Source organism: Stutzerimonas stutzeri (assembly GCF_038561965.1).
Taxonomy (GTDB): domain Bacteria; phylum Pseudomonadota; class Gammaproteobacteria; order Pseudomonadales; family Pseudomonadaceae; genus Stutzerimonas; species Stutzerimonas stutzeri_AA.
This window is the reverse complement of sequence record NZ_CP139348.1, coordinates 4622070-4679740: the sequence shown is the minus strand read 5'-3', so window position 1 is coordinate 4679740 and position 57671 is coordinate 4622070. Positions and strand designations below refer to the sequence as shown.

At 62.8% G+C, this 57671-nt stretch carries 48 protein-coding genes and 1 tRNA gene (2 of these 49 cut by a window edge); 19 read left to right on the top strand and 30 right to left on the bottom strand.

Features of this window, described 5'->3' with window-relative positions; genetic code table 11:
- From SM130_RS21625 to SM130_RS21570, 12 genes are all read right to left on the bottom strand, one after another.
- Positions 1–459 carry the 5' portion of a hypothetical protein gene (locus SM130_RS21625; RefSeq protein ID WP_256044984.1) on the bottom strand. 285 nt of this gene lie to the left of the window's left edge, so the window shows 459 of its 744 coding nt (coding positions 1–459); the start codon lies at positions 457–459; its stop codon lies off the left edge, out of view.
- Positions 460–463: 4 nt separating this feature from the next.
- The gene (locus tag SM130_RS21620; RefSeq protein WP_102826850.1) at positions 464–1309 is read right to left on the bottom strand and encodes a DUF4123 domain-containing protein; all 846 of its coding nucleotides are present in this window, start codon (positions 1307–1309) and stop codon (positions 464–466) included.
- Entirely contained in the window at positions 1306–3441 is a 2136-nt protein-coding gene (locus SM130_RS21615; RefSeq protein WP_342369073.1) for a type VI secretion system tip protein VgrG, read from the bottom strand. The genes SM130_RS21620 and SM130_RS21615 overlap by 4 nt, the downstream gene beginning before the upstream one ends.
- Before the next feature lie 21 nt (positions 3442–3462).
- Positions 3463–4440, bottom strand: coding sequence for a serine/threonine-protein kinase (locus SM130_RS21610; protein WP_102826519.1), 978 nt, complete (start codon positions 4438–4440; stop codon positions 3463–3465).
- The gene (locus SM130_RS21605) at positions 4437–5168 is read right to left on the bottom strand and encodes a PP2C family protein-serine/threonine phosphatase (RefSeq protein WP_102826520.1); all 732 of its coding nucleotides are present in this window, start codon (positions 5166–5168) and stop codon (positions 4437–4439) included. The genes SM130_RS21610 and SM130_RS21605 overlap by 4 nt, the downstream gene beginning before the upstream one ends.
- Positions 5168–8707 (bottom strand): type VI secretion system membrane subunit TssM, encoded by a 3540-nt coding sequence (tssM, locus tag SM130_RS21600; RefSeq protein ID WP_102826521.1) that lies wholly within the window; start codon positions 8705–8707, stop codon positions 5168–5170. The genes SM130_RS21605 and tssM overlap by 1 nt, the downstream gene beginning before the upstream one ends.
- A gap of 1 nt (position 8708) precedes the next feature.
- Positions 8709–9590, bottom strand: a complete 882-nt coding sequence (gene icmH, locus SM130_RS21595) for a type IVB secretion system protein IcmH/DotU (protein WP_102826522.1) — start codon at positions 9588–9590, stop codon at positions 8709–8711.
- Between the two features lie 5 nt (positions 9591–9595).
- Positions 9596–10927, bottom strand: coding sequence for a type VI secretion system baseplate subunit TssK (gene tssK, locus SM130_RS21590; protein ID WP_102826523.1), 1332 nt, complete (start codon positions 10925–10927; stop codon positions 9596–9598).
- Positions 10928–10929: 2 nt separating this feature from the next.
- Positions 10930–11412: a type VI secretion system lipoprotein TssJ gene (tssJ, locus tag SM130_RS21585; protein ID WP_102826524.1), complete on the bottom strand. Its 483-nt coding sequence runs from the start codon at positions 11410–11412 to the stop codon at positions 10930–10932.
- 4 nt (positions 11413–11416) lie between these two features.
- Entirely contained in the window at positions 11417–12613 is a 1197-nt protein-coding gene (tagH, locus tag SM130_RS21580) for a type VI secretion system-associated FHA domain protein TagH (protein ID WP_102826525.1), read from the bottom strand.
- A gap of 20 nt (positions 12614–12633) precedes the next feature.
- The gene (locus tag SM130_RS21575; RefSeq protein ID WP_373278835.1) at positions 12634–12735 is read right to left on the bottom strand and encodes a type VI secretion protein; all 102 of its coding nucleotides are present in this window, start codon (positions 12733–12735) and stop codon (positions 12634–12636) included.
- 377 nt (positions 12736–13112) lie between these two features.
- Positions 13113–13189, bottom strand: a tRNA-Arg gene (locus SM130_RS21570).
- A 119-nt stretch (positions 13190–13308) separates the two neighbouring features.
- On the opposite strand from SM130_RS21570, the gene SM130_RS21565 reads away from it, so the two are divergent.
- Positions 13309–14055 carry a cytochrome b/b6 domain-containing protein gene (locus SM130_RS21565; protein WP_181019294.1) on the top strand — a complete coding sequence of 249 codons (747 nt, stop codon included), beginning with the start codon at positions 13309–13311 and terminating at the stop codon, positions 14053–14055.
- Positions 14056–14096: 41 nt separating this feature from the next.
- Here the strand turns inward: SM130_RS21565 and SM130_RS21560 are convergent, their stop codons facing one another.
- Positions 14097–14549 carry a c-type cytochrome gene (locus tag SM130_RS21560; RefSeq protein ID WP_102826722.1) on the bottom strand — a complete coding sequence of 151 codons (453 nt, stop codon included), beginning with the start codon at positions 14547–14549 and terminating at the stop codon, positions 14097–14099.
- 313 nt (positions 14550–14862) lie between these two features.
- Between SM130_RS21560 and gabD the strand changes: the two genes are divergently transcribed.
- From gabD to SM130_RS21535, 5 genes are all read left to right on the top strand, one after another.
- Positions 14863–16311 carry an NADP-dependent succinate-semialdehyde dehydrogenase gene (gabD, locus tag SM130_RS21555; protein WP_102826528.1) on the top strand — a complete coding sequence of 483 codons (1449 nt, stop codon included), beginning with the start codon at positions 14863–14865 and terminating at the stop codon, positions 16309–16311.
- A gap of 149 nt (positions 16312–16460) precedes the next feature.
- The gene (locus SM130_RS21550) at positions 16461–17669 is read left to right on the top strand and encodes an HDOD domain-containing protein (protein WP_102826529.1); all 1209 of its coding nucleotides are present in this window, start codon (positions 16461–16463) and stop codon (positions 17667–17669) included.
- A 234-nt stretch (positions 17670–17903) separates the two neighbouring features.
- Positions 17904–20009 carry a 3-hydroxyacyl-CoA dehydrogenase NAD-binding domain-containing protein gene (locus tag SM130_RS21545; protein WP_102826530.1) on the top strand — a complete coding sequence of 702 codons (2106 nt, stop codon included), beginning with the start codon at positions 17904–17906 and terminating at the stop codon, positions 20007–20009.
- A gap of 43 nt (positions 20010–20052) precedes the next feature.
- Positions 20053–21249, top strand: coding sequence for an acyl-CoA dehydrogenase family protein (locus SM130_RS21540; RefSeq protein WP_102826531.1), 1197 nt, complete (start codon positions 20053–20055; stop codon positions 21247–21249).
- A 12-nt stretch (positions 21250–21261) separates the two neighbouring features.
- Entirely contained in the window at positions 21262–22404 is a 1143-nt protein-coding gene (locus SM130_RS21535; RefSeq protein WP_102826532.1) for an acyl-CoA dehydrogenase family protein, read from the top strand.
- Positions 22405–22722: 318 nt separating this feature from the next.
- On the opposite strand, the gene SM130_RS21530 is transcribed toward SM130_RS21535, so the two are convergent.
- The 5 genes from SM130_RS21530 to SM130_RS21510 all read right to left on the bottom strand — a co-directional run bounded on the left by SM130_RS21530 (position 22723) and on the right by SM130_RS21510 (position 29324).
- Positions 22723–23766: a hypothetical protein gene (locus SM130_RS21530; protein ID WP_102826533.1), complete on the bottom strand. Its 1044-nt coding sequence runs from the start codon at positions 23764–23766 to the stop codon at positions 22723–22725.
- Positions 23763–25718, bottom strand: a complete 1956-nt coding sequence (locus SM130_RS21525; protein ID WP_102826534.1) for a hypothetical protein — start codon at positions 25716–25718, stop codon at positions 23763–23765. The genes SM130_RS21530 and SM130_RS21525 overlap by 4 nt, the downstream gene beginning before the upstream one ends.
- A complete protein-coding gene (locus tag SM130_RS21520) occupies positions 25718–26602 on the bottom strand; it encodes an SH3 domain-containing protein (RefSeq protein ID WP_102826535.1) in 885 nt (294 codons plus the stop codon). The genes SM130_RS21525 and SM130_RS21520 overlap by 1 nt, the downstream gene beginning before the upstream one ends.
- A 341-nt stretch (positions 26603–26943) precedes the next feature.
- On the bottom strand, positions 26944–28290 hold the full coding sequence (locus SM130_RS21515; protein ID WP_102826536.1) for a spinster family MFS transporter: 1347 nt from the start codon (positions 28288–28290) through the stop codon (positions 26944–26946).
- A gap of 149 nt (positions 28291–28439) precedes the next feature.
- The gene (locus SM130_RS21510) at positions 28440–29324 is read right to left on the bottom strand and encodes an alpha/beta hydrolase family protein (protein WP_102826537.1); all 885 of its coding nucleotides are present in this window, start codon (positions 29322–29324) and stop codon (positions 28440–28442) included.
- A gap of 100 nt (positions 29325–29424) precedes the next feature.
- On the opposite strand from SM130_RS21510, the gene SM130_RS21505 reads away from it, so the two are divergent.
- Positions 29425–30003, top strand: a complete 579-nt coding sequence (locus SM130_RS21505) for a TetR/AcrR family transcriptional regulator (protein ID WP_102826538.1) — start codon at positions 29425–29427, stop codon at positions 30001–30003.
- A gap of 3 nt (positions 30004–30006) precedes the next feature.
- Here SM130_RS21505 and SM130_RS21500 read toward each other — a convergent pair whose 3' ends face one another.
- On the bottom strand, positions 30007–30792 hold the full coding sequence (locus tag SM130_RS21500) for an IclR family transcriptional regulator (RefSeq protein WP_102826539.1): 786 nt from the start codon (positions 30790–30792) through the stop codon (positions 30007–30009).
- Positions 30793–30961: 169 nt separating this feature from the next.
- Here SM130_RS21500 and SM130_RS21495 point away from each other — a divergent pair, with 169 nt between their 5' ends.
- From SM130_RS21495 to SM130_RS21470, 6 genes are all read left to right on the top strand, one after another.
- Complete coding sequence (locus SM130_RS21495) at positions 30962–32587, top strand: AMP-binding protein (protein WP_102826540.1); 1626 nt, start codon at positions 30962–30964, stop codon at positions 32585–32587.
- Between the two features lie 296 nt (positions 32588–32883).
- Positions 32884–33120, top strand: a complete 237-nt coding sequence (gene rpmB, locus SM130_RS21490) for a 50S ribosomal protein L28 (protein ID WP_015278852.1) — start codon at positions 32884–32886, stop codon at positions 33118–33120.
- A gap of 11 nt (positions 33121–33131) precedes the next feature.
- A complete protein-coding gene (gene rpmG / locus SM130_RS21485; protein ID WP_102820382.1) occupies positions 33132–33287 on the top strand; it encodes a 50S ribosomal protein L33 in 156 nt (51 codons plus the stop codon).
- A gap of 197 nt (positions 33288–33484) precedes the next feature.
- Positions 33485–35632: an adenosylcobalamin-dependent ribonucleoside-diphosphate reductase gene (locus tag SM130_RS21480; RefSeq protein WP_102826541.1), complete on the top strand. Its 2148-nt coding sequence runs from the start codon at positions 33485–33487 to the stop codon at positions 35630–35632.
- Positions 35633–35691: 59 nt separating this feature from the next.
- The gene (locus tag SM130_RS21475) at positions 35692–36399 is read left to right on the top strand and encodes an NrdJb (RefSeq protein WP_102826542.1); all 708 of its coding nucleotides are present in this window, start codon (positions 35692–35694) and stop codon (positions 36397–36399) included.
- A 367-nt stretch (positions 36400–36766) separates the two neighbouring features.
- Complete coding sequence (locus tag SM130_RS21470) at positions 36767–37633, top strand: DMT family transporter (RefSeq protein ID WP_102826543.1); 867 nt, start codon at positions 36767–36769, stop codon at positions 37631–37633.
- A gap of 168 nt (positions 37634–37801) precedes the next feature.
- Here SM130_RS21470 and ppnN read toward each other — a convergent pair whose 3' ends face one another.
- From ppnN to SM130_RS21440, 6 genes are all read right to left on the bottom strand, one after another.
- Positions 37802–39175 (bottom strand): nucleotide 5'-monophosphate nucleosidase PpnN, encoded by a 1374-nt coding sequence (gene ppnN, locus SM130_RS21465; RefSeq protein ID WP_102826544.1) that lies wholly within the window; start codon positions 39173–39175, stop codon positions 37802–37804.
- Between the two features lie 263 nt (positions 39176–39438).
- Entirely contained in the window at positions 39439–40371 is a 933-nt protein-coding gene (locus SM130_RS21460) for a phosphatidate cytidylyltransferase (RefSeq protein WP_102826545.1), read from the bottom strand.
- Between the two features lies 1 nt (position 40372).
- Entirely contained in the window at positions 40373–40993 is a 621-nt protein-coding gene (locus SM130_RS21455; protein ID WP_102826546.1) for a lysophospholipid acyltransferase family protein, read from the bottom strand.
- 52 nt (positions 40994–41045) lie between these two features.
- Positions 41046–41672 (bottom strand): CDP-alcohol phosphatidyltransferase family protein, encoded by a 627-nt coding sequence (locus tag SM130_RS21450; protein WP_102826547.1) that lies wholly within the window; start codon positions 41670–41672, stop codon positions 41046–41048.
- 166 nt (positions 41673–41838) lie between these two features.
- The gene (locus SM130_RS21445) at positions 41839–42792 is read right to left on the bottom strand and encodes a homoserine kinase (RefSeq protein ID WP_102826548.1); all 954 of its coding nucleotides are present in this window, start codon (positions 42790–42792) and stop codon (positions 41839–41841) included.
- A gap of 24 nt (positions 42793–42816) precedes the next feature.
- Positions 42817–43101, bottom strand: a complete 285-nt coding sequence (locus tag SM130_RS21440) for a DUF2782 domain-containing protein (protein ID WP_015278846.1) — start codon at positions 43099–43101, stop codon at positions 42817–42819.
- Positions 43102–43177: 76 nt separating this feature from the next.
- On the opposite strand from SM130_RS21440, the gene polA reads away from it, so the two are divergent.
- The 6 genes from polA to SM130_RS21410 all read left to right on the top strand — a co-directional run bounded on the left by polA (position 43178) and on the right by SM130_RS21410 (position 54297).
- The gene (polA, locus tag SM130_RS21435) at positions 43178–45922 is read left to right on the top strand and encodes a DNA polymerase I (RefSeq protein WP_102826549.1); all 2745 of its coding nucleotides are present in this window, start codon (positions 43178–43180) and stop codon (positions 45920–45922) included.
- A gap of 556 nt (positions 45923–46478) precedes the next feature.
- The gene (locus SM130_RS21430; RefSeq protein WP_003284174.1) at positions 46479–46997 is read left to right on the top strand and encodes an Hcp family type VI secretion system effector; all 519 of its coding nucleotides are present in this window, start codon (positions 46479–46481) and stop codon (positions 46995–46997) included.
- Positions 46998–47180: 183 nt separating this feature from the next.
- Positions 47181–49220, top strand: a complete 2040-nt coding sequence (gene tssI, locus SM130_RS21425) for a type VI secretion system tip protein TssI/VgrG (protein ID WP_102826550.1) — start codon at positions 47181–47183, stop codon at positions 49218–49220.
- Positions 49217–50065, top strand: coding sequence for a DUF4123 domain-containing protein (locus tag SM130_RS21420; RefSeq protein ID WP_102826551.1), 849 nt, complete (start codon positions 49217–49219; stop codon positions 50063–50065). The genes tssI and SM130_RS21420 overlap by 4 nt, the downstream gene beginning before the upstream one ends.
- Before the next feature lie 14 nt (positions 50066–50079).
- Positions 50080–53517: a T6SS effector BTH_I2691 family protein gene (locus tag SM130_RS21415; protein WP_102826552.1), complete on the top strand. Its 3438-nt coding sequence runs from the start codon at positions 50080–50082 to the stop codon at positions 53515–53517.
- Positions 53518–53523: 6 nt separating this feature from the next.
- Positions 53524–54297 carry a hypothetical protein gene (locus SM130_RS21410; RefSeq protein ID WP_102826553.1) on the top strand — a complete coding sequence of 258 codons (774 nt, stop codon included), beginning with the start codon at positions 53524–53526 and terminating at the stop codon, positions 54295–54297.
- 154 nt (positions 54298–54451) lie between these two features.
- On the opposite strand, the gene SM130_RS21405 is transcribed toward SM130_RS21410, so the two are convergent.
- The 5 genes from SM130_RS21405 to SM130_RS21385 form a co-directional block, all read right to left on the bottom strand.
- Positions 54452–56407 (bottom strand): DUF4105 domain-containing protein, encoded by a 1956-nt coding sequence (locus SM130_RS21405; protein ID WP_102826554.1) that lies wholly within the window; start codon positions 56405–56407, stop codon positions 54452–54454.
- Positions 56404–56724 (bottom strand): DUF2388 domain-containing protein, encoded by a 321-nt coding sequence (locus SM130_RS21400; RefSeq protein WP_102826555.1) that lies wholly within the window; start codon positions 56722–56724, stop codon positions 56404–56406. Before SM130_RS21400 ends, SM130_RS21405 begins: the two co-directional genes overlap by 4 nt.
- 42 nt (positions 56725–56766) lie before the next feature.
- Positions 56767–57063, bottom strand: coding sequence for a DUF2388 domain-containing protein (locus SM130_RS21395; protein WP_102826556.1), 297 nt, complete (start codon positions 57061–57063; stop codon positions 56767–56769).
- Between the two features lie 112 nt (positions 57064–57175).
- Positions 57176–57493 carry a DUF2388 domain-containing protein gene (locus SM130_RS21390; protein WP_102826557.1) on the bottom strand — a complete coding sequence of 106 codons (318 nt, stop codon included), beginning with the start codon at positions 57491–57493 and terminating at the stop codon, positions 57176–57178.
- A gap of 116 nt (positions 57494–57609) precedes the next feature.
- Positions 57610–57671: the 3' end of a DUF1127 domain-containing protein gene (locus SM130_RS21385; protein WP_102826558.1), read on the bottom strand. The gene runs 139 nt beyond the window's last position; the window shows 62 of its 201 coding nt (coding positions 140–201); its start codon lies beyond the right edge, outside the window; it ends in the stop codon at positions 57610–57612.

The following is a 57671-nucleotide window of genomic DNA, read 5'->3' as shown; positions in this document are numbered from 1 at the left end:
TAACCATGAGCACTCAGAATATATAGGTGAGGGGAGGGCAGATACATTGTTGTTGTCCTCGCTAGCCGCTTTCGAAACTACCATCAATTCGCCGTTATCGTAAGTTTGTTGCCAATCCTTTTCTCCGTAACGGCCGTAGATAAACAGCCCGACCCTAACCAGCTGCAGATCACAAAGACCGTCGCGATAACTAACCGGAATTTCGAACCGATACCCATGCGGCGCCTTTTCATAGTCCTCCTTGAAGCTCTCCACATGACCGCGGCTACTACAACTCTCGGACCCGCCGTAATGCGCCTGAGCCTTCAGTGCGAAATCGGCCGGTAGCTCGCCTTCCAATGTGAAGGTGTCGGCGCCGACCGAACCGAGCGCGCTGCAACCGCTGAGCAGGAAGCCAAACAGTGCAGGCCATGCGTGAGCAAGCAGGAAGCGGCTTCGGGAAAAGGTGTGAGAACTCATCTGATCAGTCTCGTGCAGAATGGCTTGGAGTCAGTACTGATCTGACTCGCGAATAGTGGGCTTCCGGTGTTTCCTGGTCGGCTGGCAGCCAGGCAGGATGCTCGGCAAGTGCAGGGTCGAGCTGGTAGCGGAGCAGAAAGTGCAGTTGCGGCTCGCTGTGCCAGTGCCATTCCTTCGCTTTGTCGAGTTGATGGTCGAGCCAGTCACTTACCACTCGGGTTTCGGCGAGCCGCGTGCTCGCCTCCGTGTGGTTCTGCCATAGCCACAACTCGAGGTTGTGGTGTGCCACGGCACGTTGTACCTGCTCTGGCTCTGGGATGGACAACCAAGGTTTTTCGAAGGGCTCGCGGTACTCCCCTGGCAGGTCGTTATCGAACCATTGCCAGTCCTGACCATCCCAGCAGAGCACGCTGGCCAGTGGGCCAAGCAGCAGAGGACGTTGTGACGCGTCCAGTTCGCCGAGGTGACGCGCGATGATGCGGTTGTCTTGGAATCGATAAAGCGAACGCTGCCCTTGTTCGTCGGCAAAGATGCGAGCTTGCCAGTGCTGAGTGAGCGCAGCCATGTCGGCGTGGTCGACGCTGGCGAGCCAGCCCCAGTTCTGCTCCGGTGCATCGGTCAGCGAACGTAGCTGCGTGAAATTCAGCTCGTTCAGCAATATCAGCCAAGGAGCGGCGCCGGCCATCTCGTCGACCTCGGTACCCTTATAAAGATTGGCGTAGCTGTGCACCAGATCCGTTGAGAACAGGCTAGGCAGCGGAGTCGGTTCTGCAAGGCTGTCGATAACGAGTAGCAGCGGTCGGCTTTGGGCTTGTTGCTCGCTGAGCCAGTGTTCGACCCTGTCGTTCATCGGCCGCCTCCAACTTCACACATCCCCGCCCGGCACGCTTCGCAGATCGGGCAACGGCTCGCGGCAATTTGCCGTGCCTTGCGCGCCAGCTGCAGTTGGGTATTGGCCAGCGCGAGCTTGGGCTTGGCGCCGGCCTTGTCTTGATCGGCTCTCCAGGGAATCTGTGGAGCGACGACGTTCACGCCTGAACCGGTGCCAGCCGAGCCGCCAGAGTTCATCTTGATGGTCGCCCCGCTTAGGGTCACCCCGCTGGGGTCGAGTTTGAGGAAGCTGCCACCGCCGTTGGCGGTGAGTTCCATGCCGGCGTCGATCACCACTTTGTTGCCGGCGTAGTAGTGGATTTCGTTGCCGGTTTCGACGAACTGGCCGGTGCCGAGTTTGACGTGTTGGGTGCGGGCGACGGTGAGGTGGTCGTTGGCGCGGATTTCGGTCCTGCGGTCGGCGTGGGTGGTGCGGTGTTCTTCGGCTTTGATTTCGCTGTAGCTGTTGGCTTCCACCGTGTCGTGGCGTTCGTTGCCGACGCGAATCTTCTGGTCGTGCTCGATGTTCTCGTCCCAGTCGCGCTGGGCGTGGACATAGATCTGCTCGGCGCCCTTGCGGTCTTCGATGCGCAGTTCGTTGTAACCGCCACCGCCTGGGGAGCTCAGGGTCTTGAACACCGTGCGAGTCTTGTTCGCCGGCAGGTCGTAGGGGACCTGGTGTTCCTTATGGTAGAGGCAGCCGGTGACCAAGGGCTGATCGGGGTCGCCTTCGAGGAAGGTCACCAGCACTTCCATGCCGACCCGCGGAATGGCGATGCCTCCGTAGCGGTCGCCGGCCCAGCTGGAGCTAACGCGCAGCCAGCAGCTGGTCTTGTCGTCGGCCTGGCCGTGGCGGTCCCAGTGGAACTGGACTTTGACGCGACCGTACTCATCGCAGTGGATTTCTTCGCCGGGAGGACCGGTGACCACGGCGGTCTGGCTGCCGAGAACCTTCGGCTTCGGATGCTTCAGAGCCGGGCGGAAGGGGATGTCCCAGGGGGTGGCGGTGAAGTGGTTGCGGTAGCCTTGTTGGAGGTCGGAGCTGGCAAGAGCCCCCTCACCCCAGCCCTCTCCCCATAGGGGAGAGGGGGTCAGTCCGTGGTGAGCTGGGACATTGGTAATTGATTCCTCCAACACCTGTGGCTGCTTGCCTTCATGCAGCACTTCGGTGAGCAGCCAGAGCTGGTTCCAGTCGGCGCGGGGGTGCTCGCTGAGAAGGAGAAAATTTCCGCTCACCAGTCGCGGCTGGTCGCTTTCGCCTTCGGCCAGTTCGTAATCATGGCGATGGCGTTCCAGGGCACGCTGCGACAGGTGCTTGCCACGGGTGCGCTCGGTGAAACGGCCGGGATAGTCGTAGTCCTCGAGATCCGGCTGGAAGTCGCTGTGAAAGGACGCCTCCATGGTCAGGCGCGGCTTCTCGAAATCGTAATCGCGGCGCGTGACGCGGCTGGTGCGGGTCTCCAGGCGCAGGCCGAAGCGTTTGATCACCGGCTGGTCGGCGACCAGGCCGCTGTCCTGCTGATAGGCGGTGGCGGCGAGCTTGGGAAAGACCGTCTGGTCGTCGCCAAAGACCAGCACATGGCCGGCCGCGCTGTGCTCGAAGTGGTAATGGATACCTTCTTCCTCGCACAAACGCTGGATGAAATGCAGGTCCGATTCGTCGTACTGAACGCAGTATTCACGCGCGGGGTAGATCACCGGGCCGAGCTGGAAGCGGTAGGCGTCGGCCTGGACGCCGTGCTCCTCAAGCACCTGGGCGACGATCTGCGGCACGCTGAGGTACTGGAAGATGCGCTGGTTGGTGCGATGGGCGAGATACGCCAGCTGCGGCACGAGCGTGAGGCGGTAGCGGGTCAGGCGCTTGCCGGATTCACCCTGGGCGGCCTGATGCACCAGCCCATGAATACCGCTGCCATCCGGCGCGAAGGCGAGGAAAGCCGGGCGATGCAGCAGGCTTTCCAGATCCAGATCGGGGCGCTCGCTGACCAGTTCCAGGTCGAAGCGGTAGGGCTGGCTGATGGCCTCGCGACCCTGGAATTCGAGCACCTTGAAGTCGTGATCGACGCCATCGAGGGTCAGGCTGAAGTGGGTTTCGTTGGCCGCGTTGAACATGGGGCTTTCCTTGTCCTGATGTCATCCGTGGGAGTGCCCGAACCAGCGCCGCAGCCGGCTCGGTGCGGGGCGGCTGAAGGCCTGCAGCAAGCCTGCGGCGTTAATCGAGCGCTGCGCGTCGTCGAACGCCAGTGCTGTACGCAGCGCCGGCCAGCAATGCGCGGGAAGCTGCGGCGGGCGCTGCAGCGTGCTATCCAGCTCCATCGCCTTGGCCTGGCGGGCGCTGAGCCGGCGAAACGGATGGCTGCCGCTGGCCAGTTCGTAGAGCACGCAGGCCAGCGCGTAGATATCGGCGCTGGCGGTCAGCTCGCCGCCGTCGAGCAGCTCCAGCGCCGCATAGCGCGGCGTCCAGGCCGCAAAGCGCGTGCGGCACAGGCGCGGCAGGCCGGGCAGCAGGCCTTCCAGCGGTTGGCCGAGGCCGTAGTCGAACAGACGCAGGCCGTCATCGGCGAGCATGACGTTGCTTGGTTTCAGGTCGCCATGCAGCACGCCCAGGCTGTGGGAATAGCTCAGTGCCTCCAGCAGTGGCAAAGCGATGCCCTGCAGTTCGCTCCAGGGCATGCCCTGTGGGCGTTCGCATAGCAGCTGATCGAGGGTCGGCCCCTTGAGCAGTTCCAGAGTGATGAAGGCGCGCTGGCTGGCCGGATCAATATCGAAGCTGTACAGACGCACCACGTGCCGATGGCTGAGGCGCGTGGTCAGTGCGTATTCGCTGTAGAGCAGGACGCTGGCGTCGGGGTATTCGGCGAAGTCCTCGCTGAGGGTCTTCAGTGCCACGTAGGGTTCCGGGTCGCCAAACTGTTCGCGCAGCAGATCGCGGGCGCGATAGACCGCGCCCATGCCACCAACGCCGAGCAGGCGCTCGATCCGGTAGCGGCCGCTGAGCACTTCCGGCAGCTCGCCAGAGGCTGCTTTCGGTTCGACCGCTGTTGGCGTGGCCGCGGTGGCCGCCAGTGCAAAGTAGGTGAGGTCGCTGGCCTGCAGCTGCTGTGCGTTCATCGGCGGATCACCACGGCGCTGATGTTGTCCCGTGCCGGCCCCTTCAATGCCTGGCGAAACAGCCGTTCCAGTGCCAGGTGGGTGGATGGCAGGCTGAGTGCCGCACCGAGGGCATCGGCGGACATGCTTTGGTAGAGCCCATCGCTGCACAGCAGCAGCGTGTCGCCCGGGAACACGGCGAATTCGAGGATATCCAGCTCCAGCTGTTCACTGGCGCCGATGGCGCGGGTCAGGGCATGAGCCGCTGGGTGTTTGGCGGCAAGCTCGGGGCTCAGCTGCTGTTGGTCGATCAGCTGTTGCAACAACGAATGATCGCGTGACAGCTGATAGAGCCGTCCGCTGCGCCACAGGTAGCAGCGACTGTCGCCGGCCCAGATGCAGGCCGCGCGGTCGCCTTCCATGAGCAGAGCGACCACCGTGCTGCCGATTACCGGATCGGGGCGTTCGGCGGTAACTGTCAGTTCCTGGCTGAGCCGGCGGTTTAGTTCATGCAGGCAGCGACGCACCTTCTGCAGCCGTCCCGGCAGATCGCCGCTGTCGGAAAGATCAGCCAGCTGCTCCACGATCAGCCGGCTGGCCAGGGCGCCGTTCTGGTGTCCGCCCATGCCGTCGGCCACGGCCCAGAGGCCGGCCTGCGGCAGGTCGAGGAAGGCATCTTCGTTGCGCGCCCGCACCTTACCGGTGTCGGTGCGTGCCGCGCTGCGCCAATTACACGCCGCTGTGTTCATCACAGCGCTGCCGGCAGCTTGAAGCCGCGCAGCAGCGCGAGGTCGAAGGGGTTCGGTGAGCGCTGGGCGTGCAGCAGGTAGTTGGCCCGCAGCCCGCCAAGGTCGGCCTTGAGCATCAGCACGTCGCGGCCGCTGTGGTAGTCGACCTGCATCAGGTCGATCAGGCGGAACAGCGACCAGGGCCCGGTGTTCTTCTCGATGCCGACGCGCCGGCCGCCAAGTTCTTCCACCACCAGGCTGGTGCGCCCGTCGTCGGCTTCGGCCGGCCAGCGGAAGGCGGTCTGCACGATCGGCCCGTGGCGGTACTCCATCTGCTGGTTGCCGAAGCGGAAGTCGGCCCGACCGAGGCTGGAGTCCAGCGAATAGGGCTCAAGCTTGAACAGGATCTGCGGCTCGTTGGGGTTCTCGGCAAAGAAGCTGCGGCGAATGGTCTGCGCGCGGCTCATCTGCGCGAGGAATTGCTCGGACAACGGCAGGCCGCGGCCGTCGACGCGGCGCAGCTGGTACTGGCCGGCACTGCCGCTGACGAAGGGCTTGAGGTAGCGCTCGAAGAAGCTGTCCGCCAGACCCTGTGCCTTGAAGAACTCGCGGAAGTCGGCAAGGGCGACGTCGCTGGCACTGTGGGCGCTGAACGGATAGCGCTCGCGCAGCGAACCGCGGTAGCTGGCGTAGAGTTCGTTGCGATAGCGCTGGTTTAGGTAGTGGTAGGCATCGGTGAGCACCAATGACCAGCTGTCCTCGGCCAGCAGCCCCAACCACTTGCCCAGCGGCTGCGGCAGCCGTGCAGCACTGCTGCGTAGTTGGTTGATGGCGTCACGCTGACCGCCCATGCGTGCCTTGGCCATTTCGAATGCGGCCTGTTCCGGTGCGCTGGCATGGGCCAGGGAGGCCAGCTGCAGCTGCAGCGCGTCGAGCGCCTGCAGGCTGGCGGCCAGTTCGGGGCCGGCCGCGCCGTTTTCGTCAAGCAACTGGTGCAGCGGTGCGAAACGGCGCTCCAGCGCCTTACGCGCGGTATCCGGCATGTTCTTCAGCAGCGCGGCTTGCGCCTGTTCCGCCGCGGCGGCGGCCAGTTTGGCCGCCTTGCCGAGTTTGCCACCTGCGCCTTGAGCCGCTTCGGCGAGCTCACTGGCCTCTGCGGTCGCTTCGGCGAGGCCGGCGAACCGGGTGTTCTCGCGCACTTCCAGCAGCAGTTGCAGCAGCGGTGAGTTCGCCGCAGTAAGCCCTGCGAGCTGCACGGCACCCTGCGCCGCACTACCGGCGGGGAGAATGTTCAACTGGGCGATCGCTTCGCTCCAGTGCGCGGCATAATCGCGGAAGTACAGCTGCTCCATTTCCACCAGCAGACGGCCAAGGTCCTTGGCGCTGAGGCTGTCGCCTTCGCCCAGCACCCAGTTGTCGCGCAGTATCTCGCTGACCAGATCGGCACCCTGGGCGACGAACAGCTTCTGATAGCCGCGCTGGGTGTAGAAGCCGGGAATCGCATAGTCGCCGCCGACGAACAGCGTCGCCTGCGGGCCAAGCTGCGTGTTCAGCCGGTAGTCGGGAAGGTTGCGCGCCTGATCGCGCAGCATGCGGTACACCACTGCGGCCAGCGATTCGCTGCGCAGCTGGGCACGGGCCTTGGCCACCAGATTGTCGTTCAGCTGATACGGCGCGAAGGATTCTTCCAGCAGGCTTGCGAAGTGGGTGTTAAGCCCCTGCTGTGCCACGGCGTTGCCCGGATGGCGCAGCGACCAGTCGGCGGCCAGCCAGTCCTTGAGGAAGGCCGCATCACGGCGTTCGGCCAGGTTCAGCATGAGATAGGCGCGCAGACTGCCGAGCAGCTGCTCACGGTCGTTCAGGTTGGCGCGTATCTGCGTTTCCAGCTGCCTGGCGACACGTGGCAGCAGCAGCTTTTCCAGATCGCGGCGGTAGGCCTCGTGCAGCGTCGGGTCGACCGCTTCGCCCTGGTACAACCCTCCCCGGCGCAGCCAGGACACCTCGTCCCGCGGTGGGAAAACCTGGGTCGCCGCGTAGCTCGCGTCCAGCGCCTTGAGGGTGCGCAGTGCCTCGTCTTCCGCCTCGATGGTCTTGCGTTCGCCACCAAGCGTCTGGGCGATGTCACGCAGTTGTTCGAGGCGCTCGTGATTGCCGGAGAAGTTCAGTGCCCAGGCGCCGCCGAACAGCACCAGGCAACCGAAGGCGCCCGCATAAAGCGCACGCTGGCCCCAGTCGATGCGGCGTACCTCGCGCTGGTCGAGACCCGCCAGTTCGGCTTCGGGGAATATCACCCGGCTGAGCAGTTGATTGATGAAACGTGCACGACCGCTGCGGAAGGTCGGTAGTGCGCTGCTGGCCAAGCCGAGTTGGCGGCCGATGCCGGCGGTGAGCGGGTCGAGGCCTTCGCGCAGCTGCGGTGCGCTGGTCAGATAGAAGCCACGCAGCTGGCTGGCACGCTGATAGCGATTGCCGGCAAACGCGAGTTCGATGAACAGGCTCAGGCGCTCGCCGATCTGTCCCAGCTGATGCGGGAAGTCGAGGATACGACCGCGGCGCTGGGTATCGCGCTCCTGATGCATACGCATGATCACCTGGCTGTTCAGCCGGCGCAGCAGTTCCTCGAACTCCTCGCGCACCACCTGCGCATCGCTGCCGTTCTGCTCCTTGCGGAAGCTGGTGCCGAGCACCTGATCGCTTTCCTCGCGCGACAGCTGCTCGAAGAACTCGTCGAAACCGAGAATCCGATCAGCCTTGCTCAGCACCAGGTAGACGGGTACGTCGACGCCCTGGCGCTGATGGATGTCATGCAGGCGCTGACGGGCCTGACGAGCGAGGTTTTCCAGCTCCAGTTCATGGCCGCCTTGCAGCTGGTCCACCGGCAGGTTGACCAGTACACCGTTGAGCGGCCGTGCGCGACGCTTGCGCAGCAGGCCGAGCAGGGTGTCCCAGGCACTACCGTCGACAGCGGCGTCGGGTTGGGTCAGGTAACGGCCGGCGGTATCGATCAGTACGGCATGGTCGGCGAAGTACCAATCGGCGTAGCGGGTGCCGGAAACGTCCTTGGTCAGGCGCTGCTGCTCGCTGCGATTGAGCGGAAAATCCAGCCCGGAAAAATCCAGCAGGCTGGTCTTGCCGCTGCCCTGCGGGCCGATCAGCAGGTACCAGGGCAGCTCGCTGCGCCATTTCTCACTACGGCCGCGATAGAGACTAGAGGATTTCAGGGTGCGCAGCGCCTGCTTGAAACGATGTCGCAGTTCCTGCTGTTCCTCGCCGATCATGCCGTCACGGCGTAGCTGCTCCTGGATGTCCTGGTCGTCGGCGTCGCGCTTCTTGCGTGCGCTGGCGCGCCAACTGGCGAAGACCATGGCCAGGCCCCAGCCGAGGAACAGCACGCTGATGCTCAGCAGGCGAGCGCTGGACGATTCCCAGAAGCGATGATCGTTGACCGCCAGCAGCGGCCCGACGATCCACACCAATACGGCCAGCAGCAAAACTAGCAACAAGCTCCAGACCCAGGTTCGGCGCAGCACCGCACCGAGTTTGCCGAAGAACGTTTTCATCTCATTTCATCCCTGAAAAGGTGGAATCGCCGGCATCCATGTCCAGCGAGCGATAGGGTTGCAGCACGGCCTCGCGTTGTTCGCCGAGCACCCAGGCGAAACCGCTGTAGATCACCCCGAGGCACATCAGGGTGAACAGCGCGACCATCCACCATGGCACGATACGCACCAGCCGCCGGCGGGTGTCCTTGAGGCCTTCCCAGTGCGGCGACAGCTCGCGCGGGATGTCGCCGCGCATTTGCCGGATCTGCCGGTAGAGGCTGTCGCGCACCGCCTCCAGTTCGAGCATGCCGCGCGGCAGCACGCGGTACTTGCCCTCGAAACCGAGGGATAGGCAGAGGTACATCAGTTCCAGCATCGGCAGGTGCTTGACCGGGTTGCGCGCCAGCCGCTCGAGCAGTTGGAAGAACTTCTCGCCGCCGAAGGTCTCATTGTGGAAGCCAGACAGCAGGCTCATCTGTGACCATTCGCTCTCGTTGCCCCAGGGTGTGGTCACCACGGCCTCGTCGAGAATGGTGCAGAGCACGTAGCGCGCCGCCATGACCTGGCTGCTTTCGGCGCCGTCATGCAGGGCGCGGTGCTCGAACAGCTTGAGTGCACTGCTCAGCTGGCTGTGCAGGGCCTGCAGATCTTCACTTTCCTGGCTGTGCTTGAGCCGCACCACCTCCGATAGCAATGGCGAAGCGGCGGCGACCAGCGGGTTGAGGCTGATATTGAAGGTTTCCGCCGGGCGTAGGCGGGCGGCATAGATCATCCGCTCCTCCAGCTGCTCGAAGCGCGGCGGGGTATCGAAGTCGGTTAGCGGGCTCTGTGCCGGTGCTTCCCCGGTGCGGTTGACGATGACGGTATGGTCGTCCTGTCCGTAATCCATTTCCTTGATCATGTCGCTCAGTCCCTGACCGCCCAGAATTTCAGTTCGAGCCCGGCGAAGTCGCCGGACACATGAAAGGCAAAGCCGCCGGAGCGCTCCAGCTGCGCCTGGTCCTCGGCGCTGAGCTCCAGGGCGAAATAGGTCTTGCCAGAATGGAAGGGGATTTGCCGCGGCGCCACTGGCAATGGCTTGAGGCGAATACCCGGTAGATGCAGGTTGACCAGCTGGCGGATGCGCTCCACTGGGCCGATCTTCAGGTGCGCCGGCAGTCGGGTACGTAGCGTTTCCGAATCGCACTGCGCACTGGCGGCGAGGACAAAGGAGGCCGTACCCAGCAGCTTGTGGTCATGCAGCGGCGATACCTGAATACCGTACTGGCGCTGCTGCAGCAGCAGTTCGATCGCGTGTTGCTCCAGTACCATCGACAGCACCTGGCGGATTGCGTCCATCAGCTTGCGGAAGCTCGCGCCCTGGTCGCTGTGCTGGTAACGGCCGTCCAAGCGCGGGCGCTTGCTCTCACTGGAGAAGGTCGCCAGCTCGCCGAGCAGACCGAGCAAATCACGGTAGATCTGCTCCGGATGCACCTGCTCCACGCCCAGGTAGTGGCGCAGCACCGGTTCGTGCCGGTTGATCAGCTGCAGCATCATGAAGTCGCCGACCTCGGCCCCGCCGACCTTGCCGGTGGCGCTGATGCGCTCGGCGAGGGTGTCGCCGCGGTGGGCGAGCATGCTGATCACTTCCTTCAGACAGGACAGCAGATAGCCTGAAGCCTGGAAGTTGACGTAGGTGGGAATGAATTCCGGATCGAGGCTTATCACCGCGTCTGGCGTGGTATCGAGTACCTCGCACAACTGCAATTTCACATAGGCCTGGTCGCTCTGCTGCTCACCCAGCAGCAGGCGGAAATCCGGCAGGCCGGTGCTTACCTGGCTGGTGCTGCTGTCGCCGGCATTGGAGTCGGCGACGTCCAGCTCATGGGCGGTATAGCGCGCCAGTACATCCTTCTGCTCGGGGCGGCGGGTTTCGATGTGGTTGCCGGTGACCAGCGGTAACGCGAGATAGACAGGCGTGCTGCCAGTATTCGGCGGGATATCCAGCGCCAGCGGTTCGCGCTCGCTGCCCAGCTCGAACAGTGTGCCGTCCGGCAGAATGCCGCTGGCCTGGCTGAGCACCAGCTTGCCCATGTTGAGGAACTGGCGATCGATCTCCAGGCTGAAGAAACCCCAGGCGTAGTTGCCCAGCTTCTGGGTGCGCGCCTTGAGTTGGTGGTCGTAATAGCGATCGCTTTGCTGGAAGTGCTGCGGGCGCAGCAGCATGCCTTCCTGCCAGACAACTTTTTGCAGGCTCATGCTTACTTTCCTTCTTCGGCAAGCGGATCGAACAGGGTAATGCCGCGTTCATCCAGGCTCAGGGCGACGTGGGTGCGCTCCAGCGGCGGCAGGGCGATGACGTAGCGCCAGCTGGCTTCCGGCAGGTCGCGGTAGGCGGCCAGCACACCGACGTAACGGCTGCCTTCCTGCACTGAAAGCTTCAGCTCACGGCTTTCGCCGGGGCGCAGTTCCAGCTCCTCGGAGGTCACCAGGTCCGGCGCCAGGGCTTCCTTGGGGCGTTGGTAGAGGGCGAAGAAGTCGCCGTTCTCGAACGCCACCGGATGCTTGAGCTCCAGCAGGCGTAGCACGATCGGCGAGGGCCGACCGTTGAGGTCGGGGTTGAGGCGGTCGCTGCCGTGCAGCTCGAGATCCAGCTTGGTCAGCTTGGAGTAGGGCGATAGCGCCGAGCAGCCGCCCAGCATGAACAGCGAGGCCAGCATGGCCAGGGTGATGCGACGAGGCATGGGATCATCCTTGATGGGTGGGATCGAGGGTGGCAATCAGGCGCACCTGCTCCTCATAGGTTTTGGCGAAATCGCGGGCGAACAGCCGTTCGCTCCAGTCGGCGTCCTGGCCGAGGCTGTGATGCAAACGGCGATAGGCGCGCCAGCGACTGCCGGCGGTAGCGATCAGCGGCTTGCGGCCTTCACGTTCGAAACGCAGCACCAGTTGTTCCGGTGCCAGCTGCTCGAACATTGCGTGGACGGCCGCGCGGCTGGCCGCCAGCAGCGCCACCTGGTGCGCCTGCAGATCACGAAAGGCGCGGCCGATGGCCTGTTCGGCCGGTAGCTGGCCGGGTTTGCCACCGCGCAGCAGGGCGCTCAGCGCTTCGCCGGCATTGGCGCTGTGCTTGAGCGGGTTGTTGCCGGCGCTCTGCACGGTGGTTAGCGCCAGGCGCAGCTCGTTTTTCAATTCGCTACGGGTGCGCAGGCTCTGCTGCAGCCCGCCGACGCTCTGCTTGAGCAGCCGGGCGGCGTTCAGCGCCAGGGCCTGGCGCTGTTCCTCGTCCAGGTCGTCGAGTCCGATGCCCAGCGCCTCACCGAAGCGTGCCCAGAACCCTGGTGGCAGGCATTCGGGTTCGGCTTCGCGTTTGGCCTCGGGCGCCGCTTGCGGCATGACCAGCTCTGGCAACGGCAGGCTTTCCATGTCGATGCGTGCATAGTCGCGCTGCTGGGCCTGGCGCTGTGGCGCAACGAGGGCCAGGTCGAGATCGTCAACCTCGGCGTAGACACGCTCCTGCTGATCCATGGCGATCAACGGGTCGAGATCGAGAAAAGCATCGTCGGGAATGATGCTGCCGGCCGGCTGCGGTCGGCCGATATCGCCCTCGAACAGCGCCGGGTCCTGGATCAGTCGTGCGCGAATCTCGAAGTCGCCGAGACAATAGACGCTGCCATGCTCGACGCGCTGCGGCTGGCCCTTGACCAGGCTGGCGCCACTGTCCTTGAGCTGAATGCCGTTGCTACTGGTATCGGTGAGGAAGAAGGCGCCGTCGCGATAGCTGATCACCGCGTGGCGCCCGGAGAGGACGCGCTTGCGATCCGGGATCACCCAGTCGCAGCCGTCGGACCGGCCGATCACGCCGCCGGCCTGCTTGAAGGTTTTGGTGGTCAGCAACCCAGGCACGAATTGCTGGGCGCCCACCATATCGAAGACCAGTTCCATGGTCGTATCGCTCCTTGCGGTTACTTGCCGCGATTCAAAGCCTGCGGGTCGCCCAGCGGGCGATAGTGGTCGTCGTCGAATTTGTAGTTGCCGGTGCAACCGGCGAGCAGCGCGGCGGCGATGAGCGAAGCGAGGGCGTAATAGCGCACAGGCACGCGATTTCCTCCATGAAGTCGTGTGTGGGGCAGGTGCGCATGGCGCGACCTGATCGGTGCATTGAAGTTCAGTTAGCCCGCAGGCTCGGTGACCGGGTTCACAGAACACCCGATGGATGCGTCTAAAACGAGCGTGAGGTCAGGTTGACGCCGTCCGGCGTCGCCGTATGGCAGGTATGCCTTGCATCAGCGTTACGACGCAGGCAGGTAACGAATAACTGCCTGGCTTGATATTCGTTATCGGGCGGCAGCAGGCCTGAAAGACGGCGTGCAGAAACGACAAAGCCCGCTGCGAGCGGGCTTTGTCTGAGCGTTTCGAGCGCTGCTCGAAACGACTATTTGGATGGCGCACCAGGCGGGATTCGAACCCACGACCCCTGCCTTCGGAGGGCAGTACTCTATCCAGCTGAGCTACTGGTGCGTTGCGGGGCGCAATCATACGCATGTCGTTGGCGGGCGTCCATGCTGGTGGGGCTGGGCGGATACCCTGGCCAGGTGCGGCTTTTTCGCTGCTGCTGGCAGCTGGTTCGGCTGATACCCTTGCGCGTCACGGCCGGGGGCCGTGGTTGTTCGGATGGCGAGGGAGTGGAGATGTCAGGCCATATCAAACTCTGGGATGCGCCGCTGCGGCTGTTTCACTGGTTGTTCGCCGGGGCGGTTATTGCGGCCATCGTCACCGGCTGGATTGGCGGCAACCTGATGCCTTGGCATGGCCGGCTCGGCCTGCTGGTGCTGGGCCTGCTGGTGTTCCGCCTGGTTTGGGGCTTCATCGGTTCGACGTATGCGCGCTGGTCACGGATCTTCGGGGCAACCGTCGGCGTGAAGGCCTATCTGCAAGGCAACTGGCGCGAAGCCGGACACAACCCGCTCGGCGCGTTCTCGGTGCTGGCCATGCTGCTGCTGGTGAGTTTTCAGGTCACCAGCGGTTTGATGGCAACCGATGACATCGCCTTCCAAGGACCGCTGTATGCGTTGATCAGCAGCGAGACCGGCAGCGCGCTGAGTGGCCTGCATCGGCAGGCGAAGTGGCTGTTATTGGTGCTGATTGGCATGCACATCGCGGCCATCATCTATTACACGATGGTTATGCGTCGTCCGCTGGTGCGGGCGATGATTAAGGGTAGGGCGCGGCGCGAACACCCGGCCCAGCAGGATGCCCGCGGCGGATCGCTGCTCGCGGCGGTGCTGGCGATTGCGCTGGCTGCGGCCTGCGTCTGGGGCGCGCAATCCGTTGGCGACTGGCTGAAGCCGGAGCCTGCGGCAGCAGCTCCCAGCCTGGACTGGTAAACCAGCCGGCCAGACAGACGTGACCGGCTGGCTGCGGCGGGTCAGTCGGCGCGGAACTTGTCGTGGCAGGACTTGCAGCTGCCACCGACATCGCCGAAGGCCTTCTTGATAGCGGCCTGATCGCCTTCCGCGGCGACCTTGGCGAGGTGGTTGGCGGCGGCGGTGAAGTTGCGGCCGATCTGCCCGGCTTCGTCGAGGTTCTGGAAGAACTCGGGCTTCAGGCGAGTCGCCTTGCCCAGCTGCTCGGTGGTGGTGTCCGGGCTGTACAGGCTGCCCATGCCGGAATTGGCAATGGCGGCGATGGCATTGGCGGCGGCAGCCACCTTGGCCTGGTCGTAGGGCTCCTTGCCGTCGATTACCTGGGCCTTGATCTTGCCCATGTTCCAGGACATGAACTGGTAGCCGGCCTGGCGCGTCTCGACCATCTCTTCCGGTTTCATCTGCGCCTGGACGGCAGTGCTGGCCAGCAGGACGGCGGCCATAGCGCCTGTCATCATTGCTTTCACGGTAACTCCTTATCGATCCTTGGTTGTCGGCGGCTGAGGCCGCTCGCGCGCAACTATACCCGGACCAGTAGTAGGGTTTGGGTAACAAGTCGTGACAGGCCGTGCGATGCATCAGGCTGGTCAATGGCGCGACAACGTCATGCGTCATGAGCTTGCCGGCCGGCCGGCTGCGGTCCTAGCATGGCCGTTCGCAGTGCAATGCGGCGGCAGGAACCGGGCGGCAAAGGACGGTTCAGATGATCGTCGCGTCAGCCAAATTTTCCGCAGCGGGCCTGCCGCTACGATGCCCGAGGAGACTGCCATGCAACTCAAAGACACCGCGCTGTTCCGTCAGCAGGCCTATATCAATGGTGCCTGGGTCGATGCCGACAGCGGCCAGACCATCAGTGTGAACAACCCGGCCACCGGCGAGACGCTTGGTACAGTGCCAAAGATGGGCGCCGCGGAGACCCGCCGTGCCATTGATGCCGCTGAGCGTGCACTTCCGGCTTGGCGTGAGCTTACCGCCAAGGAGCGTTCGCAGAAGCTGCGCCGCTGGTTCGAGCTGCTGATGGAAAATCAGGATGACCTTGGCCGCCTGATGACCTTGGAACAGGGCAAGCCGCTGGCCGAAGCCAAGGGCGAGATCGCCTATGCCGCCTCGTTCATCGAATGGTTCGCCGAGGAAGCCAAGCGCATCTACGGCGACACCATTCCCGGCCACCAGAAAGACAAGCGCATCATCGTCATCAAGCAGCCGATCGGTGTGACCGCGGCGATCACGCCGTGGAATTTCCCTGCAGCAATGATCACTCGCAAGGCCGGCCCGGCACTGGCAGCCGGCTGCACCATGGTGATCAAGCCTGCGTCGCAAACGCCGTTCTCGGCGCTGGCGATGGTCGAGCTGGCCGAGCGCGCGGGCATCCCCAAAGGCGTGCTCAGCGTGATCACGGGTTCGGCCGGCGACATCGGCAACGAGCTGACCGCCAACCCCAAGGTACGCAAGATCTCCTTCACCGGCTCCACCGAAGTCGGCGCCAAGCTGATGGAGCAGTGCGCGCCCGGCATCAAGAAGGTCTCGCTGGAGCTGGGCGGCAATGCCCCGTTCATCGTCTTCAACGACGCCGATCTGGACGAGGCGGTGAAGGGTGCCATGCAGTCCAAGTACCGCAACGCCGGCCAAACCTGTGTGTGCGTCAACCGCATCTATGTACAGGACGGGGTGTACGACGCCTTCGCCGAGAAATTCCAGGCGGCGGTTGCCAAGCTGAAAGTCGGTAATGGCCTCGAGGAGGGCACGGATATTGGCCCGCTGATCGACGACCGCGCCGCCGCCAAGGTGCGCGAGCACATCGAGGATGCAGTGGCACAGGGCGCACGGCTGGTCGCCGGCGGCCAGGCGCACCAGCTGGGTGGCAGCTATTTCGAACCGACGGTGTTGGTCGATGTGCCCGACAGCGCCAAGGTGGCTAAGGAAGAAACCTTTGGTCCACTGGCGCCGCTGTTCCGCTTCAAGGACGAGGCCGAGGCGGTCGCCAAGGCCAACGACACCGAGTTCGGCCTGGCCTCCTACTTCTATGCGCGCGATCTGGGCCGGGTGTTCCGCGTCGCCGAGGCGCTGGAGTACGGGATGGTTGGTATCAATACCGGCATGATCTCCACCGAGGTGGCGCCGTTTGGCGGGGTCAAATCGTCCGGGCTGGGTCGTGAGGGCTCGAAGTACGGCATTGAGGATTACCTGGAGATCAAGTACCTCTGCTTGGGCATTTAAGCCCTGCGACAGTCTGCCTCAGGGGCTGGCTGTCGGTCATTTCTCCGGGCAGAATCGCGACCCCTGTGGCGCGATTCATCCCTCGTGGAGCTGTCGTCGCTTACCCACACCGTTGCTAGGCTGTAGTGACATCTCCAGCGAGTAGTGCAGTGAGCATCTCGGCCCAAGTCTCATTCGTTCTGGTTGCCTACAACGAGCCATGGCGCGCGGACCAGCTCTGCCAGCTAGTCCGCCAGCTGCGCCCCGGTATGCGCGTGCAGCCAGCGGTGGACGGCCATGCCGCACTGGCGGTGTGCAAGCGCCAGGCGCCCAGCCTGCTGATCCTCGACGGTGAGCTGGACGGTCTCGATGGCAGGCAGCTGCTGCGTGAGCTGCGCCGACACGGGCCTACCCAGCGCCTGCCATGCGTGATGATCAGCGCGCGTACCGATACCGCCAGTGTGCGCACCGTGCTGCCGCTGACGCCTGCGGCCTATCTTGGCAAACCCTACGACCTGACCGACCTGCGCCAGCGGCTGGACAAGCTTTTGCCGCGTTCCGCTGGCCACGGCGGCGCCTCGGTCGTTGCTGCAACTGATGATCTCGATAGCTTTCTCGAACGCATGCGTCCGCACAACCGCGGCGCGCCGCTGCTGGATGCCGTGCTGACGGCACTGCAACGTCTGCAGGGTGGCGACCAGGATTTCGCAGAGCTCGAGGAATTACTGGCACGCGATCCGCAGGTCACCGCTCGGCTGATCAGCGTCGCCAGTAGCAATGCGGTGCAACCGACGACGCCGTGCCTGAGCCTGATCCAGGCGCAGCGGCAGCTCGGCGCCGCGCGCAGCCTGCAACTGGTAACGGAGCTGGCGTTGCAGCACAACGCCAGGCTGGTGGAGCCGCGGCTTGCCGAACTGGCGGCGCAGCTGAGCATTCAGGCGTTGCGAACGGCACGCCTGGCTCACTGGCTGGCGCGCCAGTTGAAGCTGGACAGCGAGCTCTGCTTCAGCGCCGGCATGCTGCAAAACATCGGCGAACTGGCGCTGCTGCGCAGCCTGCAGGAGTGGCTCGACAGCGGCGGTGCGCTGGATGAAGAGAGCCTGCAGCGCTGCCTGCGCGAGCGCGCGGCGGGCTTCGGTTCGGCCCTGCGTGCGCAATGGGCATTGCCGCTGGAGCTGCGTCAGGTGATCGCTTCCTACTACGCCCTAGGTGCCGGCGTGCTCCGCAGGGAAGCGCTGATACTCAACCTGACGCGACTGCTGGTGGAGCTGCCAGCCGATGCCGATCCTGCCAGCCTGGCCGGCGAACGCACGGTGCGCCTGCTGCGTATCGACCCCGACTTGCTCACTCGCGCCCCTCGTCATGCGGTTACCGGCTGAACCCGCCGCGCTGGCTTTGGCGCTGACATTCCTCTGATTGATAGTGCTGTCCGGCCTCAGCCGGGCGGCCTGCAATATCAAGCCTTGCGCCCGCTTTACGTCCTTTTATCTCGATAGAACGCGTGGCTCTTTCAGCTATCGACATGCGTAACGTGAGCCCTTTATTCTGCTGTGCGAAACATGATTCCGTGAAATAACAAATCCAATCAGCATTTCACTAAGCGGAGGCCTGCCATGCCGGACGTCGTACGGCTCGAACTTCAGGGCGAGATCGCTCTGATCACGGTCAACAACCCACCGGTCAATGCACTCGGCCACGCCGTGCGCCAGGGCCTGCTGCAGACCTTCCAGAGCGCGGAAGCGGATGCTCAGGTGCGTGCGGTGGTGCTGGTCTGCGAGGGCAGTACCTTTATTGCCGGCGCCGACATCAAGGAATTTGGCAAGCCGCCCCAGGCGCCGAGCCTGCCGGAAGTTATCGAAGCTATCGAAGGCAGCAGCAAGCCGAGCGTTGCGGTCATTCATGGCACCGCGCTTGGCGGCGGGCTGGAAGTCGCGCTGGGCTGCCATTACCGCATCGCCCGCAAGGACGCCAAGGTCGGTCTGCCGGAAGTGAAGCTGGGACTGCTGCCCGGCGCTGGCGGCACCCAGCGCTTGCCGCGGCTGGCCGGGGTTGCGAAGGCGCTGGACATGATTGTCAGCGGCACGCCGATCGGCGCAGCGGAGGCGGTCGAGCACCACATCGTCGATGAGCTGTTCGACGGTGATCTGGTCGAGGCCGGTCTGGCCTACGCTCGTCGCATGGTCGAGGAAGGCCGCGTGCCGCGGCGCAGTGGTGAGCAGACCAGCGGGCTCGAAAGCGCCGATAACGAGGCATTGATCCGCGCCAAGCACGCTGAAGTTGCCAAGCGCATGCCGGGGCTGTTTTCGCCGCTGCGCTGTATCGCTGCGGTCGAGGCGGCAACCAAGTTGCCACTGGCCGAGGGCCTCAAGCGCGAGCGTGAACTCTTCGCCGAATGCCTGAACTCGCCGCAGCGTGGCGCGCTGATCCATTCGTTCTTCGCCGAGCGCCAGGCGGGCAAGATCAATGACCTGCCGTCCGACGTGAAGCCGCGGCCGATCAAGACGGCAGCAGTCATCGGCGGCGGCACCATGGGTGTCGGGATCGCCTTGAGCTTCGCCAATGCCGGCGTGCCGGTGAAGCTGCTGGAAATCAATGAAGAAGCCCTACAACGCGGCCTGCAGCGCGCCCGTGACACATACGCGGCGAGCGTCAAACGCGGCAGCCTGACCGAAGAGGCGATGGAAAAACGCCTCAAACTGATCGAAGGCGTCACCGTTTACAGTGCGCTGGCTGATGCCGACGTGGTGGTCGAGGCGGTGTTCGAGGAAATGGGCGTCAAGCAGCAGGTTTTCGAGCAGCTGGATGCCGTGTGCAAGTCCGGCGCGATCCTCGCTTCGAATACTTCATCGCTGGACCTGAACGCCATCGCCGCCTTTACCAAGCGCCCGGAAGACGTGGTCGGCCTGCATTTCTTCAGCCCGGCCAACGTGATGCGCCTGCTTGAAGTGGTGCGCGGCGCGAAGACCAGCGACGAAGTGCTCGCCACCGCCATGGCCATCGGCAAGCAGCTGAAGAAGGTCTCGGTGGTGGTCGGCGTCTGCGACGGCTTCGTCGGCAACCGCATGGTCTTCCAGTACGGCCGCGAGGCGGAATTCCTGCTGGAGGAGGGCGCCACGCCGCAGCAGGTCGATGGCGCGCTGCGCAATTTCGGCATGGCCATGGGGCCGTTCGCCATGCGCGATCTGTCCGGGCTGGATATCGGCCAGGCGATCCGCAAGCGTCAGCGTGCAACGCTGCCGGCGCACCTGGATTTCCCTACCGTATCCGACAAGCTTTGCGCCGCCGGCATGCTCGGGCAGAAGACTGGCGCCGGCTACTACCGCTACGAGCCCGGCAACCGCACGCCGCTGGAGAACCCTGAACTGGCGCCTATGCTCGAAGCAGCGTCGCGGGAAAAAGGCATCGAGCGGAAGGACCTGGACGAGCAGTACATCATCGAGCGGACCATCTTCGCCCTGGTCAACGAGGGCGCAAAGATTCTTGAAGAAGGCATCGCCCAGCGCTCCAGTGACATCGACGTCATCTACCTGAACGGTTACGGCTTCCCGGCCTTCCGTGGCGGGCCGATGTTCTATGCCGACAGTGTCGGCCTGGACACCGTGCTGGCACGGGTCAAGGAACTGCACGCACGTTGCGGCGACTGGTGGAAGCCGGCGCCGCTGTTGGAAAAACTGGCCGCCGAAGGCCGCACCTTTACCGAATGGCAGGCCGGGCAATGAATGCGACCCGCCTGCAATCCGAACGCACCATGAGGACCTTCCCATGAACGTCAACTACACGGCCGAAGAGCTCGCCTTCCGCGATGAAGTGCGCGCCTTCCTGACAAACGAGCTGCCGGCGGACATCGCCGCCAAGGTCAAGCTCGGCAAGCACATGTCCAAACAGGACCACGAGCGCTGGCAGCAGATTCTGGTCAAACGCGGCTGGTACGCGCCGGGCTGGCCGGTGGAGCTGGGCGGCACCACCTGGGGCCCGGTGGAAAAGCACATCTTCGACGAAGAATGCGCCCAGTTTGGCGCGCCGCGTACCGTGCCGTTCGGCGTCAACATGGTTGCGCCGGTCATCATCAAGTTCGGTAGCCAGCAGCAGAAGGATCATTACCTGCCGCGCATTCTTTCCGGCGAAGACTGGTGGTGCCAGGGCTATTCCGAACCGGGCGCCGGCTCCGATCTGGCGAGCCTGAAGACCCGCGCCGTGCGTGACGGCGATCACTACGTGGTCAACGGCCAGAAGACCTGGACCACCCTCGGCCAGCACGCCAACATGATTTTCTGCCTGGTGCGCACCGATCCCGAGGCGCAGCAGCAGCGCGGCATCAGCTTTCTGTTGATCGACATGAGCACGCCGGGCATCAGCGTGCGGCCGATCATCACCCTGGACGGCGACCACGAGGTCAACGAAGTCTTCTTCGACAACGTCCGCGTGCCGGTAGGGAACCTCGTCGGCGAGGAAAACCAGGGCTGGACCTGCGCCAAGTACCTGCTGACTCACGAGCGCACCGGCCTGGCCGGTATCGGCGCCTCGAAGGCGGCGCTGGCGCACCTCAAGCGCATCGCCATGAAGGAAGTCTGCGACGGCAAGCCGATGCTCGAAGACCCGCTGTTCCGCGCCCAGGTCGCGGAGGTCGAAATGCAGCTGATGGCCATCGAGATGAGCACCCTGCGCATCCTCGCCGCGGCGAAGGAAGGTGGCGTGCCTGGTGCCGAGTCTTCGATCCTCAAGGTCAAGGGCACGGAGATTCGCCAGGCCATCACCAGCCTGCTGCGCAAGGTTATCGGGCCGTACGCGTTGCCGTTCCTTGAAGAGGAACTGCAGCTGGACTACGAAGGCGATCTCTTGCACGCCGACTACAGCGCGGCGCTGGCAGGCGATTACTTCAACATGCGCAAGCTGTCGATCTTCGGCGGCTCCAACGAAATCCAGAAGAACATCGTCTCGAAGATGATTCTCGAGCTGTAAGGGGGCACCGCAATGGACTTCAAACTGACTGAAGAGCAGCAAATGCTGCAAGACACCGCGGCGCGTCTGGTGCGCGACGCCTACCCGTTCGAGCAGCGCGAGAAATTCAGCGAGTCGGAACTGGGCTTTTCTGCCGAGTTCTGGGGGCAGCTGGGCGAGCTGGGCCTGACTGCCGTGCCGTTTGCCGAGGAGATAGGCGGCTTTGGCGGCGGCGGCGTGGAAACCATGCTGGTGATGACCGAGCTGGGCCGCGGCCTGACGCTGGAGCCCTACCTGCAATCGGTGATCTTCGGTGGCGGTTTGCTCAATCAGCTCGGCAGCGCCGCGCAGATAGAGAACCTGCTGCCGCAGGTGGCGGCAGGCTCGCTGCAGTTGGCGGTCGCCTTCGACGAACCGCAGAGTCACTACAACCTCAACGACGTGCAGACCAAGGCGGAAGCGGCTGAAGGCGGCTATCGGCTGTCCGGACGCAAGGCCGTGGTCATCGGCGGGCACAGCGCTGGGCAAATCATCGTGTCCGCGCGCACCGCCGGTGACAGCCGCGATGAAACGGGCATCAGCCTGTTCCTCGTCGATCCGAATGCACGGGGCGTTAGCCGCCGTGTCTTTCCAACCATCGATGGGCGCAAGGGCTGCGAGCTGTTCCTCGACAACGTGCAGGTCGGCGCTGATGCGCTACTCGGCGAAGTCGGCAACGCGCTTCCAGCGCTGCGCTACCAGCAGGGCCGCGCCATCGCCGCGCAGTGTGCTGATGCTCTGGGCAGCATGGACGAAGCCTGCAAGCTGACCCTCGACTACCTGAAGACGCGCAAGCAGTTCGGCGTGCCGATCGGCAAGTTTCAAGTCCTGCAGCACCGCATGGTCGACATGCAGACCGAGTTGGAGCAGGCCACCAGCATGGCGATCCTCGCCGCGACCTTTGCCGATGGCGAAGACAACGACGACCGCCGCCGGATCATCGCCGCCGCCAAATACATCTGCGCCCGCGCTGCACGCAAGGTGGCCGAAGAAGCGATCCAGCTGCACGGCGGCATCGGCATGACCTGGGAATACAACCTCGCCCACCACGCCAAGCGCCTAGTGATGATTGCCCACCAGTTCGGTGACGATGACCATCATCTGAAGGCGTACGCCAAGCTGATGCAGGTGGCGTAACGCGCCAATCGCAACACCACGACCGGGCCTTATGGCCCGGTTTTGCTTTGCAGAGATAGGTGCTTAGCCGACTGCGGGCAGGTGTGGCGGAGGCATCGTCTTCATTTTCGTTGTGCGGCGTTCCGCTTCAGCTCGCCGCTAGCACACAAACGGTGGGCTGAAGCCCACCCTACGGCGCTGCGCGCAACAACTCGGGTCGCGTCTAGGTGGATCGGTGGTTTATCCAGTATCCGGTGATCGCACCGGCTGTGAGTCATTTGATCCGGACATTAAAAAGCCGGGCAAATGCCCGGCCTTTCTTCACACGTTAGCGAACGATCAGATGCTGTCGAGTTGCGGATTCAGGCGGTCCAGCAGCCGCTTGCTGCGGCGGCCGTCCTGCAGGTCGCCCAGATCGGTCAGGCGCACGCGCTCTTTCGGCTTGACCGTCAGCTCAACGCCACTGACCTTGCCGAGCATCGCCTTGCCGAGCAATTCGCAACTGTCATTCATGCCCTTCGGGAGGTCCTTGAGCTCACGGCCGCAGTCCTTCTCAGCCTGTTCAACGACCTTCTCGTAATGAGCCTTACGCTGCTTCTCGGCGCTGCCCTCGGCAGGGTTCAGCGGCGTGTTATAGCGCTGATATAGAGCGATGCTGCGCGTAGCCATGCCGCGATCCTTGACGCTGAACGAGGCGCTTTGCAATTCGGCGCGCTCGACGCTCGATGCCAGCTCACCCATCTCGCTCATGAACGCTCGCTGTACTCCGGCGTCGCCACCGAAGCTTTCGCTCAGCCGCTGCAGCTTGCGATTCAAATCACGCAGGTTGCTCAGGCGGTAGCTGATGCGCGAATCGAACAGTTCTGGCAGGTCGACAGCCAGCTCAGTTTCCAGAGTGCCGGCATCGTCATCGATATCCACGTAGATTTCGACGTCGAAGGGCTTGAGTTCTGCCAGCCCGCTGATCAGCGCGGGTTCGAAGCCGCGAGCGGTAGCCATGCCTCGGCCGAAGCCACCGCCGGCCATCGCGCCGAGGCTGCTCAGCCCGCCAAGGGCGCGGTTGTCAGCCTCGACGCCATTGAAGCGCAGGCGCAAGCGGGTTCGCTCGTCGTTAATGGAGCGGTCACTGATGATCACCTCGGCCACCTGCAGGCTTGGCTCGCGTCCGCCGGCTTCCACTTGCAGCTCGGAGATGGTCACGCGGCCGCCGAAGGGGCTAGACGACACTGACTTCCAGCGCAGGGTGTCCTCAAGCTCGTGCTCGTAGACCCAGTCTTCGATCAGCTTCTCCGCCTGGCTGCTGCTGTAGGCGCTCAGGCCAAAGTAACCGGCCGCCAGTACGGCAACGGCAGCGCCGGCGATCAGGGGTAGGCGCTTGCTCATTCGTCATCTCCTTGGAGCTCGGCACGCTCGGGCCAGGCTTGTTGTATCAGCGATTTGGCCTCTTCCGGCGTCCAGTCCGGGTCACCGATTTCATGTCGTGCAAGTTTCAGCGGGTCGCGAAGATCGGCGCAGCCCTTTTCGCTGCAGGCTTGCAACGTGGTGGCGCTGATCAGCGTAAGCGGCAGGTTTTGCTCATCTTTGCGCGACGCGTCCAGCCGCGCCTCGCCCTTGACCAGGAACCAGCCCTTGTCGGCGCTTTGCTCGCTGTCTTTGGTATCCAATACAGCAGGGTACGGATAGTCGATCTCCCAGCCGCCATCGGTTTTGCCATCGATATGCACGATCTGGCTGTAGCGTTGCGCACGGCCTTGCATCATCGCGGCATAGCCGCCGCCACTGAACGGCGTGTAGCTGGCATCGCTGAGGATGCGTCCGTAGAGCTCTTCGGGTTTGCGGGTTTCACGGCGCAGCTGGCGATACAGTTGCAGCTGTTGCTCTGCCTGGCGGGCAAGTAGCTCGCGCTGACGCTGGGCTTCTCGCTCGCGCTCCAGCTCGGCTTGACGCTGCAGCTCCGCTTCCTTGCGCTCATACGTGAATAGGTAATTGTTGGCCCGGGCCGGGTCGTACTCCCACTTCTGGGTACGGTAGTGACGCGACAGCGAAATTTCGTAGAGCCAGAAGTCCCGGTCGCCTTGATGCAGGCCTTTTTCCAGGTCGCGCATACCGTAAAAGTGGATGCCCCTGATCTTGGGTGCGCTCTTGTCCAGGTGAGCTGTGGCGATGTCGACCGTCCGGCGGATGCTTTCCAGGTCGCGGAACAGCTCACGGTTTTCCGTCAGCGCGACCAGCGTCACGCTACCGGCATTCCAGTGGCCGTTATAGCTATGACCCATGCGCAGCAGGTAATGCACCTTGCTGGCGGGTTCGCTATGCAATAGCAGCAGCAGGTTTTTGCGTTGGTCGATCCCCACTACCGGTAACTGCGGTGCTTCGCCGTAGATCTCCAGACCATCGAGGAAGCTGCCCTTGAACTGATGTAGACGCACGCCGTCGCGGCGGTTGAGCGTCAGCGAGCCGGAGCCCTGAGCGTAACCATCCGGGCCGCATGTCACGCCGTTGGATGTTGCGGAGATGTTTTCGATGTCGTCCTCCGGCTTGAAACCCAAGCGGAAGCGGCAGCCGTTCTGATCGGCAATCTCGGTAATGAAGTCGGCCTTGGCAAAAACGTCCCTTGCCAGCGGCGGTTGCCAGCCGCCAACGCTGAACTCTTTGGCGACAACGGGGGCCGCGGCTTGCGCCACCGGGGCTGGCTTTTCGGCCGGCTCAGCGGGTTGAGCGGTTTTAGCGTCGGCCACCGGCGCTACCGGTGCCGGTGATTCGGCCGGAGGTTGCGGTGGCTCGGCTTGCGCTTGCGCCTGCTTGGCAGCTTCTGGCTGTGCAGCGGCCGGAGCGGTCTCGCTCGCGGTAGATGCAGCCTGTGCAGGAGCAGGTGCTTCGGCGATGGTGGGTGCAGGTGCAGCAGGTGCAGCAGGTGCAGCAGGTGCTTGGGCGACGGTTGGCGCAGGCACTTGATCGGCTGCGGGCTGCGGGGCGGTCTGGGCAGTATTTGCGGTTTGCGCCAGCCAGCCAGCGGCCTGGCTGGCATTGCCGCTGGCTTGAGTCTTGCCCGTGCTGTTTACACTGGTCCAGCTCAGCTGCGAGGCGCTCGAGCACTGGGTGGCAAACAGGCCACCCAGTTTTGGTAGCAAGCGATTGATGGCGTCCTGATCGGCCTCGCCGGCAAAGGCGAAGCGCAGTTGCAGGTTGTCGCTGCACCAAGGCTGGCCATCGGCATGGTCAACGAAGACCTCGACGTTCTCCGCCTTGGAGTAGGCCAGGCGGTGGCTGGCAGCCTGGGCCGATGCCGCTACGGCCAGGCCGAGCGCCAGCAGGGAAATGTTGCGTACATTCATCAGATCAGCTCCCAGGCACCGTCGGCCGCCTGACAAGCCTTGGCAGTCTGCTGCTCGTTGCTGCCTTGCGCGGTCACGTCATATTTGATCGTTCGGCAGGTGGTCTGGGCAGTCATGGCCTGCTCGACCGGGGCAGCATCCAGGTCGAAGGCGTCCAGGTCGATGCCCTTGGACGCTGCGCTGGCGATATCGAGGCTGTCGAGATCGGTAGCCGTATCGGCAGCAGCGGTCTGGGTCGATTGAGCCGGCTTTTTGACCTGAGCCACCAGCGGCGCATAGACGTAGCCGATGGTTACGCCGCGACGGCCGACCATGATCCAGTCGTTGTCGGTGCGGCCAATCGCGGTAAAGGTGGTGCCGGTTGGCAACCCTGCAACCTTTTCGGCTTTTAGGTCAGGCGCATTGCGTACGTTCGCCGATTTAACCGCCTGGTAGGGCTGGTTGATCAGCGTCATGTTCGCTACCGGCTGCACTTTGGGCGTGCGCTTGACTGCGACTTCACGCTGTACGGTTTCGGTCTTGATCGGGGTAATGGTGGCTTTGGCATCGCTATGGCTCGATGTCCACTGAGTGGCTTGGCCGTCCTGAGCGTGCTGCAGCGCTTGCTGAGTTTGCAGCGCCAGCGCCTCACGATCACGCACGTCAAGCTTCGCACCGATGGTCTTGCCCAGGTAGCCGCCGGCCAGTGCGCCCGCAATCATTGCCGCGGTGCGCCCGCTGCCGTTGCCGACCTGGCTACCAATCAGGATGCCTGCTGCGGTACCAACCAGCGTGCCGATGTTCTCTTTGTTGGCCCACTCGTTTTCCGACATGTTGGCGCAACCGGCGCTGAACACGATGGTGCTGCTGAGTAGCAGCACGCTGGTTTTTTTTGCGAAGCCCATGAGGTAGTCCTTGTCTGAATGGCCGGCAGGTAGCATTCGGGACTGACGCGACGGCCGTTGCCGTGCCGACGGGGCTGCCGTTTCAATCCGTGAAATGGCCGGCAATTACACACAAATATGCTCTGCATCACAAACCAAAAAGTGTCTAGGACGGCAATTTCAGGTCGAGCGGCTGAAACCGAACCGGATTGGCGGGCTGAGGTGGCAGGCTTTCGCTAAGCGCCCTGGCAATCACGGCGGTGTGAGTTGTGGTCGCGCAAGTCGATCGCGGGTGGTAGGCAGTCGTGAGGGGTCGGTGGCCAATGTGCGTATGGATGCACTGACCACCATGTGCCAATCCGTTACGCCAGGGTTGGCGTGGCAGCACCTTGCGGCTTCCACTCCTGCAAGCGATCCAGGCTGCCTCGGTAATGCTTGAGGCCCATCCCGAGCAGGATGATGGCGCCGACCAGCGCAACGCCGGTGACGATCAGCAGCGAGTAGCGCAGGGCGTTGTCATCGCCGAAGACGAAGTCGGTGCCCAGCGCCACCGCAGTCGGGCCGATGCCGAGGCCGACCATAGTGATGACGAACAGGTACACCGCCGAGGCCTGGCCGCGCATGGAGTTGGGCATGATCTCCTGAATCGCCGCCGGGCCAACGCCGAAGGGCATGGCGATGGTGAAGACGTGCAGGGCGATCAGCGCCAGTGCCAGTTCGCCAGTGCCGGCCAGGTAGGCGAGGTTGAGCGGCAAGGTCAGCGCGGCGGAGATGATGCCGACGCGCAACGGCGCATCGCGATAGCCGCGGCGGTGCAGCAGGTCGGAGAGCCGCCCGCCGGCGATAATGCCGATCGAGCCGGCCACTGCCACCACCGAGCCGTAAAGCACACCGACGTCGCTGGCCGACCAGCCGTAGGTGCGGATGAAGAAGGTCGGGATCCACGCCGAGCTGCCATAAGCAGCGAAGGCCAGGCAGGCGAAGCCGAAGTTGTGGCAGAGCACGGTGCGACGGTTCTGGCGGATATAGCCGGCTACCTCGCTCAGCGGCACCTCGACGCCGGCACCGACGCCCTTGCGTGACGGCTCGCGAATCAGCAGCAGCACGGCAGTGAACAGCACACCGGCAGCGCCGAGCACGAGGAAGATCAGCTGCCAGGGGCGCACCATGCCGAGCACCGGCAGTTCCACATCGCCCTGCGCCGAGGCGAATTTGACCACCAGCCCGCCGAGCAGAAAGGCCAGGCCGGAGCCGATGTAGATGCCCATCGAGTAGACGCTCATGGCGGTGCCGCGCAGCTTGGGCGGAAAGCTATCGGCGATCAGTGAATACGCCGAAGGCGACAGCGCCGCCTCGCCGACGCCGACGCCGATGCGGAACACGAGGAACTGCCAGAAGGTTCGCGCGGTGCCGCACAGGGCGGTCATCAGGCTCCACACCAACACGCCGATGGCGATGATGCCGCGGCGGCTCTTGCGGTCGGCCAGGCGCCCGATGGGCACGCCGCAGATGGTGTAGAACACCGCGAAGGAGAAGCCCATGAGCAGGCTCATGTGGGTGTCGGTGATATCCAGATCACGGCGGATCGGCTCGACCAGCAGGTTGAGGATCTGCCGATCGACGAAGGACAGCACATAGGCGAGCATGAGGATGGCGACCGTGACCCAGGCGCGGGTTTGCGAGGGGTAGCCGTTATTGTTGTTGTGCATGGCAAGGCTCCATTGGCGAGGAGGGCTGTAACCAGCCCATCCTCACTTTTGTCGGAGAACAGCCATCCGGCAAGGTGAATAACCCCTGCATATGTTTCGAAATATGCTAGCAGTGTTCCGCTCTGCGAAACTGCTTGCCTTCTGAGGCCCTACGCCACTGTGCGTTGTTGGCTTGGCATCAGCTCTGGCAACAGATGTGGCGTCCAGAGGTTGTCGGCGAAACTGCGACGGAAGAAGCCGAAGTGGCCGATCCGCGTGGCGCCGATTTCCGCGGGCGCGATGCGCTGCATGGTTTTCGGTGCCGAGCTGTAGAAGCCATGCAGGGATTCGGTGTTGCGCGCTGACATCATTTCGTCGTCGCTGAAGGACAGCGAGGTCAGCGGAGTGCGTACCGCCGCGAAGGCCTGACGCATGGGCTCGCCTTCGACACCGACCAGATAGTCCGGATGCAGGCACCAGCGCCGCCACTGGCGAATCACCCCGGCGGGCAGGTCGCCGACCGCCCCGATACGACCGCCCGGGAAGTAGCCGGCCACCGCGGTCAGCACTGGCGCCAGGCCATGCCAGAGCAGCCAGGCCTTGTTGCGGATCTGCGGGCTGTTCTCGCGCCAGTAGCCGCTGCCGGCGGCGATGGTGACGATGCGGGTCAGGCGCTCATGGCCTTTGACCAGCGGCAGAATCTGCGCGCCAACGCTGTGGCCGATCCAGTACAGCGGCTGTTCACCGGCCGCCTCGGCAGCTGCGGCAAGCACCGCGCTACAGTCATGGCGTGCCCAATCGAGGATGTCGACGTTCAACTGTCGAAGGGGCACCTGGCGCGAACGGCCCATGCCCAGGTAATCGAAGGTCGCCACTTGGTAGCCGCGCTCGGCGAGCCAGTTGGCGAAGTCGGTGTAGAAGCGCTGCGGCACGCCCATCGCCGGCGCGATCAGCACCACGCCGCATGGCGCGCTGCTCGGCTGATACCAGTAGCTGGACAAGGCATGGCCGTTGCCGTTGTCGATGGAGCGTTCTTCAACCTGTATCGTCGCCATCTTGTTGTTCTCCGCGCTTCTGCGATTGCTGCGATCGGTGCAGTATACGAAGGGTAGAAGATTATTCTAGAAAAATATTCTAGTTCAGACTGGAGGCCGGATGGCCCGTAGTAGCCGTAAGCAGGAAATCCTTCAGGCCGCACTTGGTTGCTTCACCGAGTTCGGCGTGGAGGCGACCACCATCGAGATGATTCGTGATCGCTCCGGCGCCAGCATCGGCAGCCTCTATCACCACTTTGGTAATCGTGAGCGGATCATCGCCGCGCTGTATCTGGAAGGCATCGGCGAGTACGCCGCGCTGCTGGAGGCCGGGCTGATCGAGACGCTGGATGCGGAAGCCTGCGTCCGGCTGTTTGTCACCAGCTATATCGACTGGGTGGTGGCGAACCCCGATTGGGCGCGCTTCGTTCTGCACAACCGCGGGCGGGTCGAGGCCGGGGAGATGGGCGAACAGCTGCGCGAGGTCAATCGCACCCACGGCGAGCGGGTCGGGGCGATTCTGCGGCGTCATCGTGAGAGCGGGGCCTTCCGGCGCATGCCCGGGGATTGCTTTCTCGCTGTGGTGATCGGGCCCTGCCACGACATGGCGCGCAACTGGCTGGCGGGACGTTCACGCACCGCGCTGGCCGAATGCCGCGAGTTGCTCGCGGACATCGCCTGGGCCAGCGTCAGGGCCTGAGGATCAGACGCCGAGGCTTTCGATATCGCGGGCGAGCATTTCCAGCTGATGGGCCAGCGAATTCCTTAGGGTGTCCTCGCTGAGCTGGAACGACGGCGCACCGCAGGTCAGCGCCATGATGCTGCCGTCGGCCAGGTGCAGCGGCACGCCAGCGGCCATCACATTACGGTCCCAATCGCCAAGCGACAGGCAGAAGCCTTGCTGCACGAACTCCTCGAACGATCCGTGCAGCGAAGCCTCGATCGCCGCCCAGCCATCGCCATACTTGCTGGCCAGCGCCGCCATCAGGTGTTCGCGCTCCTTCTCCGGCGTGGCGGCGAGAAAGGCGCGGCCGGCGGCTGTCGTCGCCAGCGGCAGGCGCACACCAGCGTCCATGCGCAGCGTAGTGACCTCGGCCGGGCGGCAGTTTTCCACGTAGATCATCGACAGCCGGTCACGGCAGGTCAGCCCCACGGTGGTATTGGTGCGGCGGGCGAATTCATCCATGTACGGCTTGGCCAGCTGGCGAACGCGCAGGTTCGAGACGTAGGCGTAGCCGAGCGCCAGCACGCCGGAGTCGAGTTGATACTTCTCCAGCTGCTGCGAATAGCTGAGGTAGCCAAGCTTGGTCAGGGTGTAGGTCATGCGCGACACCGTGGGCTTGGGCAGCCCGGTGATGCGTGCGATGTCCTGGTTGCCCATCACCACCGAGCCGTGGGTGAAGGCACGCAGCACGTCCAGCCCGCGGGCCAGCGCCCCGACGAACTTGCGATCCTTGGGTGTGCCGGTGTCTTCGATGTCGTCGCTCATGGTCTCTGTCTTTCTGGCTAGTGGGCAGCGGTGGCGAACGATAGCAGATCGCCCGGCGTCGGGCTGTGCGGCCAATGGCGATCATTGCTACGCAAAAATTGATGGTCTAGTATCGGATTCGACATCCAGTTTCGCACAGTAAAACAATAATTCATTTTGGAGAATGTCGATGTCCGCTTCCGCGCAAGGCTACGTGGCTGCCGAACTCGCCCGTGGCGGCTACCAGAACGTCCATGACCTGCTTGCCCAGGCCTGTGTGAAGCATCCGCGGCGCACGGCATTTTCCTGTGGCGACGACCACCTCACGTACGCCGAGCTGGGCAGTCGTGCCGACGCCTTCGCCCGCTACCTGCGGCATCACGCGGGTCTGCAACCGGGTGACCGGCTGGCGCTGCAGCTGCCCAATTCGTTGCAGTATCCCATCGCCGTCTTTGGCGCACTCAAGGCCGGGCTGGTGATCGTCAATACCAACCCACAGTACACCGCAGCGGAAGCCAGCCATCAGTTCCGCGATTCCGGTGCCAAGGCGATCCTTGTGCTCGACCGGCTGTTGCCACAGGTCCGTGCGGTCCAGGCGGACACCGCGCTGCGGCAGATCATCCTGACCAGCGTCGACGATCTGCAGCGGCCGATTCACGAAAGCAGCGAGGCGGGAACGCAGCGCTTTATGCAGGCCCTGCGCATGGGTGAACAAAGTCCCACACTGGAAGGCGAGGCAGGCCTCGACCGGCTGGCGCTGCTGCAGTACACCGGCGGCACGACCGGCGTATCCAAGGGCGCGATGCTCACGCATCGTAATCTGCTGGCCAACGTACTGCAGACCATCGAGCTGTTCGACCAGCCGGGCCTGCTGGAGCCGGAGAAGGACGTGCGCATCGCGCCGTTGCCGCTGTATCACATCATGGCCTTCGCCACGAACTGTCTGAGCTCGGTGGGCATGGGACTGCATACCGTATTCATCCGCGACGGGCGCAATCTGGACGAGACCATCGGCGCCATGCGGCGCTATCCCTTCAGCCTGCTCAGCGGCATCAACACGCTGTTCGTCGGGCTGATGAATCATCCCGAATTTCGCAGCATCGATTTCTCCCACCTGAAATGGGCGACCTCCGGCGGCGCACCGTTGAACAGTGAAGTCGGCCGTCGCTGGCGAGCGCTGACGGGGGCGCCGATTCGCGAAGGTTTCGGCCTGACCGAGGCCTCGCCGGTGGTGGCGACCGGCACCCAGCTGAGCCCTTACCGCGAAGGCTACATCGGCCAGGCGCTGATCGAGACGGAACTGCGCACCGTGGACGACGAGGGCAACGACGTGGCGCCGGAAACACCCGGCGAGTTGTGGCTGCGTGGCCCGCAGGTGATGCAGGGCTACTGGCAGCGGCCGGACGAGACGGCCAAGGTGCTCACTGCAGATGGCTGGCTGAAGACCGGCGACATCGCCTTGCTGGATGCCGAGGGCTTTGTGAAGATCGTCGACCGCAAGAAAGACATGATCCTGGTCTCCGGCTTCAATGTATTTCCCAACGAAATCGAGGATGTGCTGATGCAGCACCCATCCGTGCGTGAATGCGTGGCGGTGGGCGTGCCGGATGCGCGCAAGGGCGAGGCGGTGAAGGTCTTCGTCAGCCTCAAGGACGATGCGGTCGACGACCAGGCATTGCTCGAGCATTGCCGCCAGTACCTCACCGGCTACAAAATGCCGAGCCTTCTCGAGATACGCGATGAATTGCCCAAGACCGCGGTGGGCAAGTTGCTGCGTCGGCAGCTGCGTGACGAAGCGCGTGCGGCTGCCACCTGATCGCTACCTATATATAGTGGGCGAAGCGACGGGCGGATCTGCCGGGCCGCAACCCGCCAATTGCATAGGACGAGGCGGCGCAGGCCCACGGCAGTCGGGCGGAAAAATGATTCCGCGCTTGTTGCTCTGGGGGCTTTCTGATATAAAGCAGCGCTCTTTTCTAGGGGCCCGGTATCTTCGTTCGCAACGTGGCCGGTAAGACCCCCATGAAACGTGGCGCTGAGCGCCAAACTGACAAGTGAATTCAAGCGGCCAACCCATGCCGGGTTGGGCATGTGGTTTTAGAGGGCTGAGGCATGTCGAGAGTCTGTCAAGTTACCGGTAAGGGTCCGGTAACCGGGAACAACGTTTCCCACGCAAACAACAAAACCCGTCGTCGTTTCCTGCCGAACCTGCAGCATCACCGCTTCTGGGTCGAGTCGGAGAACCGCTTCGTCCGTCTGCGTCTGAGTGCCAAAGGCATGCGCATCATCGACAAGCGTGGTATTGACGTCGTTCTGTCCGAGCTGCGCGCCCGCGGCGAAAAGGTTTAAGGAGAGCAATCATGCGTGACCTGATCCGTTTGGTGTCCAGCGCCGGTACCGGCCATTTCTACACCACCGACAAGAACAAGCGCACCACCCCCGACAAGATCGAAATCAAGAAATTCGATCCGGTCGTACGCAAGCACGTGATGTACAAGGAAGCCAAGATCAAGTAATTGATCGGCCCTTGAAGAAAGAACCCGCCTCTCGGCGGGTTTTTTCGTTTCTGGCCAACGATATTGGCTACAACTTGTTCGTAGGCCAGTCGTCGTTCGCTCCGCCTAGTTTGACGTGCATCATGTACGGCGCCTGTCGAATTCGCCTATCGTGCTAGCTCTCTTTTTCCCACTTTCGGCACGAGGATGCGCAGCGCATGGCGAAGACGGACGGGCCCATCGCGGCAGACAGCAAGAGCACTTCCATCGCCCTGCAGGCGGCGTCCGAGGATATCTGGGCGCAGAAATATCGCCTGACCAGCAAGGACGGCACGCCGATCGATAAGAGTGTCGACGACACCTGGCAGCGCGTCGCGCGCGCCCTGGCCGACGTCGAGCCAGCGAAGCAGCGCGAGCACTGGCACGAGCGCTTCCTCTGGGCGCTGCGTAATGGCGCCATCCCGGCCGGGCGGATCATCTCCAACGCCGGCGCGCAGGATTACAAGCCGGCGACCTCGACCATCAACTGCACTGTCTCGGGTTCGATCACCGACTCGATGGACGACATTCTCGGCAAGGTCCACGAGGCGGGCCTGACGCTCAAGGCCGGCTGCGGCATCGGCTACGAGTTCAGCACCCTGCGCCCGCGTGGCTCCTTTGTCTCCGGGGCCGGCGCGCACACCAGCGGGCCGCTGTCGTTCATGGATATCTTCGACAAGATGTGCTTCACCGTGAGCTCCGCCGGCGGCCGTCGCGGCGCACAGATGGGCACCTTTGACGTCGGTCATCCGGACGTGCGCGAGTTCATCCGCGCCAAGCGCGAGGATGGCCGGCTGCGCCAGTTCAACCTGAGCCTGCTGATCACTGACGAGTTCATGCAGGCGGTCGAGGCTGACGGCGAGTGGCCGCTGATCTTCCCGGTGCATGCCAAGGAAGCCGGCGAGCTCGACCTGGCGGATGCCGAGCATGTGCTCTGGCGCGAGTGGCCGGTGCATGACGGCTACATCGTGCGCGACGATGGCCTGGTGGCCTGCAAGATCTACGGGCGGGTCAAGGCTCGGCATCTGTGGGACATGATCATGGTCTCCACCTATGACTACGCCGAGCCGGGCTTCATCCTCATCGACCGCGTCAACCAGCTGAACAACAACTGGTGGTGCGAAGCGATCCGTGCCACCAACCCGTGCGGTGAGCAGCCGCTGCCGCCGTACGGATCGTGCCTGTTGGGTTCGATCAACCTGACCCACTTCGTCATCGACCCGTTTGGTGCCGATGCACGCTTCGATTGGGACAAGTACCGCGAAGTGGTGCGCGTATTCACCCGCATGCTCGACAACGTGGTGGAGATCAACGGCCTGCCGCTGGAGCAGCAGCGCCACGAGATCGAAAGCAAGCGTCGCCACGGCATGGGTTTCCTTGGCCTCGGCTCGACGCTGACGCTGCTCAAGCTGCGCTACGGAAGCCCGGAAGCCTGCGTGTTCACCGAAGAAGTCGCTCGAGAAATGGCGCTGGTCGGTTGGGAGCAGGCGCTGGAGCTGTCCAAGGAGAAGGGCCCGGCCCCGCTGCTGAGCCAAACGTTCGAGGTCACTGCCGAGATGCTGCGCAAGCGTCCGGAGATGGTCAAGGATGGCTACAAGGTCGGCGATCAGATCGCCGGCCGCGTGCTGCATGCCAAGTACTCGCGCTACATGCAGAAGATCGCCGAGTACGCGCCCGAGCTGATCGAGGCACTGGCCGAGCAGGGCGCGCGCTTCACCCACCACAGCTCCATTGCGCCCACCGGGACCATCAGCCTGAGCCTGGCCAACAACGCTTCCAATGGCATCGAACCGAGCTTCGCCCACCACTACTCGCGCAACCTGATCCGTCCCGGCCGCAAGGCCAAGGAAAAGATCGAGGTGTTCAGCTACGAGCTGCTGGCCTATCGCACGCTGATCAACGAGCGCGCAAAGCCGGGCTCCGAGGAAGCGGGCGAGAAGCTGCCGGGCTATTTCATCACCGCCGATGACGTCAGCCCAACGCAACATGTGGATATCCAGGCTGCCGCGCAGCGCTGGGTCGACTCGTCGATCTCCAAGACTGCCAACGTGCCCACCGATTATCCGTTCGAGGCGTTCAAGGACATCTATCGCTACGCCTGGCGGCAGGGGCTCAAGGGCTGCACCACCTTCCGCTTCAATCCGGCGGCGTTCCAGGGCGTACTGGTCAAGGAATCCGATCTGGAGAAGACGCTGTACCGCTTCACCCTTGAGGACGGCAGCGTGGTCGAGCTCAAGGGCAACCAGGAAGTCGAGTACGACGGCGAGGTGAATACCGCCGCCAACCTGTTCGACGCCCTGAAAGAAGGCTATTACGGCAAGTACTGAACCGCCTGCTACCGATTGCACGCCGGGTTGCGGACGCACCCGGCAGGAGAGATTGCACCATGACCGTAAAGATCACCCAGCGCATCAAGGGCTTCAAGGTCGTCGACGAGGCCCTCGAGCGCCCCGCGGCGGCTGCGGCCAGCACCGAGAGCAAGACGAGCAAGGCCATCAACGTGGTCGAAATGGACGAGAGTTTGCAACGTCCGGAAACCCTGATCGGTATGACCTACAAGATCAAGTCGCCGCTGTTCGAGCACGCGCTGTACGTCACCGTGAATGACATCGTGCTCAACGCCGGCACCCCGCATGAGCAACGCCGGCCGTTCGAGATCTTCATCAATTCGAAGAACATGGACCACTTCCAGTGGATCGTTGCGCTTACCCGCATCATGTCCGCGGTGTTCCGCAAGGGTGGCGACTGCACGTTCCTCGTCGAGGAGCTGAAGGCGGTGTTCGACCCGCGCGGCGGCTATCTGAAGAAGGGCGGCGTCTACATGCCGTCGATCGTGGCCGAGATCGGCGCGGTGCTGGAGCGCCATCTGATCGCCATCGGCATGCTTGAAGGCCATGCGCTGGACGAAACCCAGCTCAAGTACCTGGCTGAAAAGCGCGCGGCCTACGAGGCCAGTCAGGGTGCGGTGGCGGTCGAGCCGGGCGAAGGCTTTCCGGCCGGCGCGCAGCTGTGCAACAAGTGCAACACCCAGGCGGTTGTGCAAATGGACGGTTGCGCGACCTGTCTGAACTGCGGCAATTCCAAGTGCGGATAAACACCGCGCGCTGATTTCCTCGTGTGACGCTCGTCAGGCCCGCTTTACCCGGCGGGCCTGGCTCTGCTAGTTTTCAGCTCTCGTCGTCAAGACAACCGTTTGGCCACTGATCCATGTCCTCCATTGCCCACAGCTCGTATTCCGTGAAGCCAGCCGATCTCGGCGCGGCGCGGCTGTGCGCAATCGCTCCACCTCCATCTGTCGTTGCCGACCTGGCAATCGCGCCGCCACCGCCACAGGCGGTTGCACTGGGCTGACCCGCCCACACTTCGCAGCTCCAGTTTTCGCTTTCCGATCCCACTGGGTCGGCGCGCGCACGTTCTCGACGTTCGGCTGGGGCCTGTTTCGCTTCGACAGGTAATGACTGATGACTTTCGACAAATCCATATGGACGTCCTATGGCGTCATGGCCGTTTTCGTCCTGCTCTGGGGCAGTGCGGCCATCTTCACCCGCTGGGGGCTGGACCACGCCACCCCGTTCGCCCTGCTGATCGTGCGCTTTGCTCTGGCGCTGGCCGCGGTTCTGCTGATCGGCCTGTACCGTAGGCGCTGGCGGCCGGCGCCGGGCACTGCTTGGCAGACTGCGGCCACAGGGCTGCTGATGATCGGCTGCTATTCGATCTGCTATTTCCAGGCCATGGCCCATGGCGTGACGCCGGGTGTGATCGCGACGCTGCTCGGTGTGCAGCCGATCCTTACCCTGTTGCTCCTCGAACGACGCTTTTCACCGCTGCGCCTGCTCGGATTGCTGGTGGCGCTGGCCGGGTTGGCCGCGGTGGTTTTCCAGAGTCTGGTGCTGGCACGTTTCTCTCTCGTCGGGATGCTCTTCGCCCTCGGCGCCCTGCTGTGCATGACGCTCGGGGCGATTCTGCAGCAGCGCATTCGACAGAGTCCGGTGGAGGTGTTGCCGACCCAGTACGGGGTAAGCCTGCTGCTGTGCCTGGCGTTCGTGCCGTTCCAGCCAATTCAGCTTGAAGCCGTAACTGGCTTCATCGTTCCGGTGCTCTGGCTGGGCTTGGTGATTTCGGTGGCGGCGCAGCTGTTGCTGTACCGCATGATCCAGACCGGCAATCTGGTCAACGTCACCAGCCTGTTCTACCTGGTGCCGGTGGTAACCGTGGGGATGGATTACCTGTTTCTCGGCAACCAGCTGTCGCGCCTCGGGTTGCTGGGCATGGGGGCGATTCTGCTGGGCCTGGCGTTGGTGTTCAGGTCGGCGCCGCAGCGCAGATAGTCCGTCCTGGCCCCGGGCGCAGTGTATGTCCTGAGCAACGCGGTGGGCTGAAGCCCACCCTACCCAGGAGCCGGCCGATGAAGAGGAGGGGGCAAGGCCGGTGCCGCGCTTCGGTTGGCTGGGTGGGCGTGCAAACCCACCGAGCGCCGCTGTGCATGTTGCGCGTAGTCAGCTGACCACGCGATAGCACGGTGTATACGGCACGCCGCCGGGCAGCTTCATGCGGTGCTGTTCGACGAAAGCCTGCAGCAGCTTGTCCAGCGGCTGCATGATCGCCGCGTCGCCGTGGATCTCGTAACGGCCGTACTGCTCGATGCGGCGGATGCCCTTGTCCTTGACGTTGCCGGCGACGATGCCGGAGAAGGCACGACGTAGGTTGGCGGCCAGTTCGTGCGGTGGCAGATCGCGGCGCAGCGGCAGGCTCGCCATGGCTTCGTGCGTAGGATCGAAGGGCCGCTGGAAGCCTTCTTCGATCTTCAGCAGCCAGTTGAAATGGAACGCATCGTTGCGCTCGCGGCGGAACCGTCGTACTTCGCGCAGGCCTTCGGCCATCTGACGGGCCACTTCGGTGGGGTCGTTGAAGACGATCTGGTAACGCTCCTGGGCCTCTTCGCCAAGGGTCGCGCCGACGAAATCGTGCAGCTGCTGCAGGTAATCCGCCGCATCGCTAGGCCCAGTGAGGATGACCGGGAACGGGACGTCACGATTGGCCGGGTGCAGCAGGATGCCGAGCAGGTAGAGAAATTCCTCGGCGGTGCCGACGCCACCGGGGAAGATGATGATGCCGTGGCCGACACGGACGAAAGCCTCCAGGCGCTTCTCGATGTCCGGCAGGATCACCAGTTCGTTGACGATCGGGTTCGGTGCCTCCGCGGCGATGATGCCGGGCTCTGTCAGCCCCAGATAACGGCTACCGTTGCGGCGCTGCTTGGCATGGGCAATGGTGGCGCCCTTCATGGGCCCCTTCATCACGCCAGGGCCACAGCCGGTGCAGACATCCAGGCTGCGCAGGCCCAGTTCGTGACCGACGCGCTTGCTGTACTTGTATTCTTCGGTGCTGATCGAGTGACCGCCCCAGCACACCACCAGGTTCGGCTCGATGCCTGGACGCAGGGTGCGGGCGTTGCGCAGCAGGTGGAAGACGTAGTCGGTGATCCCCTGGGATGTACTCAGGTCGATGCGCGCGCTGCTCAGCTCGCTTTCGGTATAGACGATGTCGCGCAATGCGCTGAAGAGCATTTCGCGAGTGCTGGCGATCATCTCGCCATCGACGAATGCGTCAGCCGGTGCATTGAACAGCTCGAGGCGCACGCCGCGATCCTGCTGCAGGATGCGCACCTCGAAGTCCTCGTAGGCTTCGAGGATGGTCTTGGCATTGTCGATGCGCGTGCCGGTGTTGAGGATTGCCAGGGCGCACTGGCGGAACAGCTTGTGCGTGCTGCCGGAGCCGACTTCACTCAGTTGCTGTACTTCGCGTTGCGAGAGGGTTTCCAGGCTGCCCTTGGGGCTAACCGAGGCGTTGATTACGTTGCGTTGAGTCATCAATGATTCCTGAATTCGATGGCGAACCCATCGAGGAGCGGGTGCACCTACTACTGCGGCTGCAAGATCACCGCCTGCAGTTATCGTCTGCCCACCGCGCTGGCGACAGCATGCTTGCCGACATCTTAACGCGGTAGTGTTGCAGTGGTGGGCGCTCCGTTTTGGCGAACGAAATGCTGCGGCGCCTGTTAGGCGCCGCATTTACAGTTTCGACCCTCGCGGCAATCGCCGGTTCGCCTTGCGGTTCTGGGCGTTCTGGCTGGTCAGGTCCAGCCGTAGCGCACCAGATGGAAGAAGATCGGTGCGGCGAAACAGACCGAATCCAGCCGATCGAGCATGCCGCCATGGCCTTCGATCATGTGGCCCCAGTCCTTGACGCCGCGGTCGCGCTTGATCGCCGACATCACCAGCCCGCCAAAGAAGCCCAACAGGTTCAGCAACAGCGCCATGAGCGCCGCCTGCCACCAGCTGAACGGGGTGATCCAGCACAGCGCTGCGCCGATCAGGGTCGCCAGCAGGATGCCACCAACGAAGCCTTCGACGGTTTTCGACGGCGACAGCCGCGGGGCGATCTTGTGCTTGCCGGCCAGTTTGCCGCAGACGTACTGCAGCACGTCGGAGAGCTGCACGACGATGATCAGCCAGGCGATCAGCAGCAGGTTGCGGCCTTCGTAGCCGGCAATCTCAAGGGTGAGCAGGGCAGGAACGTGGGAGACGCAGAATACTGCGATCATCAGGCCCCACTGCACCTTGGACGCACGTTCGAGAAAACGTGTGGTATCGCCACCCAGCGACGCCAGGATGGGCAGCAGCAGGAAGACGTAGACCGGAATGAAGATGGCGAACAGGCCATACCAGCCAACGCCCACCAGCAGATATTGCAGGGGTAGAACGAGGTAGAACGCCGCGACCAGTGCCGGGTAATCGCTGCTGCGTGTAGGGGTCAGTGTCATGAATTCGCGCAGCGCGAAGAAGGACACCAGATAGAACAGGATGACCACCGCGGTGTGGCCGAGCCAGAAGGCGATGCCGATCACTGCGACCATCACCCACCAGGCGTTGATGCGCGCGTTGAGGTTGTCGATCACCGGGCTGGTTTCGGCGCCGCTGCGGTGTTTGAGCACGAAGCCTATCAGCGAGGCGACGGCGAGCAGGGCGCCGATACCGGCGAACAGCAGCAGAGTATTGCGATCCATGTCAGTCTTCCTTGGGGGCCAGTTCAAGCAAAGCCAGGCGAGCGCGCTGCAGAAACGCGTCCTTGTCCTCGTCCTTCTCGATGCTCATCGGTGCGCCGAAACTCACGCTGCACAGCAGAGGCAGCGGCAGGCTGCGACCCTTGGGCATCACCCGATTGAGGTTGGCGATCCACACCGGTACCAGTTCCACGTCCGGGCAGGCCAGGCCCAGGCGATACAAGCCACTCTTGAACGGCAGCAGGCCGTCTTCCAGGTTGCGCGTACCTTCGGGAAAGAGAATCAACGAGTCGCCGCCAGCCATGGCGTCGAGCATCGGCTGCAGCGGATTGGACTCCGGACCGCTGCGCTCGCGATCCACCAGCACGCCATTGAACAGACGATGAATGACGAAGCGGCGCAGCGCGCTGCTTTGCCAGTAATCGGCACCGGCCACGGGCCGGGTTCTGCGCCGCAGGTCGGGCGGTAGCGATGCCCAGAGCAGCACGAAATCTCCATGGCTGCTGTGGTTGGCGAAATAGATACGCTGCTTGTTGAGCGGCGCGCAGCCGATCCAAAGGCTACGTGTACCGGTCAGCAGGCGGGCAACGGAAGTGACCGCGAAGGCGAGCAGGAAGCCGAGCATGAGTGGTGTTCCTCGGTTTTCTAGCGAAAGGCGGGGGTGCTGGACGGGTATTTCAGTTGGCTTTGGCTGGTGCGGATGCGGTTTCCGCAAGGCCTTGCCTGATCCGGTTGATCAACGTGACGATCGACAGTACGGCGATCAGCAGCAAAAGGCCGTTGACCCAGGCAGAGGGCAACAGGCCCAGGGCGATTCCAGCCGCCAAGACGCCGAAGGCAAACGCCCGGTCGCTCTTGCCCATGGGGCCGTCGTAGCGGCGTGAGGCGCCAACCATCGGGCCGAGTACGCCGGCGTATTCGGCCAGTGCCGCGAGCACTACCACCAGCACCACGGCAGCAGGCCAGACACCCGGCACCAGGGCCAGCGGAAGATAGAGCGCTGCATCGGCGGCCACGTCGCAGAGTTCGTTGAGGTAGGCACCGAGCTTCGATTGCTGCCCGAACTCGCGGGCCAGCATGCCGTCGATGGCGTTCAGCGCCATGCGCAGCAGCATCCACAGTGGGATCAGCAGAAAAATCCAGAGGTGCTCGACCAGCAGCGCGACCGCCGCGGCAACCGCCAGCGAAACGACCAGTGCTGCCAGCGTGACCTGATTGGCGGTGATGCCGCGCTCATAGAGATGCTGAACCAGGGGGCGCAGTAGCGCCTGGAAGCGGGGTTTGAGCTGATAGATGGAGGGCATGCATCGATTCCTTTCGATGATGAGGGGCGTTGCGCGCTCCGGCTGCTGCCAGCGTGCGTCCTGTGCGGCCGGCACTTTGGGGTAAAGCCCCGGCGGTCGCAAGTTGCGCTGGAGAATTTGCGAGGCGTTGAACGCTTTCGCGCGGGGTTTGTGTCTGGGATTCGATTTAGAAAGCGAAAGGCAGCGCGCTGGAGGGATGCTGGCGCGCCTTCAGCAGGCGGTGAAACTCATCAGGATCTTTCACCTGCACGTCCGTCTTGCCTTCGTGACGCTGCGCCGCAATCAGCCGCGACAGCCAGAAACGCACACAGCCCACGCGCAGCATCGGCTGCCAGAGTTCGGCTTCGGCCGGGGTGAAACGACGCAGCGCGGAGTAGGCCGCCAGCAAGGGTTCGCTGCGCTCGCCGTCGATTTCGCCGTTGGGGTGCGAGCACCAGTCGTTCACGGCGATGGCCACGTCGTAGAGCATCGGGCCCGAGCAGGCGTTGTAGAAATCGATCACGCCGGTCAGATGGCCGCCTTCGAACAGCACGTTGTCGCGGAACAGATCGGCATGCAGGTTGGCCCGCGGCAGGGCGAGCAGCTTCGGTCGCAACTCGGCGATCTCCGCCAGGCCATCGCGCAAGAGTGGCAGCTGATCGTCGGGCAGGTTCAGCGCCAGGCTTGGCCCCTGTGCCTGCATCCAGTCCAGGCCGCGGTCGCTGGCGCGTTCGAGGATGTGCTCGCGAGTGGCCAGATGAAGACGCGCCAGCAGCCGTCCGACCTCGGCGCAGTGGTGTGGATTCGGATCCATCACATGCTTGCCGGCCAGACGTGGTTGCAGCAGCGCAGGCTTTTCCGCCAGCTCGCGCAGCGCCTCGCCCTGCTCGCTGCGCAGCGCATAGGGCACCGGCAGGCCGGCACGGTGCAGCACGTCGAGCAGTTCGATGAAGAACGGCAAATCCTGGCTCGGGCCACGCTCGATCAGCGTCAGTACATATTCACCCTGATCGAGGCTGACGAAGAAATTGCTGTTCTCGCTGCCTGCGACGATGCCCTGAAAGTCGCGCAGCCGGCCGAGCCGGTACGGCGCCAGAAAGGCCTCCAGTTCATCGCGTTGCAGGGGCGTGAATACCGACATGCTGTGCTCCTAGCGACTCATGGATTACCAGCTGAAGATCTTCCAGGAAGGAATCAGCATGTCTGGTTGGTCGGCGCGAACGAAGTTGCCGTCGTTGCCATCGGCGCGCACCAGAAAGTAAGGCTTGCCGTGCTTGGGGGTGACCTTCACTGCATAGAGGAAGCCGTTGACGCGGTATTCCTCGACGGTACGGTCGCCCTCCTGACGGATGGTTACGTCCGGCTCGCCATCGACCGACTCCTGGGCGAAACCGGCCAGGGGAGCGCACGCCAGCAGGCTGGCCAGCATCAGGTGTTTGAGAGCGCGCATGGTAACCTTGTCCCTTTGTCGATAAGTGGTCCTTCGCATTCTAGCTCCGGGCCCGCCGAAAAGGTTGATTCCGCTCATGAGCCAAGCCCCCCTCGTCCTGGTGGACGGTTCGTCCTACCTCTATCGCGCCTTTCATGCCCTGCCTCCGCTGACCACCTCGACCGGCAAGCCGACCGGGGCGGTCAAGGGCGTGCTGAACATGCTGCTCAGCCTGCGCCGGCAGTACCCGGACAGCCCGTTTGCGGTGGTCTTCGACGCCAAGGGACCGACCTTTCGTGACACCTTGTTCGCCGAGTACAAGTCCCATCGTCCGCCGATGCCGGATGACCTGCGCTCCCAGGTCGAACCGCTGCACGCCAGCGTGCGTGCCCTTGGCATGCCGCTGCTCTGCGTGGAAGGGGTCGAGGCCGACGATGTAATCGGCACCCTGGCCCGGCAGTGCGCGGCGCTGGGTCGTGATGTGGTGATCTCTACTGGCGACAAGGACATGGCCCAGCTTGTCTGTCCCCACGTCACTCTGGTCAATACCATGACCGGCAGCGTCTACGACATCGAAGGGGTGAAGAACAAGTTCGGCGTTGGCCCTGAGCTGATCATCGATTTTCTCGCGCTGATGGGCGACAAGGTCGACAACATTCCCGGTGTGCCTGGCGTCGGTGAAAAGACCGCTTGCGGCCTGCTCAATGGTATTCCCGGCGGGCTCAAGGGTTTGTACGAGAGCCTCGATCAGGTCGCCGGCCTGCCGATCCGGGGAGCCAAGACGCTGGGCGCAAAACTCGCCGAGCATCGTGACGCGGCTTTCATGTCCTACGAGCTGGCGACCATCAAGCTCGATGTGGCGCTGGATGTCGAAGTTGCCGATCTGATGCCCGGCGAGCCGCGTCGCGAGGCGTTGATCGCGCTGTACCGCGAGCTGGAATTCAAGAACTGGCTGGACGACCTGCTGCGCGAGGCCAAGGCGGCCGGCGAGAACTGCGAGGTGCAGCCCGAAGGCTGCTCCATTCAAGCCGAAGCCGAGTACACCACGATCCTCGAGCAGGCCGAGTTCGATGCCTGGCTCGATCGCCTGAAGAACGCCGAGTGTTTCGCCTTCGACACAGAAACCACCAGCATCGACGCGCAGAAGGCACAACTGGTCGGGGTGTCCTTTGCCATCGAGGTCGGCAAAGCCGCCTACGTGCCGCTCGGTCACAGCTATATGGGCGTACCGCAACAGCTCGATCTCGATGCCGTGCTCGCCGCACTCAAGCCGCTGCTGGAAGATCCGGCGAAAACCAAGGTCTGCCAGCACGGTAAGTACGACATGAACGTACTGATGCGCTACGGCATCGAGATGCGCGGCATGACCTTCGACACCATGCTCGAATCCTACGTGCTCGACGCCACCGCCACGCGCCACGACATGGATAGCCTAGCGCTCAAGTACCTCGGGCGGGGCACCATCCGCTTCGAGGACATCGCCGGCAAGGGCGCCAAGCAGCTGACGTTCGACCAGATCGCCATCGAGCAGGCCGGTCCCTACGCCGCCGAGGACGCCGATGTCACCTTGCGCTTGCACCGGACGCTGCTTGGCAAGTTAGAACAGACGCCCTCGTTGCTCAGGGTATTGACCGAGATCGAAATGCCGCTGGTGCCGGTGCTTGCGCGCATCGAGCGCAACGGCGCGCTGGTCGATGCCAACCTGCTGGGCCTGCAGAGCGTCGAGATCGGCAACAAGCTCGTCGAGCTTGAGCGCGAAGCTTTTGAGATGGCGGGTGAGGAATTCAACCTCGGCTCGCCCAAGCAGCTCGGCGCGATCCTCTATGAAAAGTTGGGTTGCCCAGTGCTTTCCAAAACCGCCGGCGGTCAGCCGTCCACGGCCGAAAGCGTGCTGGCCGACCTGGCCGAGCAGAACTATCCGCTGCCCAAGGTGATCATGCAGCACCGCTCCCTGAGTAAGCTCAAGGGCACCTACACCGATAAGCTGCCGCAGCAGATCAATCCACGCACCGGGCGTATTCATACCAGCTACCACCAGGCAGTGACGGCTACTGGCCGGCTTTCTTCCTCGGATCCAAACCTGCAGAACATCCCGATCCGCACTGCCGAGGGTCGACGCATTCGTCAGGCCTTTGTCGCCGCGCCGGGCTACAAACTGCTGGCGGCGGATTATTCGCAGATCGAGCTGCGCATCATGGCGCACCTGGCGCAGGATGCGGGTCTGCTGTACGCCTTCCAGAACGATCTGGACGTCCACCGCGCCACCGCCGCCGAAGTCTTCGGCGTACCGCTGGAGCAAGTCAGCAATGACCAGCGCCGCAGCGCCAAGGCGATCAACTTCGGCCTGATCTACGGCATGAGCGCGTTCGGCCTGGCCAAGCAGATTGATGTCGGCCGCAAAGAAGCGCAGGAATACATCGACCGCTATTTCGCCCGCTACCCCGGCGTGCTCGCCTACATGGAGCGTACCCGCACCCAGGCGGCGGAGCAGGGCTACGTGGAGACGCTGTTCGGCCGCCGGCTATACCTGCCGGAGATCAACTCGAAGAACGGCGCCATGCGCAAGGGCGCCGAACGCACCGCGATCAATGCGCCCATGCAGGGCACCGCGGCAGACATCATCAAGCGCGCGATGATTGCCGTGGACGATTGGCTGCAGCAGAGCGGGCTGGATGCTCGGGTGATCCTGCAGGTGCATGATGAGTTGGTGCTGGAGGTGCGTGAGGACTTGGTCGAGCAGGTGCGCGAGGCGATTTGCCCACTGATGAGCCAAGCCGCGACGCTGGATGTGCCGCTGCTGGTGGAAGCGGGCGTTGGCAACAACTGGGACGAGGCCCATTGACCGAGTGTTGCCAGAAAACGTCGCTAGTCGACAATTTTTTTCGTGGCGGCTGAAACTTTCGCTGCAACTCCTCGGTCAGAGCATGCGAAGGGTGTGAAAGCCCTTCGATGCTCCTTGTTGTGTTAAGTGTTGGCAGATCTCTGGACCCCGCCCTAGCGGTCCGGATTTGGACCTCGAACTTCCCCCTCCCCCAATGAAGTTCGAGGTTTTTTTTGCCTGCAAAAAGGCTGCAGGGCGACAGCAGCCTGTTCCATGTGTCGCGAGCAGCATCTGTGGTCCAACTGCGCAGCTTCTTGCCACATTCTCTGTGGATAACATTGTGGATAGTTCGCCTTCAGGCTTATGGCCTAAGGGTTCTAGGACCACTGCGCAGCTTTTTCCCTGGGCTGCGCTAATAGTTGCGCAGCTTTCTGTGATCAGTCACCCAACAGGCTAAGGTCACTTACATTGCCTGGTGATTAACTTGTTGAAAAATATAGTTTTTTAATAGATGGCATGAGCCGTGTAACGGGAAAGCTGCCATTAGGCATTTCGATTCCCAGCAAGGAGAGCTCTCATGCCAACACCCGCATACCTGTCCCTCGAAGGCACTAAGCAAGGCCTGATTACCGCCGGTACCTTCACCGAGGACTCGGTGGGTAACATTTTCCAGGAAGGTCATGAAGACCAGATTCTGGTGCAGGCTTTCCAGCATCAGGTCATCATCCCGCGCGACCCACAGTCCGGTCAGCCCACCGGCCAGCGCGTGCACAAGCCACTGATGATCACCAAGGTGTTCGACAAGTCGTCGCCGCTGATCTTCAACGCCCTGACTTCTGGCGAGCGCCTGAACAAGTGCCGTCTGGAGTGGTACCGAACTTCCTCGACTGGCACTCAGGAGCACTACTACACCATCGAGCTGGAAGATGCGGTGATCGTCGACGTGCAGTCGCGCATGCCCAACTGCCAGGACCCGAACATGTCCCATTTCACCCATCTGGAAGACGTGTACTTCACCTACCGCAAGATCGTCTGGACCCATGAAGTCTCCGGCACCTCCGGCTCCGACGACTGGCGCACCCCGATCGCTGGCTGATCAGCCGCGGTCCCGCTTCGGCCAGGCGAGCCTGGCCGAAGTCTTTTACGAAGCATTGTGCAAAACCCCGGACTGCCGTTGCGGAATGCCGAAACCGAGCATTCCAGAGCGGCTGGCCTGTGTTACATCGAGGCTCCGCAAGCGCCCATGCGCTGATACATGGACTGAACAGGAGGAACATGGATGTTCGCCCCAGCCAACCAGGCCCACTTCACGCTTTCCCTCGAAGGCGTCGAGCACGACTTCAAGGTGCTCGAATTCCAGGGTCGCGAGGCCATCAGCCAGCCCTATCGCTTCGACCTGGAACTGGTCAGCGAGCGCCCCGATCTGGATCTGGAAAGCCTGCTGCATCGCCCGGCTTTCCTCGCCTTCGCGCCGGATGGCAGCGGTATTCATGGGCTGGTGCATCAGGCCGCCCAGGGTGAATCCGGCAAGCGCCTGACCCGCTACCGCCTCACGCTCGTGCCGCAGCTGGCGTATCTCGCCCATCGCACCAACCAGCGCATCTTCCAGTACCTCAGCGTGCCGCAGATCGTCGCCCAGGTGCTTGAGGAGCACGGCGTCCAGGCCGACGCCTACCGCTTCCAGCTCGGCCCGGTGATCTACCCCGCGCGTGAATACTGCGTTCAGTACGACGAATCGGACCTGCATTTCATCCAGCGTTTGTGCGAGGAAGAAGGTATCCATTACCACTTCGAGCACAGCGCGGCCGGCCATGTGCTGGTCTTTGGCGACGACCAGACGGTCTTTCCCAAGCTCGCCGCCACCGCCTATCAGCAGGACAGCGGCCTGGTCGCCGACCAGCCGGTGATCAAACGCTTCGGCCTGCGCCTGGAGACCCGCACCAGCCGCGTCACGCGCCGCGATTACGATTTCGAGAAGCCGCGCCTGACCATGGAGGCCGCCTTCCATAGGGACTTCCAGCCCGACCTCGAAGACTACGATTACCCCGGCCGCTTTACTGAGCGCGCCCGCGGCAAGCACCTCTCGCAACGCGCTCTGGAACGCCACCGCCATGACTACGAGCTGGCCAAAGGCGAAAGCGACCAGCCACGACTGGCGAGCGGGCACTTCCTCCCGCTCGGCGAACACCCCCGCACCGACTGGAACCAGCTCTGGCTGCTCACCGAAGTGTTGCACGAAGGCAAGCAACCGCAGGTGTTGGAAGAATCAGTCACCAGCCATGTCGATAGCGGTGACGGCTTCGTTCAGGGCTACCGCAACCACTTCACCGCCACCCCCTGGGACATCCCCTTCCGCCCGGCTCTGAAGCATCCGAAGCCGAAGGTTCTCGGCAGCCAGACCGCCGTGGTCACCGGTCCTCCCGGCGAAGAAATCCACTGCGATGAGTACGGTCGCGTCAAAGTCCAGTTCCACTGGGACCGCCACGGCCAGGCCGACGACAAGACCAGCTGCTGGCTGCGCGTTAGCTCCAGCTGGGCCGGCGACCGCTACGGAGGCATCGCCATTCCGCGGGTCGGCATGGAAGTGCTGGTGACCTTCCTCGAAGGCGACCCCGATCAGCCCTTGGTCACCGGCTGCCTCTACCATAAGGAACACCAGGTCCCCTACGACCTGCCGGCGAACAAGACTCGCACGGTGTTCAAGACCCTGAGCTCCCCAGGCGGTGGCGGTTACAACGAACTGCGCATCGAAGACCGCAAGGGCGCCGAGCAGATCTATGTCCACGCCCAGCGCGACTGGGACGAGAACATCGAGCACGACCAGAAGATCCGCGTCGGTCACGAACGCCACGACACGGTGCAAGCCAACAGCTACAGCGAATTCAAAGCCGAAGAACACCGCACCACCCACGCTGACCGCAAAACCGAGATCCGCGCCAACGACCACCTCACTGTCGGCAGCAGGCAGCACCTGAAGATCGGCACCGGGCAGTTCATCGAGGCGGGCAATGAAATTCACCTCTCCAGCGGCCTCAAGGTGGTGCTCGAAGCGGGCAGCGAACTGACCTTCAAAGCTGGCGGCAGCTTTATCAAGCTCGATGCCAGCGGCATCACCATGGTCGGGCCTTTGATCAGGGTGAACTCGGGGGGAAATCCGGGGAAAGGTTCGGGTGCGGCGCCGATATTGTCGGGGAAGGTGAAGCCGGCGGATGCGGACAAGGCGGGCGAGCTGTTGGTACCTGCTCAGCGGCAGGCGCTGTTACGAGCGACGCCACGGTGCGAAATCTGCGAGCGAGCCAACCAGGAAGCCGAAGCATGAGCCGCGACTTTCTGCTCGTCGATGGAGTGCTTCGTCAGGACGCTCTGCAATGGCTTTATGGGGCAGGCGAGCCTATTGAGGTCATCCCTCTCTACAACGGCACCCGCTGGGATGACGTCAAAGAGCTCGGCCCAATTCTGGTTGGACTGGACAGCCATTCGTCCTTACTGGGTGAATGGCGAAGCAGCCCCTCTCTTCAGCGTCAGGCCAGCAGGCTACAAAGCTCGGCAGCACTGAACGATGTCGCCGATCACCTGAGCGAGTTCATCACCATCACAGACAATCTAGGCAGCTACAGCCTCTTCCGTTTCGCGGATCCGCTGGTGACCTCTTATTGGCTGAATAGCTACCCCCCATCCGCTTATCAAAGTCTTCTGGGCCCCATCAGCGAATGGCTCGTATCCCTACCCCCGCCCCGCTGGGCTCCCTCGCGTGCAGTCGAATGGCAGTCCTATCGCTCACAACCCAACAGCCCCAGGACGGAGGGCAAGCTCAACCATCTCGCCGATGATCAGGTTCAGGCGCTCGAACAGGCCTATCGGCGAAGCTTCAAGGAGCGGCTATACGGTTGGTTGATCGAAGACTACCCCCAAACCCTCTCCGGACTTGGCGAACAGGAGCGAGGCCAATGGCTGGAGCAACGCCTGCTTGATGCCGAAGGCTGGGGACTGGTCAACGAGCGGAGCATTGCGGTCTGGCTCGAGCGCTGCGCCTGCTGGGGCGATGACTTCGCTACACGCTCCGACAGCCCTTACCAGGCCTGGTTAGCCGAGACCGCAGACGCCCAGAAACTACCGCCAGAGCGGCGTATTCAAGCCCTGGATGAAGACTGCCTTGCCGGCTAAAGGAACGGATCTCCATGAGCACGACAACCTCCGACAAAACCTTGCAGCAAGCCAAACGCAATCAGGCCTTTGAAAACAAGCCGGCGAATGCGAGTGGCCAATGCCCATTAAAAGCGGGCGAAATTGCAATCCACCCCGTTCGCTATGCAATTGACGAGTCACCGGCCCGCGGCAGCGCCCAGGGCCAAAATCCGCTACCCAACGGCTGGAACACCGGTCATCTACCGAAGCTCAAGACGCGCAGCTATACCTTGCGTCAACTCCGTGATGGTTGGCTATACGTGTGGGATGAAACGGATCGCATGCTTCACGAGTATCAGGTCAAGGGCCACCAATTCATTCGCCATCAGTGGGGTGGTGCGCAATTGGGCAAAGATGAACGAAACAATCCCGGTGCCAGCAAACCCTATCTGCTGTACCCGAAACGAAGCCGCCTGCTGATCGCCTACTCCCCCGTGCAGTGGACCTGGCGCCTATGCGAAAAAATGCGCAGCAACCCCCAGGAGCAAAAGCGCTGGATGCGCGCACTGAACTTGCCGCAATACTGCACCCAGATGCAGGCGGCACATGCCGCGGCTATCCGCGAAATAGGCAGTGCGGTCGCCGATATCCTGGCAGGAGGGGAAGCCCCGACGTTCAAGAGCTGTCTGGTAGCGGCGAATAAAGACGATACGTCCCGCCCCTGCAAGCCGCCGATAGACCAGGCTCTCATACTCGGCAGCGTGCCCGATCAGGACAGCGCCCTCTTCATTGCTCTGGACGACCCCATGGCCATCGTCGACGATCTGGCCATGAATCTACAGGGCCGCTGGTTGGAACTGGTAGCAGCAGACAAACAGCACGCCAACAAGATCAATAGCGCTACGGTCATTCAGGGACTTTGCGGCGTCAAGCTAGACCCTTTCATCCCCAAATCGGTATCAGCCAACCCAAGCCGCAGGCAAGCTTTCATCAAGGATGCTCACAACCTGCTCGATAGCGAAGCGCAGCTTCTCAATCACAGCGGCAGTGATGCGACCCTGACACTTAAATCGCTGCAGGTGCAGCGGACTCAACAGCAGTTCCGCACAAATTGGGGCACCCCACCTTCGGGGCCAAAATGGCGCGCCCTGGTAGAAGAATGGCAGCAGAAAAAGATTTGGCGCGAGGACGTTCGCTTCGATGAGACCTGGAGTTATCTGCAAGAGCGCTCCGATGAAATAGAGCGCCTCAATGCCCACCTCCAACGCAGCGAAAGCGACCTGCTCACCTGGCTGAAAAGCCTCAGCCCGAAAGCGGAAGAGGTTTTCTATGACCCCTGCCACCCGCAGCAATCGACCGACCTGCTGGACACCATGGCCAACCTGTATGAACAGTTGGGGGCGAGCGATACGGGTAAGAAATGGCTGTGCGAGCAGTACGGCAAACCCACTACGCTGGCAGGCCTGGCACTATTCAATTTCAGCGCTGAGCTTTCCGCACTGATCGACAAGATCTCCGCCAACTTCACCACCTACGGCACCATCGACGACCAAGGGCGGCAGGGCGACGGCAGCGGGCAGGCCCACGGCGTGCTTTCCGATGCCACCAGCGAAGTCAGCCGGGCCAGCGAGGTGAAATCGGTACTCGATCTGCCGAGTGTGCAAGGCAGCAGCCTTTACAAGAGCCTTTCCGAACCCGGCAAGCGTGCCTTCGAGACCTTGCGTGCAGTGGTGGGACAAAAAGCCAAGGACAGCTGGAACCTGATGGCCTTTGTTCTGCTACCTGCGTTAAGCACGAAATTTGCGCCCAAGGTTCGAATCTTCGCCTTCAGCGTCACTCAGGTCCTGGTTTCTACGGAAATCTCCACGCAGACGCGTTTGATTCTGGATACTGACTTCGCGAAGAAGAACCGTAAATGGCAAATGCAGATTGCCCAGCTAGAACAGAGCATCAAGGGTCTGCAACGCACTCTCTCTCTACCAGGTAAAGGCCCTGACAAACGCTCAGCGCGCATACAGTTGCTCGGGCTGGAACAAAAGCGCGAGACGCTGAACCTGCGAAGGCCTAATGAGGTAATCGGCAGCGTCGTCACCGAAACAAAGATCACTAGCGTACAAACTCGCCAAGTGAACCTGTGGCTCACGACACTGGGCCAATCAGAGCTGCTAGATCAGTTGCAGCTCAAAGCAAAAAGTTCGGCAGGTTACGCTGCCCGCAGTCGTCAGTGGATGAACCAGGAACTCGGCGGCAGCCTGCCCGTACTGGTCGCAGGGCTGAACGTTTGGAACTTCATCAACAGCCTGGATAAGGCACACAATGACGGCATTTTCAGTGAGGATGAGCTGCGCACGGTCGGGGCTAACGCCGCCTATTCCGCCAATGCACTGATGGCGCTCTGGACAGTACCGGCGTGGAACAAGTGGGCCAGTATGCAAGGGGCACTCAGAACACGAACAACACAGCTGGCGAAAGCAGGCGTCAGCACTTGGCTGAAAGCTGGAAGCGCAGAATTTTCGGTCTTGGCTCGTAAACTGGTGTTACGCACCATGGGCATGGCGGCATTCGGCGCTATCGCTGCGGGAGTGGAGGCTTGGCAGGTTTCCAATGATATCGATAAGGCCACAAGCGCTGGAGAAGGCTACGCGCTGCGTACGAAGCAAATCACTCTAGGCCTTATGTCAACAGTCGCAGGTGTCCAGTTAGTCGGCAGCGCATTGGGCTTCTGGTTCGGTTTTGCCTGGGTCATGTCCAATCCGGTGACCATCATCATCGCGCTGCTCGGCGTGATCTACCTAATCTCCAGCATGGTCGCCAATCAGTACAAACGTGAGGGTCTGCGGCTCTGGCTGTACCGCAGCAGTTGGGGTAAATCCCCCACTTGGACGCATAGCGACGAGCATCACAAAGAAGAACTGCGTACCCTGAAGGAAATCTGCCTACGCCCCAGTCTGGCAGCTCGCGCCTCCACCTTGCCTTATTATGGCCGTGGCCCCCGCGTCTATACCGGCTTCTGGCTACAGCTCCTGCTGCCGTCCGAACTGGCGGGAACAGCCGTCAAGCTGAAACCGGCCATGGTCGACAGCGGCTGGTTTTCCGATAGCCTGATGCAAGGCATGGCAGACAGGTTCTACGACCAGTTCCTCGAAGGCCACTGGGCGCCCATCGACCAATTTGGCCAACCGCCCGCACAGCGTCCCAATGGGCCGCTGCCCGGCGACACCCTCTACCCCAAGGACACACAGCATCGCCTATGGCAAACCTGGATCGCCTACCAGCGCCCCCCCGTGCTGGAATTGGAAGTTCGCTACCCGGAGCAGATCCTGGAAAGCGCCAACGGTCGGGGCTACATGTTCCGCATGGATATAGGCGCCTCATCCTCCGAGGCGGATCTGAAGAGAGATGCTTTCAGCAAGGAACCCAATACCGATATGGTGCTCTCTTCACAAAGTACCCGCTGGCTCCCCTTGCAGGCGCCTCATGCGAGTAAATGATTGCTTATGAGCAGTATCTTGAACAGATGCCTACATACTCTTCCCTGGAATCAACCCATTGAGCTTCCAGAGCACCACCAGTGGAAGCACGTAAATCAACATGCGTTGCTAGAATGGAGAATTAAGGCAAGGCCTTATAATACAATCGTCGCAAATGGTATGTTTTGGTTCATGATGGCCGCCGCTCTAGGTGCCTGTTATTTGATGTTTTTCAAGAACGACAATTCTCCTTTAATCGAAAAGCTAGGTTGGAGTGCAATATTTCTTTCTGTTTTCTTTTTGGCTCTGCATGGCACAACCCACCAAAAAACGAAATTTGCTTATCGCCTGACCGAAACAGGGATTGAGGTCTGCGAATGGAAAGCCCCAGGTAAAGGCTGGATAGTTGCCTTGAAATGGTTAACAGTTATCGCAGCTATCGCCATCCTATTCGTTGTTGCGCTTGATCCATCCGCATTTTGGATAGCGCTCGCTGGGCCTGGCGGTATGGGATTGCTTTATTTAACAATGGCTAACTCAGAGAAATTTCAAGAACTACATACGAGCCACCACACGTATGAATACCAATGGAGCGAGTTCAAAAAAATAACTTTGGATCGGTCTAAGAGCATAATTTGCCTTGAGTCACCTTGGCTCAGCCCGCACTCAAATGAATATGTGGATTGGCCGTTCTATATTTTCTCGGACAAACGCAACTTCGAAAAACACGCCACTTTCATCCGGGGGAGGTTAAAAGAACTCCCCCTAAAAGAAGAGAGAGTCTCAGTGCTGCAATTCTAGCTTCGGGATACAACACTGCTTTTGCTTTCTTCAGGAAGCACTCAACCAGTCCCTGGGTGCGTGAACTACCCCTCGTACCCGACGCAAGAGATAGTTGTCCGAATACTGCAATTGAGTTGTTTGGCTAATCGGATTACTACCGAAACGTAACTTGTCACGGCAACTCCAACCCACCCCCAGCCTTGTGCAACCCGCGCAGATGCTTGCCGATCTGAGCCAGATTGACCTCCGTCGCCTCCAGCTCCTCCCGCCGCTCGTCCCCCAGTAGCAAACGCACTTCCTGGTCCAGCTCCTCGCTCAGTTGATTCAGGCGCAGTTGGCGTTGTTCGCTTTCGCGTTCCAGGCGGGTCCATTCGCTGGGCTGTGGCAAGCCGTAGCCTTGGCCGTCGAGCAGTTCGGCCGGGCGGCTGAGGTAGCCGCTGTTGGCGAGGATTTCCTGCAAGGCGCCGTCGGCTTTGTTCAACGTGGCGTCCCGGCCGCGGCCGCCGAGGTAGCGGTTCTTCAGTTCGTCCTGGGCAAGGAGTAGCTGGCGGCGCAGGGCGGCCTGTTCGACCAGTAGCAGGGCGGCGGCGGCGCGCAGGTCGGCGCGGTCGATCCAGGGTTGGCGCTCGGCGGCGCTGAGTTCCAGCCATTGTTCAACGCTCTGTTGCGGGAGGCCGAGGCGTTCCTTGAGGACGGCGAACATGGCTTGGTAGCGGTCGCGGTAGGAGTCGAAGCGATAGCCCAGACGCAGCGCTTCACGCGGATCGTCGAGCACACTGGCGTCGGCCAGGCCTCGGTGGATCAGCACTTCCAGCAGCCCGTTGGGCATGATGCTATCCAGCGTGATCAGTTCGTCGCGCGCCGTGCCGCTGCGCAGCAGCTTGAGGGTTTCTACCGCGCAGTTGTTGGACAGGAAATAGTAGTCGCCGTCGTAGCTCCAGTGCAGTTCGGCGCTGCGCTCGACCAGTGCGCGGATCTCCTTGCGCTGCAGCTTCAGCGGCACCGAAGCCAGCCCGCGCAGCTCCACCTTGGTGTATTCGTCGATCACCTGGCCCAGCGGCAGGATGAACAGCCGTGATGGATAGACGCCGGTCAGGCCGTCCCAGCTGGAAAGCTGCACGTCATCGACGAAGGCGCGAAATGACAGCACCAGATGATGCTCCAGATCCAGTCGGCAATCAGGACCGGGCTCGCGACCCGGTGCACAGATCACCAGGCGCAGCATGCTGTGGCCCCAGCGGCTGACCCAGGCGTCGTTGGCTTCGGCGAACAGGTAATCGACTTCATAGACGCGCGCGGGGTCGAGGCTCAGCAGTGGCGTGCGGCCGAACTCGCGGCCGGCATTCAGAAACGGATATTCATCTGTGCAATCGGCAGCATGTTCCGGCGCCCAGCCGAAGTGCTCGCGCAAGTAGCGATGCAGGGATGGGCGGCGACAGGCGTAACTGGGATCGAGCAGGAAGTACTCAAGGTTTACCGCCACGAATTCCAGCGGGCTGGTCAGCTCGTAAGGGTCAGGGCTGCGTGCTAGCTGAGCATTGTCCAGCTCACGCAGGCCGCGCTTGCCGACGCGCTGCGGCCAGCCAGCCAGGTCGAGCAAGCGTGGATCGTCGCTCAGGGTGAAGCGGCGGTCGATCTGCCCTCGGCAGTGATCCGGCAGGCCAATCTGCCCGAGATTGCTGGCGCGCTGACGGCACTGGCCCTGCAGCAGGTGCTGACTGGGCGACCACAGGCGAGCACGGTCATAGAGATGCGCCACTTCGTGAACGACGGTGGCGAGCAGCTCGCGGCGTACCGTGCCGTGGGGACGATTGGTCTTATCGCTGGCGGCGCTGCCGTCGGTCAGTGCCGACAGCAGGCGGCGATTGAGTTCCAGGCGATTGCCACCGGCGCGTCCATAGGCTTGCTCTGGCAGGTCGTTGCGCCACTGCACGCGAACCTCGCGGTCGAGGCTCTGCAGCAGCCGTGGCGGCAAGGCGGCGATGGCTTCGTCCAGCAGCGCCTGGCTGGCGGCGCGTTGCTCGGGTTGCAGGTCGCGCGTATCGAGCACCAGGCGCAGGTCGGCATGAGCGATGACCGAGCCCAGACCCAGGCAGCTCGCCAACAGCCAGGCGCATGGGCGGATCACAGGGCGAGGATGGCTTCGGCCAGTTGCAGGTCGCTGGCGTTGCGCGCTGCGGGGAATTCGTTGCGTAGCGTGCCGATCGCGGCTTCCAGATGAGCGCCGCGGATTTCGCCGGCACTGGCGACGAAGCTGGCGGCGTCTTCACGTGCTTCGACGACGACTTTCATGTCGCTGATGCGGCTGGTCACATCGGAGGTGAAGTTGATGCTTCGGTCCAGGGCGCGCACAACGATGTTGCTGGTGGCGATGAGGGTCTGCGCCTGAGCGGTTCCCGCAACGACGACCAGCGCCAGCGGGGCAGCGAGCAATAGCTTGTGCATGGATGAGTCTCTCAAAGTCGGGGCACCGGCAGGCCGGTGCGGTTATTGGACGAGGATCGCTTCGGCCAGTTCCAGATCGCTGGCAGCAAGCTCCGGGTATGCCTGGCGCAGGCGCAACATGGCCGCCTGCAGGCGTGCCGCAACGTGCTGCCCGTCGCTGGCGACGAAGTCCGCGGCATCATCGCGAGCGTCGCTGATCAGCTTGTTGTCGAAGGGCGCGCTGGTCAGCTGGCTGCTGACGTAGCTGGCCTGCACGACGCCTGCGGTGGTGACATCGAGGGCCTGGACCGAGCTGGCGAAGAAAGCGAGAAGCAGAATGGCGATGGAAAACGAACGCATGTGAACCCTGTTGCCGAGTAAAACGGCGCCAAGGCTAGCGAAACGCCCGCTGCAGGGCCAGTGCCCGGTTGCATCCGCAGGTTTCGGCAGCGCTCATACGCTGCCGCATGCGTCAGAGGGCGAGAATCGCCTGGGCCAGTTGTAGATCGCTGGCCGCCAGTTGCGGGCGTTCGCTGCGGATATGCTGCAGCGCCGCTTCGAGATGCGCACCGCGCAGATCGCCTTCGCTGGCGACGAAGCGTGCCGCGTCATCGCGCGCATCGAGCACCAGCTTGTCATCGCGCAGGGAGGAGGTGAGGTCCGAGGTAGCGTCCACGGTGTTGATCAGGCCGCCGACCACCATGTCGGTGGTGGCGGTGAAGCTGGCAGCCGAAACGCCGCCGCTAAGCAGCAGGCTGGCAGCGAAAAAGGGGAGCAGGATTCGGGACATGGCAAATCTCCAGTAGTGAGGCTCTAGACCGCGCCATGGGCATGGCGTTCCCGCTGCTGCGGCCCTGTAGCACGCAGCATAGGCCGAATCGTTATGCGAGGTAGGACGAGGTTGGCTCAGCGCCAGAACGGTTTCTCCAACTCCGTCGCGCGCATGCTGTGGCTGATGCCGACGTCAG

Coding starts and splice junctions, on each gene's coding strand:
- SM130_RS21620 (WP_102826850.1), bottom strand. CDS start 1,309: ATGAACGACAGGGTCGAACACTGGCTCAGCGAGCAACAAGCCCAAAGC.
- SM130_RS21615 (WP_342369073.1), bottom strand. CDS start 3,441: ATGTTCAACGCGGCCAACGAAACCCACTTCAGCCTGACCCTCGATGGC.
- SM130_RS21610 (WP_102826519.1), bottom strand. CDS start 4,440: ATGAACGCACAGCAGCTGCAGGCCAGCGACCTCACCTACTTTGCACTG.
- SM130_RS21605 (WP_102826520.1), bottom strand. CDS start 5,168: ATGAACACAGCGGCGTGTAATTGGCGCAGCGCGGCACGCACCGACACC.
- tssM (WP_102826521.1), bottom strand. CDS start 8,707: ATGAAAACGTTCTTCGGCAAACTCGGTGCGGTGCTGCGCCGAACCTGG.
- icmH (WP_102826522.1), bottom strand. CDS start 9,590: ATGATCAAGGAAATGGATTACGGACAGGACGACCATACCGTCATCGTC.
- tssK (WP_102826523.1), bottom strand. CDS start 10,927: ATGAGCCTGCAAAAAGTTGTCTGGCAGGAAGGCATGCTGCTGCGCCCG.
- tssJ (WP_102826524.1), bottom strand. CDS start 11,412: ATGCCTCGTCGCATCACCCTGGCCATGCTGGCCTCGCTGTTCATGCTG.
- tagH (WP_102826525.1), bottom strand. CDS start 12,613: ATGGAACTGGTCTTCGATATGGTGGGCGCCCAGCAATTCGTGCCTGGG.
- SM130_RS21560 (WP_102826722.1), bottom strand. CDS start 14,549: ATGACAGGCGCTATGGCCGCCGTCCTGCTGGCCAGCACTGCCGTCCAG.
- gabD (WP_102826528.1), top strand. CDS start 14,863: ATGCAACTCAAAGACACCGCGCTGTTCCGTCAGCAGGCCTATATCAAT.
- SM130_RS21545 (WP_102826530.1), top strand. CDS start 17,904: ATGCCGGACGTCGTACGGCTCGAACTTCAGGGCGAGATCGCTCTGATC.
- SM130_RS21540 (WP_102826531.1), top strand. CDS start 20,053: ATGAACGTCAACTACACGGCCGAAGAGCTCGCCTTCCGCGATGAAGTG.
- SM130_RS21535 (WP_102826532.1), top strand. CDS start 21,262: ATGGACTTCAAACTGACTGAAGAGCAGCAAATGCTGCAAGACACCGCG.
- SM130_RS21530 (WP_102826533.1), bottom strand. CDS start 23,766: ATGAGCAAGCGCCTACCCCTGATCGCCGGCGCTGCCGTTGCCGTACTG.
- SM130_RS21525 (WP_102826534.1), bottom strand. CDS start 25,718: ATGAATGTACGCAACATTTCCCTGCTGGCGCTCGGCCTGGCCGTAGCG.
- SM130_RS21520 (WP_102826535.1), bottom strand. CDS start 26,602: ATGGGCTTCGCAAAAAAAACCAGCGTGCTGCTACTCAGCAGCACCATC.
- SM130_RS21515 (WP_102826536.1), bottom strand. CDS start 28,290: ATGCACAACAACAATAACGGCTACCCCTCGCAAACCCGCGCCTGGGTC.
- SM130_RS21510 (WP_102826537.1), bottom strand. CDS start 29,324: ATGGCGACGATACAGGTTGAAGAACGCTCCATCGACAACGGCAACGGC.
- SM130_RS21505 (WP_102826538.1), top strand. CDS start 29,425: ATGGCCCGTAGTAGCCGTAAGCAGGAAATCCTTCAGGCCGCACTTGGT.
- SM130_RS21500 (WP_102826539.1), bottom strand. CDS start 30,792: ATGAGCGACGACATCGAAGACACCGGCACACCCAAGGATCGCAAGTTC.
- SM130_RS21495 (WP_102826540.1), top strand. CDS start 30,962: ATGTCCGCTTCCGCGCAAGGCTACGTGGCTGCCGAACTCGCCCGTGGC.
- rpmB (WP_015278852.1), top strand. CDS start 32,884: ATGTCGAGAGTCTGTCAAGTTACCGGTAAGGGTCCGGTAACCGGGAAC.
- rpmG (WP_102820382.1), top strand. CDS start 33,132: ATGCGTGACCTGATCCGTTTGGTGTCCAGCGCCGGTACCGGCCATTTC.
- SM130_RS21480 (WP_102826541.1), top strand. CDS start 33,485: ATGGCGAAGACGGACGGGCCCATCGCGGCAGACAGCAAGAGCACTTCC.
- SM130_RS21475 (WP_102826542.1), top strand. CDS start 35,692: ATGACCGTAAAGATCACCCAGCGCATCAAGGGCTTCAAGGTCGTCGAC.
- SM130_RS21470 (WP_102826543.1), top strand. CDS start 36,767: ATGACTTTCGACAAATCCATATGGACGTCCTATGGCGTCATGGCCGTT.
- ppnN (WP_102826544.1), bottom strand. CDS start 39,175: ATGACTCAACGCAACGTAATCAACGCCTCGGTTAGCCCCAAGGGCAGC.
- SM130_RS21460 (WP_102826545.1), bottom strand. CDS start 40,371: ATGGATCGCAATACTCTGCTGCTGTTCGCCGGTATCGGCGCCCTGCTC.
- SM130_RS21455 (WP_102826546.1), bottom strand. CDS start 40,993: ATGCTCGGCTTCCTGCTCGCCTTCGCGGTCACTTCCGTTGCCCGCCTG.
- SM130_RS21450 (WP_102826547.1), bottom strand. CDS start 41,672: ATGCCCTCCATCTATCAGCTCAAACCCCGCTTCCAGGCGCTACTGCGC.
- SM130_RS21445 (WP_102826548.1), bottom strand. CDS start 42,792: ATGTCGGTATTCACGCCCCTGCAACGCGATGAACTGGAGGCCTTTCTG.
- SM130_RS21440 (WP_015278846.1), bottom strand. CDS start 43,101: ATGCGCGCTCTCAAACACCTGATGCTGGCCAGCCTGCTGGCGTGCGCT.
- polA (WP_102826549.1), top strand. CDS start 43,178: ATGAGCCAAGCCCCCCTCGTCCTGGTGGACGGTTCGTCCTACCTCTAT.
- SM130_RS21430 (WP_003284174.1), top strand. CDS start 46,479: ATGCCAACACCCGCATACCTGTCCCTCGAAGGCACTAAGCAAGGCCTG.
- tssI (WP_102826550.1), top strand. CDS start 47,181: ATGTTCGCCCCAGCCAACCAGGCCCACTTCACGCTTTCCCTCGAAGGC.
- SM130_RS21420 (WP_102826551.1), top strand. CDS start 49,217: ATGAGCCGCGACTTTCTGCTCGTCGATGGAGTGCTTCGTCAGGACGCT.
- SM130_RS21415 (WP_102826552.1), top strand. CDS start 50,080: ATGAGCACGACAACCTCCGACAAAACCTTGCAGCAAGCCAAACGCAAT.
- SM130_RS21410 (WP_102826553.1), top strand. CDS start 53,524: ATGAGCAGTATCTTGAACAGATGCCTACATACTCTTCCCTGGAATCAA.
- SM130_RS21400 (WP_102826555.1), bottom strand. CDS start 56,724: ATGCACAAGCTATTGCTCGCTGCCCCGCTGGCGCTGGTCGTCGTTGCG.
- SM130_RS21395 (WP_102826556.1), bottom strand. CDS start 57,063: ATGCGTTCGTTTTCCATCGCCATTCTGCTTCTCGCTTTCTTCGCCAGC.
- SM130_RS21390 (WP_102826557.1), bottom strand. CDS start 57,493: ATGTCCCGAATCCTGCTCCCCTTTTTCGCTGCCAGCCTGCTGCTTAGC.